Here is a 57,671-nt window from a genome sequence, read left to right as displayed (position 1 = left end):
CGACTTCCTCGCCGATCATGGTGGTGCGTGTCGAGCGGCCATCCATGTTGATGGCGACGCGCTGGCGCAGCTTGATCTTCTGGAAGTCCTCCTCGTTGGCGCGGTAGGTTCCTTCGGTCCAGGCCCCGGAGTCTGCGTAGTCGTAGAACATGCGGGGCACGCGGCGCTTGGCGATGACTCGCAGGTCTTCGATGTTCGTGATCTTGGAGAGGTCTGGCACTGGAAAGGGCTCCTGGGTTGTCTGTCTTGAGTGGTGCCTATTATCCGCAGGCCCCGAGCGGGTCGGTGAGCAAGACTTTTCACCGCGGCGCAGAATCCGCCTTTTCATCATTCGAGCGGGAACAATCCGATGCGATTCCTGGTTGTGGGCGCCGGTGCGCTGGGTGGGTATTTCGGTGGCAGGCTGTTGCAGGCCGGAGAAGACGTGACTTTCCTGCTGCGCCCTCGACGAGCGGCACAGCTCGCCAAGACGGGCCTCGTGATCAAGAGCCCGCACGGCGGCTTCATCCTGCCTTCGCCGCCCTCGGTGCAGGCAGATGCCATCGGCGGTCCCTTCGATGTCGTCATCGTCGGCTGCAAGGCCTACGACCTCGCGGAAACGATGGATTCGTTCGCGCCCGCCGTGGGCCCTGACACCGCGATCCTGCCGGTCTTGAACGGCATGCGCCATCTCGACGACCTTGCGCGGCGCTTCGGCAAGGAGCGCGTGCTCGGCGGGCTTTGCATGATCTCGGCCGTGTTGGACGACGAAGGCGCCGTGCTTCATCTGAGCGACGTGCACAGCCTGACCTACGGTGAACTGGACGGCACACGCTCCGCGCGAGTGAAGGCGCTGGAGGCCGCGTTCGAAAAGCCGGTGTTCGACGCCAACGCTTCGGACAACATCCTGCAGGACATGTGGGAGAAATGGGTGCTCATCGCATCGGCCGCGAGCATGACTTGCCTGATGCGGGCGGCGGTCGGCGACATCGTGCGCGCTGGCGGCGCCGATCTTGCCGTCGGCATGGTGGACGAGTGCGCCGCCATTGCCGAGCGAAACGGGTTCACGATGCGTCCAGCCGCTCTCGAGCGTGCTCGCGCGATCGTCACCACGCCGGAGTCATTGATGACTGCGTCGATGTTCAAGGACATCGAGCGCGGAGCGCCCATCGAGGCGGACCACATCATCGGTGACCTGATAGCGCGTGGCGCTGGAGATGGCAAGCCGTTGTCGCTGCTGCGGGTGGCCTACGTGCACCTCAAGGCGTGTGAGGCGCGCAGGGCGCGAGAGTCGAAGCAAGCCTGACCGGTGGGAGCCTCACCGTAGATTCAAGCTACTTCAGCCGGCAGAAGGGCCAGCCTTCGATGCTCGCCCAGATGCATGCACGAATGCATTCGATGACGACCTGCGGGTCCTGAGACTGCGGCACTGTTTTCATCCTGATCAACATTTCGCGCTCCCGTTCTTGTTGGTGGACTGTTGAAGCAGTGATAGTCCTGGGGCGGCGCTCGTTCCAGCAGCGCGCTGCTCTGCCTAGCGTGGGTTGGGGAGCGACATGGGTGTCCGACATTCGACAGCACGGCGGAGTCGATGTGCACTGACAGCTGTCGGATTCAGCGCTTCACGCTGGCCACGACTCCCGCCCCGCGCACTTCGAGCTTGATCTGGTCCACCACGCGGTCCTGGGCATCGACAAGCTCCACCACATGGCGGCCGGGCCATGGCAGCCAGAGTGCGGTGCTGCCGCGCGTGAAGGCCTTGCCGTCGATGCGCCACCGCACGCCACGGCCTTCGGCCTCGAAGCGCACGCGCTGGCGATCGGGCGGAATGTCCGGATCGAGCGCGATGATGGTTCCGTTCGAGGGCGATGTGATGCGCGGCGACGATTCGGCAACCGACACGCTTGGCGCCAGCGAGAACACCGGCTGTTCGGTGCCGGCGATGAACCATTCGTCTCGCGCTGCCTCGATTTCTTCACCGAAACGCACATGCGCCTGCACGAGCCCGGCTGGCGGCGAAGGGGCGAGGCTGCGTTCATTGCGATGCAGGAAGCCCATCAGTTCGGCCCATACGGGCGCCGCGCCGCTGGTGCCGCTCACATCCCACATCGGCGCGCCGCCGGCGTTGCCCACCCAAACGCCCACGGTGTAGCGCTGCGACCAGCCGATGGCCCAGTTGTCGCGCATGTCCTTGCTGGTGCCGGTCTTCACCGCCGTCCAGAAGCGCGTACCGAGCACGCTGTCGAGCCCGAAGGTGCGCGCGCGTGCATTGGCGTCGCTCAGGATGTCGCCGACGATGAATGCGGCCCGCGGATCGATGGCCGGCGCATCGTTCACTGCCCTGCCGACGTTCGGCGTGGTTGGCGTCCGGGCCGGCAGGTAGCGCGTCTCTCCGAACCGGCCGCCGTTGGCGAGCGTCCTGTAGCCGTTGGTCAGCCCCAGCAGCGAGATCTCGGCGCTGCCCAGCGCAAGGCTGTAACCGTAGTAATCACCGCCCTGTGCGAGCGTCATTCCGGCCGACCGAAGCTGGCGCGCGAAGGCATCGGGCGAAACCATCATCAGCGTGCGGACGGCAGGCACGTTGAGCGAGGCCGCCAGCGCGGTGCGCATGGACACATAACCCTTGAACTGATGGTCGTAGTTCTGCGGAATATAGAGGCCGCTCGCCGTCGCGATCTGCGCCGAGGAATCGTCGAGCAGCGAAGCCGCCGTCAGCCGCCGTTCGGCGATCGCCTGCGCGTACAAGAAGGGCTTGAGTGTGGAGCCCGGCTGCCGTTGCGAGAGCACGCCGTCCACTTCCGCCGCGCGGCTGATGCCGCCCGACGAGCCGACCCATGCGAGCACTTCGCCCGTCGGGTTGTCGAGCACGACGACGGCGCCGTCTTCCACATTGCGGCCGCGCAGTTCGCGTAGATGCCGTTGCAGGCTGCCCAGCGCAACCCGTTGCAGTGGCGCGCGCAAGGTGGTGCGAATGCTGTCCGGTGCGCTGTCGCCCCGCGAAGCGACAACCCGCCGCGCAAGATGAGGCGCGATGCCTTCGCTCGCGTCGAAGCTCCGTCGCTGCAATGCAGCGCTCGCGAACATGTCAATCGAATCGCAGTCGGGCCTGCTTGCGGGCTCCATGGATTGCATCAGTTCGCACGCGCGCTGGGCAACCGCCGCCGGCTTGGCATTGGGTGCGCGCACCAGCGCCGCCGCGACGGCCGCTTCGCGCGCGTCGAGACCGTGCGGCGCCTTGCCGAAGAGCGTGCGCGAGAGTGCGTCGATGCCGACGATTTCACCGCGAAACGGCACGACGTTGAGATAAGCCTCCAGGATCTGGTCCTTGCGCCAGCCGTGCTCCAGCCGCTGTGCCGCAACCGTCTGCCCGACCTTTTGCGCCAGGCTGCGGCCGCCGCCACTGCGCCGCAGATCGTCGTCGAGCAGCCCGGCAAGCTGCATCGTGATGGTCGATGCGCCGCGTGTGCGCGTGTTCCACAAGTTGCCCCAGGCGGCAGCGGACACTGCCCGCCAGTCGACGCCGCTGTGTTCATAGAAGCGCTTGTCTTCACTCAGGACCATCGCGGTGCGCAAGCTGGGCGAGATGTCCGGGAGGGCGACCCATTGGCCGCGTCGCGCAGTCGCATCCGTGCGCACGCGTTGCAGTAGCTCGCCGTCCCGGTCCAGCACCATCGTGTCGGAAGGGTGGAAGTCGCGGCGGACCTCGTCAAACGTGGCAAGCGCCCACGCGGGTGCGGCGAGCAGTGCCCCGAGGGCGGTCAGCACAAAGAGAAAGGTCGAGAGGCGGCGTGGCATGAGCGAGGTGGCCGCGCATGACGGCCAGCCTGTTAGCTTGCCACAGCCGCGGCGGGTTCGATCGATTCCATGTGCTCGCAGATGGCGCCGGGTTGGGTGAACCAGATTTCGCCGCGATCGCGCATGCGGGCCAAGTGCGAGAGTGCGCGCCGCAGATGGCGCAGGCGGTACGGCTGCCCGACGATGTAGGGATGCAGCGCAAGGCCCATCACCAGCGGCTGACGCCGCGACTGGTCAAGCATCTCGTCGGCGTTGTCGATGATCACCTGGGCGAAATCCTTGGCGTCCATCTGCCGCGCCACGATCATCGGGATGTCGTTCAGCTCCTGCGGATACGGCACCGACCACAGCGGAATTCCACTGCGCGTGCGCATGCGGATGGGCTGATCGTCATGGCACCAGTTGAGCGTGTAGCTGTACCCTGCCTCCGCAAGCAGATCGGGTGTGCAGTGGCTTTCCGATATCCAGGGCGAAAGCCAGCCGGCGGGCGCGGAGCCGCTGTGCGCCAGCATGCTGGCACGGCAGTGCGCAAGCAGCGCCGCTTCGCCGGCCTCGTCAATGTCCGCCTGTCGCTCTGCGTTGCTGTGTCCGTGCCCGATGAGTTCATCGCCGCGTGCCATCGATGCCGCGACGAGCTCGGGGCAGTGGTCATACAGTGCCGTATTGAGGAGTGTGCTGGATGGCAATCCCAGGCTGTCGAACAACTCCAGGCAGCGCCAGGCGCCCATGCGATTGCCATATTCGCGCCACGAAAAATTCAGCACATCGGGATGTGGCGCCATCGGGCCGATGCATGCGCCCAAGCCTTCGCCGAAGGCGAAATGCTCGAGGTTGAGTCCGATATAGACCGCCAGGCGCGCGCCGTTCGGCCATGCGTGATTCGGCCGTCGGGTGATCGGTGTGTAGTCGAATCGGCCGTGCGTGGGCAAGAGGCCGAGGTAGCGCGCGTTCATGAGGTCTCCAATTCGAGGCGTCCCGCGGCCCCAAGACCTCGCGACCTCATCGGGCCAGCAAGACGCGTGCCCCGGGCCGAACCTGCGAGAACGACCGCGGGCGTACTTTTCAGCCGGGACGCCGCGCCAGGAGCGCCCAGACCCCCGCGATGGAGAGCAGCGAACCGCCCGCGAGATTGAACCGCCGTTGCGCGCGAGGCGATGAAAGCAATTTGCGCGCGGAGCCTGCGAACACCGCGTAGAGCGTGGCGTTCAGCGTCGCCATGCTCACGAAGGTGATCGCGAGCATCCAGAGTTGTTGCGTTGCATCGGCGCGGGGATTGATGAACTGCGGCAGGAACGCCACAAAGAACACGATGCCCTTGGGGTTCAGCGCCGTGACCAAGTAGGTATTGGCGAAGAGCCGCAAGCGCGAACCGGGCGCCGCGGGCGCCGCGATTTCGGTCGGAGAGATTCCGGCACGCAGGAGCTTGATCCCGAGGAAGAGCAGGTACAGGCCGCCGACCCACTTGATCACCATGAACCAGAACGCGGACGTCGCCAGCAAAGCGCCCAAGCCGAGCAGCGAGACGACGAGGGCCGTCGAGTCGCCCAGCGCCACTGCTGCGACCAGCGGCACGTTTGCGCGCCGGCCATGCGCCACCGAATAGCTGATGACAGTCAGGATGGTCGGCCCGGGAATGATCAGGAGCACCGCCGAAGCAGCGATGAAAGCGAGCCAGAGTTCAATGGACATTCAAAGGTCTTTCAGATGAGGGTCATGCGACCGGTCCGCCCGTTTCTCGTTCTTTCGTTCAATGGCTCGTGCCGAAGCGCTCCGCACTGCGGGCGCGGGCGCGGGCCGCTTCGATCTCGCGATCGCGCGGATCGGCAGTCGTGACCAACGACGTGATGAGCGCGCGCGCCGCAGCCGTCACGTCCTCCACCGCACGATCGAAGGCCGCCTCATTGGCCTTCGAAGGATGGTTGAACCCGCTGAGCTTGCGGACGAACTGCAGCGACGCGGCGCGCATCTCGTCCTCGGTCGCGGGGGGCTCGAAATTGAACAGGGTCTTGATGCTTCTGCACATCGTCTTCACTCCTTGCGGGCAGCGCGCAGTTTGCTCAAGTTCGAGCAGAAGCTCAAGCCCGACCGCTACTTCGGCGCCTCCACCTTGATTCGGGCATTGGGGGCCTCGCCAAACATTTCCGGTGCATACAGCGCTTCGACGCGGCTGGGCGGCAGCGAAAAATCGCCCACGTTGTTGAGCCGGAAGGTGTATTCCATCTTCACGACCCCCTTCGGAAGGTATTCGTAGTAACTGCGGAAGGACTCGAAGCTGCGTTCCTCGAAGGCAGGCCAGCCGCTGCCGGAGCGCTTCTCGCCCTGGGTCGCTATCTGCGAATCGCGCCCCAGCCCGCTGCCGAGAATCGTCGCCCCGCCCGGAATCGGATCGGTGATTGCCACCCAGGTCATGTCCGCGCTCGCATTCACTTCGAGGCTGACGCGCAGCACGTCGCCGCGCGTATAGATGCCGGGCACCGCCTGCTCGACGGGGGTGATGGTCTTCTTGATCGCATAGCCCGCAGCGAAGGGCGCCTTGAGTTCGACAGCGGCGATCGACTGCGCCGTCAACCACGGTTTGCCGGCGCCGTTTTGCGTCACGAGCAGTGCGTCGTGGGCGGACTGCGGTGCCGGCGATGTCGACGAAGTCGGCCACGGCAGGAACATGCTGTTGTTGCGCAAATTCCCCGGCGACGCCGGAGCGCCGAACGCGGTCGTCTGGTTCGGCGCGCCGCCGGCATCGCCGGGTTTGACGCGTTCGACCTTGTTCCAATCGACCTCTGCCTTGGCGGCACCCAGACTCGCGGCCGTGACGCCGGTGACGGGTGCGCTTTCGAACTGCTTCGAGAATTTCTCCAGCGCCAGACCACCCCACAGGTTGGCCGTGGTGGTGTGCCATGCGCCGTTCTGTTGCCGGCCGATGAAGCCGTTGGCGAGCTTCGCAATATCGTCCGTCCAGGCGGGATCGTCCATCACGGTCAGCAGGAGGCGCGCGGTGTTGACGTCGCCGTTGGTCATCAGCCACCACCAGTTGTCGTCCTGTTCAGTGCTGAAGATCAGCCTCGTGCCCTGATAGCTCAGGCGTGCCTTGAGCACGTTGTTGGCTTCGTCCATCCGCTGCTGGCGCTGGGGCACGTCCGGCACGCGCTTGAGGATGCTGAGCCAGTCGATCACTGCGCTGGTCGGCCATTGGTTGGGCGCGATCGTGATGCTGCCGGCCATGCGGCCTTGCGCCTTTCCGTAGCGCGACAGCGCTTCGAGCGCGGCGATCTTGCGCACGTCCAGGTCTTTGCGCGGGCTCCAGAACTCGCGCTGGATGCGGCCCTCGACGAACGCGATCAGGCCCTGTTCCATCGGTGCGCGCGCGGCGTCGGGCAGCGCAAAGGCCGGATCGAGCGCGGCCGCTTCGTGCGTTGCGCCCAGCAGGTAAGCGGTCAGGATGTCGCTGCCGCGATTGGCTTCCCCGTCACGCGGGGGAAAGTAGTTGGCGAGCCCATCGCTGTCGAGGTAGCTCGGCAGCTGCCCGACGACGGCCTGCCATGCCTTGCCGTCGCGCAGGCCAATGGATTTGCTGGTCTTTTGCTCCAGACAGGCGTACGGATAGGCCGCAAACCAGTCCCGCACGCCGGTCAGTCCTTCGGCCAGGCGAGGCTGAAGCGAGAGCCGCACGCCGCCGCGACCGGGCAGGGCGTCGGCCGGCGGCGCCACCTCGAGGCTGAAGGGCGCCTCGATCTGCACGAGCGTGGCTTGCTGAACCGTCAGCGGTACCGCAGGCACGATGCGTTGGCGCACTGTCAGCGCATCGCGAGCATCGCCTAGCGTGTCGCGAGCCTCGATCTCCCACAGGATCGCTTCGGCGCGCGTTTGCGCGAGTTGCGCCGGGGCCGTCACCGTCCAGCCGATTTCGCGGGCCTCGCCGGCGGGGATGTCCACCGTCTGCGGCGGCAGCGTCAGCAGGGTGGCGCGCGGCGTCGCCTCGACCTTCATGTCCTTGTGGGTTGTGTTGCGCAGCGTGATCTGTGCGCGGAACTCGTCGTCCTCGCGCACCAGCGGCGGCAAGCCGCTGATGATCTGCAGGTCTTGCGCCGACTGGATCGATGTCTGCCCGGTGCCGAACAAGCCCGTACCGGCATCGGCAACCGCAACGATCCTGAAGGTGGTGAGCGCATCGTTCAGCGGCACCGTGACGGTAGCCTGTCCATTGGCATCGAGCACGATCGCAGGCTTCCACAGCAGCAGCGTATCGAGCAGTTCGCGCGTCGGGCTCTTGCCGCCGCCTCCGCCCGCCGGCACCGCCTTGCGCCCGTAATGCCGCCTGCCGACGATCTCCATCTGCGCCGTGGAAGTGCTGACGCCCCAACTGCGCCGCTGCAGCATGGCTTCGAGCAGGTTCCAACTGTCGTTGGGCATCAGTTCGAGGAGCGACTGGTCGACCGCGGCCAGTGCCACTTCGGCACCGGCAGCCGGCTTGCCATCAGGCAGCTTGCCGGTGATCGTGATCTGTGCCTTGCCGCGCACGGGGTAGCTGAGCTTATCGCTCGCCACCTTCACGTCGATCTGGTTGGCCTGCGTGCCGACGCGGATTTCCGCCAGCCCCAGCCTGAAAGCGGGCTTGCTGAGGTCCACCAATGCGGTCGGTGCGACGTATTCCTTGCCTTCGTACCAGAAGGCCGTCCACCATTCGCGCGGCGCCTTGAAGCCCCAGGTGAAGAAGCTGTACCACGGCACCTCGCGCAGGCGACCGCGCAGCGCGAGCACGCTGACGTAGACATTCGGCCCCCAATCGGGCTTGATCTGCAGGCTGACCGTCGGGTCCTGTCCGTTGAGCTGCACCACGTGCGTCTCGATGACGCCTTCGCGCTCGACGGACACCAGCGCCGTCGAAAAGCGGAACGGGCTTCGCACCTGGAAACGGGCGACCTCGCCGGGCTGGTAGCTCTTCTTTTCCGAAAGAACGTCGATGCGATCGTTGTCCTCTCCGCCGAACCAGAGCTCGCCCTGTCGCGTGACATAGACCGAACTGGCGGCGCGGCTGTCGCGGCCTTCCTTGTCGGTGGCGCTGGCAACCAGTTCGATCTCGCCCGCTTCCTTGAGGTCGACCTCGCACAGCAACAGGCCGCGCGCGTCGCTCTTGCCGCTGCACACGGTTCCGATGTCCCGCACGTCGGTCTTGTTGTCGTAGGTGTAGAAGCCGCCGACCATCCGTTTGCGGCTGGTGGTGGTGATGCGCACGACCGCACGCACGTTGAGCGTCACGCCTTCCTGCGGCTTGCCGGCCAGATCGAGCGCGAGCGCCTGAAAGCGCATCTTCTGCTTCGTCGAAACCCATCCTTCGGTCTTGATGCCGGCGATCACGCCCGCGGGCCAGAGCGTCTGCGTGCTGCGCAAGGTCTGGACTTCGCCATTGGGATCGGCATAGGTGGCCTCGAGCAGGAGTTCGCGCGGCGTCGCCTTGTCGACGGGGATCTTGTCGATGACGACCTTGCCGGTGCCGTTGCGGTCGAGCGTGAGCGGCAGCTTGTCCGCGACGATGCGCGCGTCGTCGGGGGTCGATTCGTCCTCGCCCGTGTCGCTGGCCGCCGTGCGCTCCCTTCGAGGCGGAGAGAAGCTGAACGCCTCGAAGTCCGGGAACGAAAGGCTCTTGCCACGCACCATCGCGGACACGCGCACCGGCAGGCTGGCCGCGCCGCCGCCCGCCACGTAGTTGATCTGCACGTCGACTGGCACGGACGTGGCCGCCACCAGCGGATTCTTGTCGGCGGGTGCGATCCGGCCTTCGAGCACCGGAAGGCGGAACTCTTCGACTCTGAACTGTCCTGTGGCGTAGGTGCGGCGGCCGTCTCCGGCGCCAGCGCGCAATTCGACTTGGTAGATGCCGAGCTTGGCGGCCGGTGGAATGTCGAAGGTGTTTTCCGCGCTGCGCCCACCGGTTGGGGTGTTGCGCCATTTGACGGGCTGGGTGAACTGCTGTCCGCTGCCGACATGCGTCACGACCAGTGTGTCGGGGAAGTCAGGAGGCAGTCCGAAGCCGCTGCGCATCTGCGTGCGCAGGATGTGCTTCATCGACACCGTTTCGCCGGCGCGCAGCAGCGTGCGGTCGAACACCGTGTGGGCGATGCGGTCGGGCTCGGCGTCCAGGCTCGTCGGGACATTGAAGCGCCAGGGCTCGATGCCGCGCTGCCAGTCGCTCCATGTGAAGGCGAGGTCCTCGACGCCTTCGGCATCCTTGGCGCGGGCACTGACGAAGTAGGCGTCGGCGCTGTAGTCCTCGTCGGTGGAGCAGCCTGGGGCATTGGAAGAAATGCCTGCCAACTGCGCGATGCCCCTTGAGTCGGTCGTGCCCGAGGCCACTTCCTTGCCGTCGCAGCTCGACACGCGGACGCTGGCGTTCGGCACCACCTTGCCCTTGTCCAGCGTGGTCACCCAGGCCAGCGAATTCTCGCGGCCGAGCTTGAAGTGCACGGCGAGGTTGGTCGCCAGCGCGGTCGTCCGCACGTACATCGTGCGGCCGCTGCCGTAGCGCTCGTCGAGCAGTGCGTCGCCCAGCTTCTGCGATGCGATCTCCAGCACGTGAAAGCCTGGTGTCAGCGGAATGCCAACCACCTCGAAAGGCCGGGGGTCGGTGCCTTCGGTCTTCGGCATGTCCAGCGATTTGACGCCGCTCTGGCCCGCCAGCAGTGAAATCATGCGCGTCTGGATGTCGTCGCGATCGTCCTTGTCGATCACCTTCGGCAGCGCGCCCTTGACGTCCCGGGCTGCGAGCTTGCGGGACACCGTGTAGTTGTCATAGCGGCGAACCTTGCGGAACCACGCGATGATTTCCGCGTCGGTCTTCGGGTTCATGTCGCTGACCTTGCCAAGCGTGAGCGCCCGCACCTGCAGCGCAGGCTCGACCCGGCGCACCGTCACTGGCATCAGCGCGACGCCATCGGGCTCCGCCAGGCGCTCGACAACGCCGAACGGAGAGGCCGCGAACTTAGCCAGCGGTGGCATCGCGCCGGTCGCGACCTTCATCGGAAAGCTGCCCTGCGAAGCCAAAGGGCGACCGGAGGCATCCTGGAAGTTCTTCGGCAGCTCGATCGTGTACGGCGTCTGTTCCGCGAAAGGCGCCGGGAAGCTCACGGATTCGACCACCGCGTCCTCGTCGTTCGTGGCGTTGTCGTCGAACTTCGGCGGCAGGCTCTTGCCGTTGCCTTTGAGCACGATCTGTGCGGCCAGCTTGCGGGTCACCGATGCATTGAACCGCAGCTCCATCGGCCGCAGCGGCAGGCAAGCGGACTGCGCGTTCTCGCGCTCGCAGCTGAACGAAATGGCGAAGGGTTCGCGCACTTCGAAGTTCAGCCGCCGTTCGACCGTGTTCACGACCCCCGAAGGTGTGGCCACGCCCTTGCCGTAGACCAGCTGCACGCGGCCGCCGGCGGGCAGCGTTCGATTGCACTGCAGGGTCACGAAGCGCAGGGGCGCCTTTTCTGCCTCCTTGTCGCGCCCGAAAGACTTGAGCAGGGCCTCGCGTTGTGCCCCGTCGACGAGCTTGACCGGAATGCGTTCGCCGATGCCGTCGGCGGCGCACCACACGTTGGCCTGCACGCTCTCGCCCGTGGCGGGGCCGTTGAGTTCGAGCATGAACAACTGCTGCTCGTCGATCTTTCCGTTGCTGGGTTGCCAGTAGCGAATGAAGGGGCCGCCGCTGTTGAACTGGTAGCGCTCGGGGCCGGTCAGTTCCGCGCCCGCAGGCGACTTGAATCCAGCCACGCGCGTCGCCGTGCAGCGCACGCCCGGTGGCAGATCGTTCTCGAAATCGAAAACCCATTGCTTCTCGCCGGTCCAGCGCCCGTTGCCCTTGGCGGCTTGCGCGTCCGAGCAGCTCACGGCGAGCGGCGCCGGTGCCTTGGGGTCGCCGAACTTGACGGCAGCCTGGTCGAACTTGGCGACCACCTGGCGAATGCGTGCGACTTCGCCTTGTGGCGTGAGGCTGGCGATCTGAAAGGCGTGTGCGCCGAGCGCGGACAGAGCCAGCGCCATGGCGCTCACACAGCGCAATGTCATTGTTGTTTTCAACAGACTTCTCCTTCGGCCCGAAGGGTAGCGCATCGACCACGCGCGGCTCTGGCACGCGATGTGCCTCCACTATGATCGATCGATATGAAATTGCTGTTCAGCCATCCCGCCGGCAACCAGAACGTCCGAGCCATGCTCGATGGCCTGGAGGGGGCGGACATGCTGGCTCGTTTTGCAACGACTTTCGCGGTCGGCCCCGACAGTGTCGCCGTCAAGCTCGTGCCTGAGCGATTGGGCCGGCAGCTTCTTCGGCGGCGCTTCGACCTTCCCAGCCGCAAGATCATCCAGCATCCTTGGCGCGAGTTCGCGCGGATGATCTGCAACCGATACGGCTGGGACTATTGGCGACGACATGAAGCGGGATTCGCGTCGATTGATGCCGTGCTGCACGATTTCGATCGCTTCGTCGCGCGAGCGCTGCCGGGCGTGCATCGGCAGCAGCAACTCGGCGCCGTCTACAGCTACGAAGACTCGGCGCTCGACAGTTTCAGGGCAGCGAAGGCGCTCGGCATTCACCGTGTCTATGACCTTCCGATCGCCTATTGGGAGGTGGGCCGCAAGTTGATGCAGGAAGAGGCGCAGCGCCTGCCCGAATGGATCGAAACCCTGGGCGGAGGCATGTCCGATTCGGAGGCCAAGCTGGAGCGCAAGGTCCAGGAACTCGAACTCGCCGACCTGGTGGTCGTTCCGAGCACCTTCGTCGCTGACTCGCTGCCGGCCTGGGCTGCCGGCAAGGCACGCGTGCTGTCGCCTTTCGGCTCGCCGGTGTCCGCAAACCTTGGGGCCTTGCAAGCCGTGGATCCGTCGCGCCCGTTGCGGGTGCTGTTCGCGGGCTCGATGGGACAGCGCAAAGGCCTGGCCGACTTGTTGCAGGCCATGCACCTGCTCGAGGGCGAGAACATCGAACTCGTCGTCATGGGCACACTGCTTGGCAGCCACGAGTTCTATCGCCGGCAATATGCGGGCTTCACCTACGAAAAGGGCCGGCCGCACGCCGAAGTGCTGGCCTTGATGCGAAGCTGCGACGTCTTCTGCCTGCCTTCGCTCTTCGAGGGGCGCGCGCTCGTGATGCAGGAGGCCATGAGCCAGGGCTTGCCGCTGGTCATCACGCCCAACACCGGCGGGGAAGACCTGATCATCGAGGGCAAGACCGGTTTCCTGGTGCCGATTCGCTCGCCCGAAAAAATCGCGGAAAAACTCGCCTGGTTCAGCCAGAACAGGCAGGAACTCCCCGCGATGAAACAACAGGCGATCCAGCACGCCGCCACCTATACGTGGCGCAACTACAGTGCCACCGTGATCGACGCGATCCGCAAACTGGCCTGACCTTTCTTCAGACGAACCCGAGCATCCGGTGAAACGCTACTGGGAGATCGATGCGCTGCGCGGGCTCATGCTTGTGCTGATGACAGTGACCCACTTGCCGACGCGCCTCACCGATCCGCTGGGGCAGCCCTTCGGATTCGTCTCGGCGGCGGAGGGCTTCGTGTTGCTGTCGGCCTTCGTGTCGGGAGGGGTCTACAGCCGCGTCAGCTACAACCAGGGCGTGAGCTCGATGCGCCGGGCTTTCTGGCGGCGCGCGCTCAAGGTGTACCTGAGCCAGGCCGCGACGCTGTTGTTCCTGTTCACCATCATCTCGGCAGTGGGGCTGCGCATCGACCAGCCGGCAGTCAAGAACCTGTTGTCCTTCTATCTCGCCAATCCGCGCGAGGGCTTCATCTATTCGCTGCTGCTGATCTATGAACCGGCACTGCTCGACATCTTGCCGATGTACATCTTCTTCATGTTGATGAGCCCCTGGGTCTTGGCTTTCGCACTGCGGCGTGGCTGGATCGGCGTGATGGCGGCGAGCGCAACCGTTTGGGCGCTGGCGCAGTTCGGCTTGAGCGAGTGGCTCTACGAAGCGGCGGCACGGCACCTGGGCCTGTCGGTGCCGTTCCATGAGACGGGGGCTTTCAATGCGTTTGCATGGCAGTTCCTTTGGTTCGCCGGCTTGTGGATGGGCGCGAGCCGCAATGCGCCCGACGCGCAGCCTTTTCGCTTTCCAAGGTGGTTGATCACGCTCGCTGGCGCGACGGCGATCTACGGCGTTTACTGGCGGCACCACGGCATCAACGGGCAAGCGCCTTTCGGGGGCGATACGGAGCTCAACCTGCTGTTCGACAAATGGCTGCTCGGTCCGCTCCGGATCGTGAATCTCGTCGTGCTCGGCATCCTCGCCATCCAGTTCGGTCCGGCCTTCATGCGGCGCATACCGCGCCTGCATTGGCTGGAAGCGATGGGGCGCGCTTCATTGCCGGTGTTCTGCGCGCAATTGGTGGCGGTCCTGCTGGTGCTCGCGATCCACGGCGACAGCCAGACCGTGCGGCCTTGGTGGGGCGACGCCCTGCTGCTGGGCGCGGTGTTTTGCGGGCTCTACGCGGTGGCGCGGATCAGCCTCTGGGGAGACGAGCGAAAGAAAATGCCCGCCCGTCTAGCGCAGCCCCTGAGCGACTGACGGATCGGGGCGCTGGGTCGGATCGGGCAGGTGCGACGCGATCAACGACTGCCACAAGCGATAGCCTTCGTCGTTCATGTGCAACTGGTCGGCGCGGAACAACTCGGGGCGGGGCCGTCCGTCCGCGCCCAGCATCGGCGTGTATACGTCGATGTAGTCGCTGTTGGGAAGCCTGCGAAGATAGGCCGCGATCGCGTCGTTGGTTTCCCGGATCTGCGGCATCAGCTTTTCCCGGGAGGGGCTGGGCTTGACCGAGATGAAGGCGATGCGAGTGTCCGGCAGATCGGAGCGCACCACGTTCGCGAAGCGCGCAAAGCTTTCAAGCACTTGCATCGGCGAGCGGCCCTCGGCCAGGTCGTTGTCGCCGGCGTAGACCAGCACGAGCCTCGGCTTGTAGCGCACGACGAGCTCCCGGGCGAACAAGCTGGAATCTTCCATGGTCGAGCCGCCGAACCCGCGATTGATCACCACCGGCTGGTCCCGAAAGTCGCGCGCGATGTCCGGCCACATGCGAATGGTCGAACTGCCGACGAAGAGAACGCCGTCCTTGGCGGGGGGATGCTCGCGGTCGGCTTGCGCAAAGGCATTCAGCTCGCCTTGCCAGCGGGCCTGAGCGGAGACGTTTTGCGCCTGCGACGCAAACCCGCTCAGCAGTGCCAGCGAGAGAACGGCCAGCCGGGCAGATTTCAACGCCATCGACACGGACTCAGAAGCTGTTGCGCCCGATGCCGTGATAGACGATGCCGGCTTGCTTCATCGTGCTCGGCTCGTAGAGGTTGCGGCCGTCGAAGATGACCGGCGACTTCATCAGCGACTTGAGCCGCTCGAGGTTGGGGCTGCGATAGGCCTTCCACTCGGTGATGATGATCAGTGCGTCCGCGCCGTCCAGCGCGCTCATCGGATCCTTGGGCGAGCAGTAGCTGATCTGCTCGACCAGCGAAGGCGCGTCCGCAAAGTCGAGTTGCAGCACGCGCCGGGTTTCCTCGACCGCGATCGGGTCATGCGCCACCACCTTGGCACCGGCACGCAGCAGCACGTCGATCACGACGCGGCTCGGTGCTTCGCGCATGTCGTCCGTATTCGGCTTGAAAGCCAGCCCCCACAGCGCAAAGGTCCGTCCACTGAGGTCGTTGCCGAATCGCGCGAGCACCTTGTTGGTCAGCGCGCGCTTCTGCTCGTTGTTGACGGCTTCCACGGCTTCGAGCACGCGCAGCGTCTGCCCGTTGCCCCGCGCGGTGCGCGTCAGCGCCTGGATGTCCTTGGGGAAGCAGCTTCCGCCGTAGCCAGTGCCGGCATACAGAAAGCTGTAGCCGATGCGCGGATCGGACCCGATGCCCTGGCGCACGGCTTCGATGTCGGCGCCCACGCGATCAGCCAGATTGGCCAGCTCGTTCATGAAGCTGATGCGTGTGGCGAGCATCGCGTTGGCGGCGTACTTGGTGAACTCCGCCGAGTGCACGTCCATCACCCGCGTGCGCTCGTGGTTCCGATTGAAGGGCGCATACAGCTTGCGCATCCAGCGCAGTGCCTCGCGGCCGTGTTCGTCGTCCGAATAGCCGATGACGATGCGGTCGGGCCGCATGAAATCCTCGACGGCCGCGCCTTCCTTCAGGAATTCGGGGTTGCTGACCACGGAGAAATGCAGGTCGGCGCGTCCGCGCTTGTCGAGCTCTTCCTGGATCACCGCCGTCACGCGATCGGCCGTGCCCACGGGCACCGTCGACTTGTCGACGATGACCTTGAAACTGTTCATGTATTTGCCGATGTTGCGCGCCGCGGCCAGCACATATTGCATGTCGGCGCTGCCGTCTTCGTCGGGCGGGGTTCCGACGGCGATGAACTGGATGTCCCCATGCGCCACGGCGGCTTCGATGTCGGTGGAAAAGGAAATCCGCTTGGCCGCGACGTTCGACTCGACGACTTCGGCCAGGCCAGGTTCGTAGATCGGAATGCCGCCCGAATTGAGCGTGGCGATCTTGCGTTCGTCCAGGTCGAGACAGAAGACGTGATTGCCGATGTCCGCCAGGCACGCGCCCGTGACAAGCCCGACATAGCCGGTGCCAATGATGGTGATATTCATGAGGTCAGGTCGCGGCAGGTTCCGCGAGGATCTTGTCGAAGTAGGCGATTGTCTGCTTGAGACCTTCGGCGAGCTGAGTGCGGGGCGCCCAGCCGTCGAGTTCCTTCTGCGCCACTGAAATGTCCGGCCGACGCTGCTTGGGATCGTCGGCAGGCAGCGGCATGCGCACCAGCTTGCTCTTCGAACCGGTGAGTTCGATGACCTTGCTCGCCAACTCCAGCATCGAGAATTCGCCGGGGTTGCCGATGTTGACCGGCCCGGGAACGTCGTCGCCGGTGTTCATCATGCGCATCATGGCTTCGACGAGATCGTCCACGTAGCAGAAGCTGCGCGTCTGGTGGCCGTCGCCGTAGATGGTGATGTCCTGGCCGCGGAGCGCCTGCACGATGAAGTTCGACACCACGCGGCCGTCGTTCATGTGCATGCGCGGTCCGTAGGTGTTGAAGATGCGCACGACCTTGATGCGCAGCTTGTGCTGGCGGTGATAGTCGAAGAACAGAGTTTCGGCGCAGCGCTTGCCTTCGTCATAGCAGCTTCGGATGCCGATCGGGTTCACACGGCCCCAATACGACTCGACCTGCGGGTGGATCTCCGGGTCGCCATAGACCTCGCTCGTGGAGGCCTGCAGGATCTTGGCGCGCACCCGCTTGGCCAGGCCGAGCATGTTGATCGCACCGTGCACGCTCGTCTTGGTGGTCTGCACCGGATCGTGCTGGTAGTGAACCGGCGAGGCGGGGCAGGCGAGATTGAAGATCTCGTCCACCTCGACATAGAGCGGAAAGGTCACGTCGTGCCGCATCAGTTCGAAGCGCGGGTGGTCGAGCAGGTGCTCGACATTGCGCTTCGTGCCGGTGAAGAAGTTGTCGACGCACAGCACGTCGTGCCCCTGTTCGAGGAGGCGGTCGCACAGATGGCTGCCGAGGAAACCGGCGCCGCCGGTGACGAGCATTCGCTTGGAGGCGTTGTATTGACGCATGCGCGTGATCACTCCGTAAAGATCAGTTCAGGGTTTGCTGGGTGCGTTTCTCGTACATCTTCGCGTCTATGAGCATGCGAAACCACAGCGCCTGGAAGAAGGCGAAGTAGAAGCCCCTCGTGCCATCCAGGAAGCCGAGCCGAAAAACATAACGGTAGACGAAATAGCTGAGTGAACGAAGTCCCGTGGGGAGCTTGTAATAGATTTCCTTGATGAAGCGCGTCCGTTCGCGCGCATCGCCTGTCAGCCGAGCTTGCAAGACTTTGTCGGATGGGGCGCGGGGGCCGAGCTTTTCCTTGGCTTCGGCATCGCTCCAGCGGTTGTGGCTGGCGATCCAGTCCGTCAGCCTCGCCGAGTTCTTGTCGTGCATGTAGCCGCTCAGCCGGCCCGGCTTCGCGGGGCTGATGAAGTGCTGGTCGTAGAGCCGGGATTCGCAGTGTCCGACGCCAGAGCGAAAGAGCCGCAGGTGCCAGGGGTTAACGCCGCTGAAACGCAGCATCTTGCCCATGAAGTAGTCGCGCCGTCTGATGAGGTACGCATCGAATTCAGGCGTGCCGGCCAGGACGGCGTTGATCTCCGCCACCGCCCGCTCGTCCAGCACTTCGTCCGCGTCCAGATGGAGTTGCCAGCCATACGACGGCTCGATCTGTGAAATGGCCCAGTTTCGCTGGTCGCTGTAGTTCGAAAACGGGCGCTGCACCACGGTGCAGCCGAGTTCGGCCAGGATCGCGGGCGTGCCATCCGTCGAATGCGAGTCGACGGCAAACACGTGAGGGCTCACCTTCTTCGCCTGGGACACGGTTTCCCGCACGATCGAGGCGGAGTTGAAAGTCAGGATGACGACGACGCAGCTGGGTGTTTCCATGAGTTAGACGCTAGATGTCGACCTTCGGGCGGCAGGTCTTGCTGAAGTGCAAGCGCGAAGCGTGCCAAACTTTAGCACTACAAACTTACAATTGGGAACACTCCCGACGGCCGACGCGGCCTCGCCCAAGGGCGTATTGCTCAGGAGAGGCGTGCGCGGTGCCGTGCGATCTGTTGGCGCACCTGGGCTGGCGCAGTCCCGCCGAGAACATTGCGCGCGGTCAGTGAGCCGCGCAAGCTCAGCACGCTGTAGACGTCCTTGTCGATGGTCGGATTGAAGCCCTGCAGCACGGCAAGCGGCAGCTCCGACAGGTCCACCTTGTGCGATATCGCTGCCTTGACGGCGTGCGCCACCGTCTCGTGAGCGTCGCGGAAGGGCAGGCCCTTCTTCACCAGGTAGTCGGCGAGGTCGGTTGCGGTTGCATAGCCGCGCAGGGCGGCGATTTCCATGGCTTCGGGCTTGACGGTGATTCCGCCCACCATCTCGGAAAAGATGCGAAGCGTGTCCTTGAGCGTGTCGACCGTGTCGAAGAGCGGCTCCTTGTCTTCCTGGTTGTCCTTGTTGTAGGCCAGCGGCTGCCCCTTCATGAGGGTGATGAGCGCCATCAAATGCCCGACCACGCGGCCCGTCTTGCCGCGCGCGAGTTCAGGGACGTCCGGATTTTTCTTCTGCGGCATGATCGAGCTGCCCGTGCAGAAGCGGTCGGCAATGTCGATGAAGCCGAAGGACTGGCTCATCCAAAGCACGAGCTCTTCGCTCAGCCGGCTGATGTGCACCATGGCGAGCGAAGCCGCGGCGGTGAATTCGATGGCGAAATCCCGGTCGCTCACGGCGTCGAGGCTGTTCTGGCAGACGCCGTCCATGCCCAGCGCCTTGGCAACGGCCTCGCGATCGAGCGGGTAGCTTGTCCCCGCCAAAGCGGCGGCGCCGAGCGGCAGCCGGTTGACCCGCTTGCGCACGTCGGCCATGCGCTCGGCATCGCGCGAGAACATCTCCACGTACGCCAGCATGTGATGCCCGAAGCTCACCGGCTGCGCAACCTGCAGGTGGGTGAAGCCCGGCATGATCACGTCGACGTTCTTGTCGGCGAGCTCGAGCAGCGACCTCTGAAGATCGACCAGCAACCCGCCGATGAGGTCGATCTCGCCGCGCAGCCAGAGCCGGACATCGGTCGCGACCTGGTCGTTGCGGCTTCGGCCAGTATGGAGCCGCTTGCCGGCGTCGCCGACCAATTGCGTCAGGCGCGCCTCGATGTTCAGGTGTACGTCTTCGAGATCGAGTTTCCAGTCGAAGCTGCCGGACTCGATTTCCTCTGAAATCTGCTTCATCCCGCGTTCGATTGCGGCGTGGTCCTGCGCGCCGATGATGCCCTGTGCTGCCAACATCGCCGCATGCGCCAGCGAACCCTCGATGTCTGCCTGCCACAGCCGCTTGTCGAAGAAGACGCTGGCGGTATAGCGTTTGACCAGGTCGCTCATCGGTTCGGAGAACAGGGCGGACCAGGCTTCGGATTTCTTGTCGAATTGGTTTTGGGTCATGGGAAACAGTCGGGAGGCAATAATGGGTTGGTCACCCAGTGTTTCATTGATGCGAAACCCGTCGATTTTATCGGCCACCCCTTCTTCGCCCACGCCTTCGCAAGCCGGTGTGCGAGCGCCGCTGCGCGACGGGTCGGTGGTTTTCGATGCGTGCCAGATCGGCGTGGTGCTGCGTGCGGTGCTGTTCGTCGAGACAGTCGTCGCGATTGTCGCGCTGTTTCTCGCGTCGACGATCGCCGAGTGGCTGCTGCTTGCAGCCACCGTGACAGGCGGCGCGCTGCCCGCGACCTTGCTCTGGCTGCTGGCTGCCTGTGCGCTCAAGAAGCTGCTGGGGCGATTGCCCCAGCGGGGGCAGTACGCAGCCGGTGCCATCCTCGGCGCTGCGTCAGGGCTCTACGGATGCGCCCTGCTTCGCCTGACCGGCGCGGTCGGCGTCGCCCCATGGATCGGCAGTGCCCTGGCGGGCGCGCTGTTCGCAAGCTTGATGATGGCGGCATTGATACTCCGGGCGCGCGGGCAGACGCCTGCCGCCACCACCGCGCGGCTCGAAGAGCTTCAGTCACGCATCCGGCCGCACTTTCTCTTCAACACCCTCAACAGCGCCATCGCGCTCGTGCGCGAAGAGCCCGCGAAAGCCGAGGCAATGCTTGAAGACCTGAGCGAGCTGTTCCGGCAGGCGCTCGCCGATCCCGGGGACTCGGTCACCCTTGCTGATGAAATCGCGCTGGCGCAGCGCTACCTTGCCATCGAGCAGGTGCGCTTCGGCGACCGCATGCGGGTGCGTTGGGACATCGATCCCGATGCCAATTCGGCTCGTCTGCCGCCACTGCTGTTGCAGCCCCTGGTGGAAAACGCGGTCAAGCATGGCGTGGAGCCGAGCCCTGAAGCTGCCAAGCTTCGCATCCGCACTGAACGCCGGGGCAGCCTGGTGCTGATCGAAGTCATCAACAGCCTTCCTCCACTGCGATGGGCGGACCAGCCCCTTCCGCGCGGCCACGGGATCGCGCTCGCCAACGTGCGCGACCGGCTGCGGCTTCTGCACGACATGCAGGCGCAATTCAGTGCCGGCATGGACCAGAAGCACTACCGTGTCCGCATTGCCATTCCCGCTGCATCATGAGCACTCTACGCACATTGATCGTCGATGACGAAGCCCTGGCGCGCTCGCGCATGCGCGCGCTGCTGGCCGAATGCCGGTCGCCCGCGGCCGAAGTGGTGGCCGAGGCCGCGAACGGTGATGTCGCGCTGAAATGCCTCTCTGCAACGCACTTCGACCTGGTGCTGCTGGATGTCCATATGCCCGGCATCGACGGCCTTGAACTTGCACGCAGTCTGCGCAGCCAGCAAGGTGCGCCGGCGGTGGTGTTCGTCACGGCCTATGCCGCTCATGCCGTGACAGCTTTCGACCTGGAGGCCCTCGACTACCTCACGAAGCCGGTAAGGGGCGAACGCCTTCAGCAAGCGCTGCAGAAGGTCGAGCGCCATCTCCGCGATCGCCGCGCCACCCCCCAGGCCGAGCCGCAGGACGTGCTGCTCATCCAGGACCGCGGGCGTACCGAAAGAGTGCCGCTGTCCGAAGTGCTGTATCTCAAGTCCGAGTTCAAGTACCTGACCGTTCGCACGGCATCTCGCAGCCATATCTTCGATGGCTCGCTTGCCGAGCTCGAAGAGCGCTACCCGGCGCGTTTTGTGCGCGTGCACCGCAATGCGCTGGTGGCACGCGGGGCGATCCGTGCGCTCGAAAAATACGATGATGGCGAGGATGCGGAAGGCTGGGCGTTGCGGCTGGACGGTATTCCCGAGCCGGTTGTGGTCTCGCGGCGTCAGCTGCCGACGGTTCGAGAAGTGTTGAAGGAGCCGCGATGAGCGCCGTGACCGAGTCCGACTTGAAGATCGAGAAAAAACTCGAAGTCGTCGAGGTCGAAGGCGAAGCCGAACTGGCGTCTGCAGAAAAGGCGAGCGAAAGAACCGGAGAGGAGGTTCCGTCCGCCGAAGAGCCGCCGACCGAACGCGTGCTGCTGCACATGCCGGTCGATGTGCGCAGCGCCTCATTGGTGCTGCTTGCCGTCCTCGCCAGTGTCTTCGCGCTGCATTGGGCAGCAGCGGTGTTCATTCCATTGATGGTCAGCCTGATGCTGACCTATGCCCTGTCGCCTCTGGTCGACCTGCTCGAACGCTGCAGGATCTCGCGCTGGATTGGCGCGGCCGTGATCCTGCTCGGCGTCGGCGGAGCTTTCGGCTGGACCGGCTATTCGCTTTACGGCAATGCCTCGGCGCTGCTCGATGCCTTGCCGGTTGCGGCGCAGAAGCTGAGGCTCGCGATGCGCACCAGCCCCCGCAACACGGACACGAGTGCCCTTGACACCGTGCAGAAGGCAGCCGCGCAGCTCGAGCAGGCGGCGGAAGAGAACTCGGCCAAGGTTGCGGCCCGCAAAGGCGTGGCTCGCGTGGTGATCGAGAAGCCGTCGTTCAATGTGAGTGACTATCTGTGGAGCGGCACGGTCGGCCTGATCGCCGCCGCCGGCCAGCTCACGCTCGTCGCCTTCCTGACGTTTTTCGCGCTGGGGTCGGGGGACACGTTTCGCCGCAAGCTCGTGAAGATCACAGGGCCCAGCTTGGAGAAGAAAAAGATCACGGTGCACGTGCTGAACGACATCACCAAGAACATCGAGCGCTACCTGATGGTGCAGATCCTGACCAGCGCGCTGGTCGGCGTTGCCACCGGCATCTCCTTCTGGGGCATCGGACTCGAGAACGCGGCGGTCTGGGGCATTGTTGCGGCGGTGACCAACCTCATTCCGTACATTGGCTCGGTCATCGTCATGGCCGCCGCCGGGCTGGTGTCATTCCTTCAATTCAACAGCATCCAGATGGGGCTGCTGGTGGGGGGCGTTTCGCTGTTGATCCACACGCTGGTGGGCAACCTGCTCGTTCCGTTTCTCACGAGCCGCTCGAGCCGCATGAATCCCGTCGCCGTGTTCGTCGGGGTGATTTTCTGGGGCTGGCTCTGGGGCATTTGGGGGCTTCTGCTCGGCATTCCGATCATGATGGTCGCCAAGGCCATCTGCGACCACATCGAGGATCTGCAGCCGATCGGAGAGCTGCTGGGCGAGTAGCTCCCCGATCGGCCTTTCTAGCCGGTGTTTCGAAGCCCTGCGGCCACGCCGTTGATCGACATGTGGATGCCACTGCGAAGGCGTTCATCGACCTGGCCAGCGCGATAGCGTCGCATCAGCTCGACTTGCAGGTGGTGAAGCGGATCGATGTAGGGAAAGCGATGGCGGATCGAGCGCTGCATCTCAGCATTCCCCTCCAGCCGCTGGCGCGCGCCGGTGATCAGAACGAGGGCGTCCGACGTGCGGTGCCATTCGGCCTCGATCATCGAAAAGACCTTCTGCCGAAGCTTGCGCTCGGCCACGAGTTCCGAATAGCGCGACGCCAGGGCCAGATCGCTCTTGGCGAGCACCATGTCCATGTTGGACAGCAGGGTGCGAAAGAACGGCCATTGCGCATACATGCGTTGCAGCAGCGCCTGGCGCTCCTTGCGCGCGGCCGGATTGCCAGCCGCCAGGAACTGCTCGATGGCGGAACCGAAGCCGTACCAGCCCGGCAGCGTGAGCCGGCATTGCCCCCAGCTGAAACTCCACGGCACGGCGCGAAGGTCTTCGATGCTGCGGCTTGGATTGCGCGAAGCGGGGCGCGAGCCGATGTTGAGTTCGGCGATTTCGCGGATCGGCGTGGCGCTGAAGAAGTAGTCGCCGAAACCGGGCGTCTCGTAGACCAGCGCGCGGTAGGCGGCCATGCTGGCGGCCGAGAGTTCTGCCGCCGCGGCCATGAAGGTGCTTGGCGCCGCCTTGGCCGTCGGCAACAGCGTGGCTTCGAGCGTGGCCGCGACCAGGGTCTCGAGGTTGCGCCGGCCGATCTCGTGGTTGGCGTACTTGGACCCGATCACTTCGCCTTGCTCGGTCAGCCGGATCTGCCCGCGCACGGTGCCGGGCGGCTGCGCAAGGATTGCCTGGTAGCTGGGGCCGCCGCCACGGCCCACAGTGCCGCCACGGCCATGGAACATGCGCAGGCGGATCGGCACGCGGCTCTCCGCATTCAATTCGTCGAACAATGCCACGAGGGCCAGCCCGGCGCGATAGAGCTCCCAATTGCTGGTGAAGATCCCGCCGTCCTTGTTGCTGTCGCTGTAGCCGAGCATCACGTCCTGCTCGGCGCCCGAGCGCTGGATCAGGGCATGGATGCCGGGCAGGGCATAGAAGGCGCGCACGATCGGCGCGGCGTTTCGCAAGTCTTCGATCGTCTCGAAGAGCGGCACCACGATCAGGTCGCAGGTGGCGTTGCCGCGCGCAGCGCCGGGCCGCCCCAAGCCAGCGCGCTCCCCCTCGGGGGGCAGCAAGGACACGTCAGTGCCGTGCGTGGGGGCACCACCACCCAAGGTGCCGCGCAGCAAGCCAACCTCTTTTTGAAGAAGCAGCGCTTCGAGCAGGTCGCTCACGGTTTCGGTGTGGCTGATGATGTAGTGACGGATGGCCGCCGCGCCGAACCTCGCGCGCGCGGCGCGGGCCGCCGCAAAGATGGCGAGTTCGCTCTTCGCGAGCGGCGAGTAGTCGGCATCGGGAACGCGCAAGGGGCGCGCATCGTCCAGCAGACGCAGCAGCAGCGTCTGCTTGGCTTCTTCGGGCAGCGCGGCGTATTCGGGCTCGATGCGCGCATTGGCGAGGAGCTCGGCCACCACTGCCTCGTGCTTGTCCGAGCTTTGCCGGAGGTCCACCGTGGCGAGATGGAATCCGAACACCTCCACTGCGCGGATGAGCGGATGCAGACGTGAAGAGGCCAGCACGGCGCCGTGCTGATCCACCAGGGACTCTTCGATGGTGTGCAGATCGGCGAGGAACTCCTCGGCCTTGAGGTACGGATTCTGCGGCGGCACGGCGTGGCGAGCGGCTTGCCCGCCGGTCAGATCACGCAGCGTGGCTGCCAGCCGCGCATAGATGCCGGTCAGCGCGAGGCGGTAGGGTTCGTCGACGCGATGCTCGTTCTTGTCGGGCGAGCGCTCGGCCATGGCCTGCATCTCCACCGACACGTCCACCAGCGTGGCCGACAACGAAAGCTCGCCGCCGAGGAAGTGCACTTCGGTCAGGTAATGGCGCAATGCCAGCTCGGCTTGGCGACGCAGGGCGTATTCCAGAGTCTCGGCGGTCACATTGGGGTTGCCGTCGCGGTCGCCTCCGATCCACTGGCCCATGCGAAGAAAAGGCGCCACGGGAGGCGCGCTGCCGGATCCGTTGCCCAGCGCTTTCTCAAGCTCGGCATACACGCGCGGAATCTCGCGCAGAAAGGTCGCTTCGTAATAGCTGAGTGCGTTCTCGACCTCATCGGCCACCGTCAGCTTGGAAAAGCGCAATAGGCGCGTCTGCCACAACTGGGTGACGCGGGTGCGCATCTGCTTCTCGTTCTCGGCGTATTCGATGGGCGTGAGGGCATCTTTCTTGCCGGCGAACGCGAGCTGGCGCAGCGCGATGTCGTCGCGCGCCGCGAGCAGTTGTGCGATGGCGCGCTCGGCGTCGAGGATGCTCTTGCGTTGCACCTCCGTCGGATGTGCCGTGAGCACCGGAGACACATAGCTGTGCGCGAGCGATTCGACCACGGCTTCGGGCTTGATGCCGGCTTTGCGGATGCGTGCGAGGGCGACCGCCAGGCTGCCTTCGGCGCTTTCTCCGGCCCGTTCGGCCTCGGTGCTGCGGCGGATCTGGTGCCGGTCTTCGGCGAGGTTGGCCAGATGGCTGAAGTAAGTGAACGCGCGAATGACCCTGACCGTCGCCTCGGCGCTCAGACCCTTGAGCAGATTCTTGAGCGCTCGGTCCGCGGCATGGTCCGCGTCGCGCCGAAAGGCAACGGACAGCTTGCGGATCTTCTCGACGAGTGCATAGCTCTCCTCGCCTTCCTGCTCGCGGATCACGTCGCCCAGGATGCGTCCGAGCAATCGGATGTCGGCAATCAGCGGCAGGTCTTCGTCACTGGGCCTGCGCTTGGCGGCAGCAGGGGCGGGGGTCGTCTTCATGCGAATCTTCTCCTCGTCAGGTCGGCCTGCGGCAACGTTGCTGCGGCGCAACATGCTAGCATCCCTGCAGGTACTCTCTCTCACTGGAACGGTCTTGAGCAACATCGTGATCGCCACGCGCGAAAGCCGCCTGGCAATGTGGCAAGCCGAGCATGTCAAGGCGCTGCTGCAAGAACAGGGCCACACCGTCAGTCTGCTCGGCATGACGACGCGTGGCGACCAGATCCTGGATCGCTCGCTCAGCAAGGTTGGCGGCAAGGGCCTGTTCGTCAAGGAACTCGAACTCGCGCTCGAAGAAGGGCGCGCCGACATCGCCGTGCACTCATTGAAGGATGTGCCGATGGATCTTCCCGAAGGCTTCGCGCTCGCCTGCGTGCTGGAGCGCGAAGACCCGCGCGATGCCCTGGTCTCGCCGCGCTATGCCTCTCTCGACGAACTGCCTGCGAACGCTGTTGTCGGTACTTCGAGCTTACGGCGCGTGGTGCTGCTGCGTGCACTGCGCCCTGACCTCCGCATCGAGCCTTTGCGCGGCAACCTCGACACGCGCTTGCGCAAGCTCGATGAAGGGCAGTACGACGCCATCGTGCTCGCAGCCGCCGGGCTCAAGCGGCTCGATCTTGAATACCGCATCCGCGAAACATTCGAGCCCGACACCATACTTCCCGCTGCGGGACAGGGCGCACTGGGCATCGAAATCCGGGCAGATCGCGCGGACCTCATCAACCTGCTCGCGCCGTTGTCGAGCCGCACCGACGGAATTGCCACGGCCGCCGAACGCGCAGTGAGCCGCGCCATGGGCGGTAGTTGTTCAATGCCGCTCGCGGCGCACGCCCGATGGCAGTCGAACGGCGCATTGCGCATCGATGCCGCCTGGGGCGACCCTGAGGGCGTGACGCCGCTGGTGCGCGTGCATGCCGTGGCCGAGGCGGCTGATCTTGCCCAGGCTGGCGCGCTTGGTGACTCCGCCGCCAGGATGCTGCGCGCCGCTGGCGCCCGTTGAGACCATGCCGCGGCGAGTGATCGTCACGCGTCCTGCCGCAGAGGCGGTGAAATGGGTGCATGCGTTGGGTTCGGAGGGATGGGATGCGCTTGCGTTGCCGCTGATCACCATCGCCCCGCTCCATGACCGGACGTTGCTTGACGCTGCACGCCAGCGTGTCGGCGAATACGACGCCTTGATGTTCGTGAGCGCGGCAGCCGCCGGCCATTTCCTTCGCGAGTCGGAGGTCGATGCGGCCGTTCGCTGCCGCTTCTGGGCGACCGGGCCCGGCACGACCCGTGCACTGTGCGAAGCGGGCGTGCCTGGGTCGTCCATTGATGCTCCGGCCTCCGATGCCGCGCAATTCGATTCTGAGGCGCTCTGGCAGCTCGTGCGAGGCCAGGTGCGGCCGGGCACCCGCGTGCTGATCGTTCGCGGCGGCGACGCGTCCGGGCAAGCGACCGGTCGCGACTGGCTCGCTCGCGAAATCACGGAGGCAGGCGGCATCTGCGAAGGCGTGGCCGCTTACCGGCGCGTGAGCCCCAGCTTCAGCGAGGATGAGCGGCGGCTCGCGGCCGAAGCTGCAACGGGTTCCGCAATCTGGCTGTTCAGCAGTTCGGAAGCGATCACCAATCTGCAGCGGATGACCCCCGGTATCGCATGGCACGACGCGAGCGCAATTGCCACGCACGAACGCGTGGCGGACGCCGCGCGTGCAGCGGGTTTTGGGCGCGTGATCGTCTCCAGCCCATCCCTGGCGGCACTGATCGCATCGATAGAATCCTGCGCATGAGCGACGCTTCCGTCCTGATCGAGCCCATGCCGGATTCCACTGTCCGCCCCCCTGTGCAAGCCGCTTCCCTGTCCGGCGCATCAGCCGCTGCCTTGCTGTGGAGATTGCTGATCGGATTGCTTGCGGTCGTGGCGCTGGTTGCGCTCATCATTTCGCTGGCGCTGTGGCAAAGAGTCAGCGGCATGCAGGAGCAGCTGGCGCGCCAAAGCGCCGATGCCCTGGCACAGTCCCTCGAGGCGCGCACATTGGCCCGCCAGGCCCAGGAGATCGTTCGCGATACGGCCGGCCGACTCGCACTCGTGGAGACGCGCGTCGGCGAAGTCGCGCTTCAGCGTTCCCAACTCGAAGAGCTCATGCAAAGCCTCTCGCGCTCGCGCGACGAGAACCTGGTGGTCGATATCGAAGCGGCCATTCGGTCGGCATTGCAGCAAGCGCAGGTCACTGGCAACGTGCAGCCGTTGCTGGCGGCCCTCAAGGCCGGCGATCTGCGGATCGACCGCGCCGGGCAACCGCGCCTCGCGCCGCTGCAGCGTGCGATGCAGCACGATGCCGACAGGCTCCGCGCCAGTGCCAACGCCGATGCCGGCGACGCGCTCCGGAGACTCGACGACTTGATCCGCAGCGTCGACGACCTGCCAGTTGCCAATGCTGTCTCCGCGGGCGGCAGAGGCGTGAATTCGCTTCAGTCCGAACCCTTGCCGCCCGGCGCGCCATGGTGGAGGCGTTTCCTCCTGCTGGTCCAGAACGAAGCGCGTTCGCTGCTGCGTGTCGGCCGTGTGGACCGACCGGAAGCGGTGCTGCTCACGCCTGACCAGACCTTCTTCCTTCGGGAGAACCTGAAGCTCAAGCTGCTCAACGCGCGGCTTTCCGTGCTGTCGCGCCAGGTGGAAACGGCCCGCGGAGAGCTGGCGTCCGTCTCGACGTCGATCAATCGCTATTTCGATCCGGCATCGCGCCGCGTGCAGGCTGCGGCGACGATGCTTCAGGAGATTCAGGGGCAACTGAAGACCAGCGAGCCACCGCGGGTCGATGAAACCTTGGCCGCGCTTGCCACCGCGGCCGCCGGTCGCTAGGCCCATGCGCGCAGCTCTCTGGCTTCTCGGACTGTTCGCCGTCGCGGCCGCCGTTGCCCTTTTTGCGGGCAACAACCAGGGCACGATCACCGTGTTCTGGCCGCCATGGCGAGTTGATCTGTCGCTGAACTTGGTGCTGTTGCTCCTGCTGGTGGCCTTCGTTTTCCTGCACTTCGCTTTGCGTGGTCTTTCGGCGCTGTTTTCGCTGCCGAGGCAAGCGCGCCAATGGCGCCTGCAGCAAAAGGAGCGCGCGTTGCACGGCGCGCTGCTCGATTCGGCCGTGCAGCTTCTGGCGGGGCGCTTCTCGCGCGCGCGCAAGGCGGCACTCGCTGCGCTGGTCCAGGAAAGGACGCTTGCCGCACTGGACGCCAAGCTTCCGCAGGCGCACCAGGTTCGCGTGATGGCGCATCTTTTGGCGGCTGAAAGTGCCCAGGCCCTTCAGGACCGGGCCGCGCGTGACGCCCACCTTCAGCAGGCGCTCAATGAGAGCGCGGAGCGCGGACTGATGGTCACTCCGGAGACGCGCGAGGGCGTGCAGTTGCGCGCTGCCCGATGGGCCCTCGACGATCGCGATGCGCCGGCTGCGCTGGCACGCCTCGAAGAGCTGCCGCACGGCGCCCAGCGGCGGACGCTGGCGCTGAGGCTGCGCCTGAAGGGCGCGCGGCAGGATGGGCGGACGCTGGAGGCGCTCGAAACCGCTCGGCTGCTGGCGAAGCATCGGGCGTTTTCGCAGTCGGCGGCGCAAAGTATCGTGCGCGGCCTGGCGACCGAGCTGCTGTCGAGCGTGCACGATCCGGCCCAACTGATGCGCGCATGGAGTGCATTCGAAGACTCCGAGCGCGAAATGCCTGAGGTCGCAATCCATGCCGCACAACGCATGGTGGCACTGCGCGGCGACCTGACGGTGGCGCGCGCGTGGCTCCTGCCGATCTGGGAACGCATGGTTCAGCAGCCGCAGAGTCTGGGCGAATCCCTGCGTGTGAAACTGGTACGGGCGCTTGAAGCGGGGCTTGATTCGGTCGACGCAGAGTGGCTCGCCCGCATTGAATCAGCGCAGAAGAACAACCCGCGCGACCCCAACCTGCAATACCTTGCCGGCATGGCCTGCATGAAGCGGCAGCTTTGGGGCAAGGCCCAACAGTTGTTGACTCGGGCAGGACTGGGCCTACAGGACGCTAATTTACACAGGCGTGCCTGGCAAGCGCTTGCGCAACTGGCCGAAGCTCGCGACGATGCCGATCAGGCTTCCGCAGCCTGGAAGCGTGCCGCGCAAACCGAAAGCCCCTGAGGCCGCGCGGCCGGCTGCGGAAAAGTGCTATTGAATCAATAGCATGCCGATGAGGGCACATTGGCCGTAGAGAGGGTCGGGCATTCTGGACGACGTCCCGACCGGCCTTTTTCCTACGCCGCCCTCTACCTAATGAACTACGCCAAGAAAGGGTTTGAGTGCCAGCCTTAGCTGAGGTACAGTGCGTAACTGTTTGCAAAAGTATTCATTCTTGGGTCACGATGAGGTCGGTCTTGAAACGTTTTTCACTACACGCCGCTTGTTTGCTTGCTGTCGGTCTCCTGGTACAGGGGTGCGCGCCGCTGGCGCCAGGCTTCCGCTCCGCGGGCAACGATGCCGCTAAAGCCGTTTCGCCTTCCGGCTTCTCGACGGCCGAGATCGATCCCCCGCCGGCTGGCGCCATCACCGAGATCACGCCGCAATTGATCCAGGCCCAGCGCGCTGCGACGCAGAAGACCACATTGGGTACGGAAATCATGGGCTTGCTCGGCGAGCCGGGCCCGTACCGACTCGGCCCCGGTGACGTCGTCGGCATCACCGTGCTGGACCACCCGGAAATCGTGTTCAGCGGCGTCCCTGCGACAACCGTGGCCGACCCGGCCAGCGTTTCCCCGGCGCCTGGCTTCATCGTGTCGAACACTGGCCAGTTGAGCTTCCCGTACGCCGGCTCGCTCGTGGTCACCGGCATGACCATCCAGGAAATGGAAGATGCGCTGGTCAAGCGGCTGTCGCGCGTCTACCGAAACCCGCAACTGAGCGTCCGTGTGGAGGCTTTCCGGAGCAAGCGGGCCTACATGGAAGGCGAGATCCGGCAACCTGGCTTGCTCGTGTTCACCGACATCCCGATGACGCTCTCCGAGGCGATCAATCGCGCTGGCGGCATATTGCCGTCGGGCGACCGCTCGTCCATCAATCTGACGCGCGACGGCAAGACGATTCGGCTCAACCTGATGGCCATGGCCGACGCAGGGATCGATCCGAGCCGCATTCCCTTGAAATCGGGGGACATGATCTACGTGCGCAACCGCGATGAAAGCAAGGTCACCGTGATGGGTGAAGTGACCCAGCAGCTTGGCATCCTGATGCGCAACGGCTATCTCTCGCTCAATGACGCCCTGACGGAAGTCGGCGGTCTGAACCTGACCACGGCGAATCCGCTGCAGATCTACGTCATCCGCAACGAAGAGAAGGGCGGCCAGTCGATCTTCCATCTCGACGCGGCGACGCCAACGGCGATTGCAATGGCGAACGGCTTCGACCTTCGTCCGAAGGATGTGGTGTACGTGGACCCTGTTCCGCTGGTGCAGTGGAACCGCGTGCTTAACCTGATTCTTCCGACCGCGACCACCGCGACCACGTATCGCGCGGTCGTCAGGCCGGTGCAATAGGCGCGCAACGTGAGCATTCGAAATGTCCTCATCGTGTGCATTGGAAACATCTGCCGCAGTCCGATGGCGACCGGGTTGCTGGGCGCTGCCTTGCCGCAAGCACAGCTCTCCTCGGCCGGCCTCGAGGCCTTGGTCGGGCAGCCGCCGGACCCGATCGCCTGCGACTTGATGAAAGAGCGGGCGGTCGACATTGCCGGCCATCGCGCGCAGCAGGTCAACAAGGACATGTGCCAGCGGGCCGACCTGATCCTGGTGATGGACCGCGAGCAACGGCGCGAGATCGAGACGCGCTATCAATTTTCAAAGGGCAAGGTATTTCGGCTTTGCGAGTTCAGCGATCAGGACGTGCCCGACCCCTATCGCGAGGGCCGCGATGCATTCAGGAGCGCTCTGGCGCTGATCGAGGACGGTACCCAGCAGTGGGCCAAACGCATTTCTAGAGTATCCAGTTGATGAACTCCTCATTCACACCCAAGACCGGACCCACTCCGAGTCCCAATCCAAGTCCCAGCTCGTTCGGCCCTACCGAGGAGGAGGACTTCGACCTCGGGCGCTACGTCGAGGTGCTGCTTGCAAACAAGTGGTTGATCGCCGCTATCACGCTCGTGGTGTTCGCGGTCGGCTTCGTCTACGCGTTCCTGGAGAGGCCGGTCTATGAAACCAACATGGTCATCCAGGTCGAGGAGCCGGACGCGAGCGGCAAGGGCGTGCTGAGCGAGGCCGGAGGCCTGATCGACCTGAAGACGCCCGCGAGCGCGGAAATCGAAATTCTCCGCTCGCGCTTGATTGCGACCCAGGCGGCGGAAGCGACGCGGCTCTACATCGTCGCGGGTCCGCGCTACATCCCCTACATCGGTGGCTGGTTGGCACGCCGCTCCACCGGCCTCTCGGACCCGGGCTTTCTATGGCTCGACGGCTATGTTTCGGGCCAGGAAGCCATCGCGGTGGATCAGTTCGACGTGCCGGTCGAGTTGGAGGGCGCGCTCTTCACGATCACTGCAAAGGGCGACAACAACTTCACTCTCTCAGGCCCGGGCTTGACCGAGCCGGTCGCCGGCACCGTGGGCGCGCCCCTGAAGACTGAATCCACGCGCGGGCCGATCGAACTGGTCGTGACCAAGCTGGCCGGCAAGTCCGGCGCGAACTTCAACCTCCAGCGACTGGCCAAGCTGCCGACCATTCTCGGCCTGCAGAGCAGCCTCAGCCTGACGGAACGCGGCAAGGCTTCCGGCATCATCAATGTCTCGCGGGAAGACACCGACCCGTACCGCTTGACGCGGATCCTGAGTGCGGTCGGCGACCAGTACGTCAAGCAGAACATCGAACGCAAATCGGCGGAGGCGCAGAAGACGCTCGCCTTCCTCGACGTCCAGTTGCCGCAATTCAAGAAACAACTCGAGGCTTCGGAAGAGGTCTACAACCGCTATCGGAACCAGAAGGGCACGGTGGCTTTCACCGAGGAAGCCAACCTCGTGCTCGGCCAGGCCGTCGACCGCCAGACGAAGCTGCTCGAGGCAGAGCAGCGCCGGCGTGAACTGGAAAGCCGCTTCACCTCGGCGCACCCGTTGATCCAGACGCTGGACTCGCAGATCGCGGCCCTCAAGACGGACATGGGCGACATCCAGGCGAAGATCAAGGGCCTGCCAGCGATCCAGCAGGAAGCCGTGCGCATGGAGCGCGACGTCAAGGTGAACACCGAGCTTTACCAGTCGCTGCTGAACAACGCGCTGCAGTTGCGCCTGGTCAAGGAAGGCAAGGTCGGCAATGTCCGCGTGCTCGACCAGCCCGTGCTGCCGCTCTATCCGATCAAGCCGAAGCGCAACGTGATCATGGCCGCGGCCCTGGCGCTGGGGCTGTTCCTTGGCATCGTCGCCGCGTTCGTGCGCAACGCCTTTGTGGAGCGCCGCATTCGCGATCCATACGAGGTCGAGGCCAACAGCGGCTTGCCGGTGTTCTCTTCGATTCCGATGAGCGCCAACCAGGACGCCATTGCCAAGCGGCGCCTGACCGGCGCGACGGGCGTCAGGCTGCTCGCGATCGAGCATCCGGACGACCCTGCCGTCGAGAGCCTTCGCAGCTTGCGTACGGCAATGCAGTTCGCGATGCTGGAGTCACCCAACAACCGGGTGCTGATCACGGGACCGACACCGGGCGTCGGCAAGAGCTTCGTCTCGGCCAACTTCGCCGCGCTGATGGCTGCTGCCGGGCGCCGCACCTTGCTGATCGACGCCGACCTGCGACGCGGCCACACGCACCAGTATTTCGGCTTGCAGCGCCACGGCGGGCTTTCGGAGTTGATCGCCGGCAGCTTGACCGTTCAGCAGACTGTGCACCGGCAGGTGGTTCCGGGCCTCGATTTCCTGGCGACCGGCCAACTGCCTCCAAACCCGGCCGAGCTGTTGGTGTCCGACTCGTTCAAGTCGATGCTGGAACGCCTGTCGGAGCAATACGACCTCGTTGTCATCGACACGCCGCCGGTGCTGGTGGCGGCCGACACGAGCACGGTTGCTGCGCATACCGGCACCGTGCTGCTGGTGGCGCGATCCGATCTTTCGACCATGGGTGAAATCAAGGAAAGCACACGACGGCTTTCAATGGGCGGCAAGGTCGCCACTGGTGTGCTGCTGAACGCGATGAATATCGGGCGCAGAGGCTACACCGCCTACAAGTACGGCCGCTATCGCCACACCAACTACAACTACGAGAGCATCCTGCCCGAAGAGCAGTGAAGCATTAGCGTCGACGGGGCGATAAAGGAGCGGCGGCGTCAGCCGCCGGAGCCTGAGCCGTTGACGCAGGCCACCAGATCCTGCTCGAACTGCTTGAGCACGGCGTCACGATCGAAGCGTTCTTCGGCATAGCGCCGCGCCGTGAGGCCAAGTTCACGTCGCAATTCAGGCTTCGATGCGAGTGAAACCACGGCGGCGGCGAAGGCTGCCGGATCGTCGGGGGCAACCGCAATCCCGCAACGCGAGGCGACTTGGCCGAGTTCGGTCTCGGGCCGCGCCCCGGCCACCACGGGCCTGCCGCTGCTCAACATGCCCGTGAGCTTGGATGGCATCACGAGGTCCGCCGCATCGGCGCGCTGTGGCAGCAGATGGATGTCCGCAAGCCCCAGAAGATCACCGAGACGTTCCCTCGGCTGAAGATCGAGAAATCGCACGTTCGACAGCTTTTCGCATCGCCGCATGAGTTCTGCGCGGCCCGCGCCGTTTCCGCAGAACACGAACTGCAGTTCAGGCCGGCCTGCCAGCGCGGAAGCAGTCTCCGCCAGCGTCTCCAGCCCTTGCTTGGCGCCCATGTTTCCAGAATAGAGGGCGACCACCGCATCCGACGCGATGCCCAACTCGGCGCGATACGGGCTTTCCGCACTGAGCGGCCGAATGCCGGAGACATTGGCCCAGTTGGGGAGCGAGACGAGGCGCGCCTCGTCGATGCCCTTGCTGCTCGCGCGCTCCCGCATGCGCAATGAAATCGTCGATATGCGGTCGAAGCGTCGCATCAGGCCGCGTTCGACTGAAGTAACCAGTGATCGCAGCCGCGCGCCCTTGAGCAAACCCAGTTCGAACGCCGCATCCACTTCGTAGTCCTGGATGTGCAGCCATGCCTTGGCTGAACGAAGACGCGCAAACGCCAGGGCGGCGGGCGAGCAGAACAAGGGGGGCTCGGTGACCCAGACCACATCGGGCTTCCACTTCCATTGCGCCAGAAGGGCTGGAATGCTGGTCAAGGCAAAGCTGCCCAGGTGGAGCAGGCGGCGCAGCCCGGTCACCTTGCGGGGCACCCAGAGCGGCGTACGAATGACCGTCGCTCCATGCCAGTCTTCGCGGGCATAGCGCGATGCACTGTAGGCGGGCCAGACGGCCCAGTCGGGGTAGTAGGGCGGCGCCGTGACCACGCGCACTTCGTGCCCTTGCGCAGTCAGCCAGGCGACCATTTCACCGGTGTATTTGCCGATGCCGGTCAGTTCAGGCGCGAAGTTGATACCGTAGACGAGAAGCTTCATTGACCCTCAGGCGGCATTCCGATGCTCGCTCGGCGCGCGCTCGATGGGGCCGAAGTGCGAGGTGCCGGGAGAGTGGTCACCGATGATACGAACCAGCGTTTCCGCCACCTGTCCGATCTGGAATCGTTCCTGGAAGCATCGCAGTGCCGCGATGCGCATGGCGGTCACTTCCGCGCTCTGCAACGCCAGCCAGCGCTGGAGCAGATCGACGGTGCCTTCGAGCGTGTCGGCCGCGACGATACCCGCGCCGTCGTTCATGATTTCGCGCCAGATGTTCACCTTGTCGCTGATGAGCACGGGCTTACCGCAAGCGAGCGCTTCGACCACGGCAATGCCGAAGTTCTCCTGGTGCGAGGGCAGGCAGAACACGTCGGCGGCGTAGAACGCTCCCCACTTGAGATCGCCGGAGAGCATCCCCGTCCAGCAGATGCGCGAAGCGATGCCCAGCTCCTGGGCGCGACTCTTCAGCCGGCCGACGATGTCGTCATCACCCGGGCCGGCCATCACCAGATGCAGGTCTGGCGAGTCGGCGAGCACGCGCGCAAACGCATCCACCAGCAGATCGCCGCCCTTTTTTTCATGGATGCGGCCGAGGTAGAGCACAAATCGCTTGCCTTGAAGCTCGGGATATGCCGACAGGAACGTCGATGAGAGGGTTCGGCCATTCGAAGGCGGTGTCGAGGTTCCGTACGAGCCGACGACTTCGCGCGCCCTGTAGAGCCAGAACGATTCGCGCGCGAGCAGGCGTTCTTCTTCACATGTGAAGATCACCGCCGCGGCGTCGCGCAACACGCGGTATTCGCCCCAGGGCCAATACAGCCACTTCTTCATGTGCTTGAGCGGGTAGCGGCGCTTGAACCATGGGTCCAGCATGCCGTGTGTATAGACGAAGTACGGTGTCGTCGAACTGCGCAGCGCGCGCCATGCGGCAAGCCCGGTGTATTGCCAGAGGCCGTTGACGATCACCGCGTCGTACTCGTCGGCATGCGCCTGCAGCCAGGGGACCACGCGATCGTTGTAGAGATAGCTGCCGCGCGAGGGTCCGAGCGCGGTGACCTGGCCGGGAAACCCGGTCACGTGATCCGCATCGGGGCTGTCGAGCGTGATCAGATCACCCTGGTGCCCAAGCTCCGCGAGGGCATCCCGAAGCCGCCTGACGCCTTCGACGGTGCCGCCGCCACGCGGATCGACCGATGGAACGAAGTGGAGCAGTCTCACGTTTGAGAGATACGACGCGGAAAGATCTCGAGCCTCGGGTAGCGGAAGACCAGGAGGGCGAAGGCGAGCACGATGCCGAACAGGCCGTTGGCGGTCAACTGACCGCTCGACTGCCACGTCAATATGGCCAGCGTAGCGGCGAGCCAGACGATCAAGGGATAGGGTGAGTTCGTCTTTGCGCTAAGGCGCAGGCTCTTGAAGATGCCGACTCCGATGACCATGATCTTCAAGAACGTATAGGCGAAGCCCAGGAGGCCGCCTTCGAGCAAGATGCGCCCGCCCTCGGATTCGGCCAGCGCGAAGGCCTCCGAAGTGCCGACGCGCACGAAGGTCGCCAAGTTCGAACCGTAGCCTACGCCGCTGCCTAACCAGCCGACCGCCTTGTAGACGTCCGATTCGCCGAACAGGATCGTGAGAACGCGACCCCAGAAGTTTTCCGCTTCCGACGCTTGTTCAAAACGAGTTTGGGTGACGCTGATCGACTCTTGAAAGAAGTAGGCGAAGAGCGCGAAAAGCGCCACTGCGGCAACGACGGCGAGAGCAGCCGCCGGCTTGTGCTGGACTTTCGAGAAAAAGAGCCGGCCGGCAAGGTAGGCCACGAACATCATTCCTGACGAGATCACGGCGGTTCTCGAGCCGCTCACCAGCGCCCCCACGGCGAAGGCCGTGAAGACCGCGAGCGCGAACATGAATTGCCAGGTGCGGTTCTTGCGCGCCGACAAGATACCGAAAACCAGCGGTGCGATCGTCGTCATGAAGGTGGCATAGCCGGACGTGAAACTGAACGTGCCGGTTGTGCGCACGACCCCGACCACGGCGACGAAGATCCCTTCCTCGTCTGTGGTGTCCAACTGTGTGTTGATGCGGGCACCTGGCGGAGAGAAGTGCTGCACCACGGCAAGCGGCGCCATCACCAGCATCATGCAGGCGCCTGCGATGATCGAAGCCCGGTAGTCGGCCTCGGTCAAGCTCGCAAAGGCAGCCACCGCGAACCAGCTATAGAGCAGCCAGAAGCGCAAGCCGATGATGAGGATGGTCGGCGAGCTCTCGCTTCCGACGAGTTGCAGCAGCCCCCATCCGAGCACCAGGCACGACCAGGCGATCATCACGGACACGACCTTCATCTGCCGTCTCAGGTGGCCGTATCTCCATGCGTGAAAGATCAAGAGTAGCGCCGTGACGTCGCGCAGCAGGATCAGCGGCAACGTGACCGAAGACGCCAGCCATTTCCGCAATGCGCCTTCGAAAACGATGATCACGAACACCGTGAGGAACATCCAGCCGGCGCGGCTGAGCGCCAGCGACTTGTTCAAAGCCCGCGGAAAGGCGGAGTTGGCGAGCGTGGCGCTCATGGCAACGGCTTTTCCGGATTCATCGAGCCCTTGTCGGATGCCGGGAAAGCATCGGCCGAAGCGACGAGCGGACCCTTGCTGCGCCCGATCCAGGCTTCGTAGGGCGCCAGGAAGATCACGGGGTCGTAGTCGAGGTCGCGCGGCCGCACGTCCAGGCGAATGCTGGCGGGATTGCCCGTCGCAACCGCCAGCGGTGGAACGTCCTTCGCGACCACGGCGCCAGCACCGACGACGGCGCCATAGCCTATCGTGACGCCCGGCAGAATCGTCGCACCGACGGCGATCCACGCGTAGTCGTCGATACGAACGGGCTTTCGGAACTGGCGCCAGGTCGGATCGCCGACGTGGTGACTCCCAGTGAGGATCGTCACCCGGTCGTTGATGACCACCCGCGAGCCGATGGTGACCTTTTCAAGGGCGACGATTTCCACCGAGCGGGCGATGAATGTCCGCTCCCCGATGCTGATGTTGGCGCCGGGCCCCTTCAGGTCGGGCGAGTCCAGCACTGAAAGCCGTCCAATCTGAGTGCCTCTTGAACGCAGCTTGCGCCTGTGCCAGGTCATGGACATGAGCGCGCGGAACTGAAGTGCACGTTTCGCCCAGACCACCACCCAGCGCCTCGAACCCAGTTCGGGGCGCTCGCGTGACGTCCAGAGAAATTGCAGGTCGTTCACTTTACTTTTGGACCTCGGTCACCAAAGTCTTCAACGCGGACACATGCGCATCGATGCGATGGGGTTCATACCACTGGCGCGCCTCGCGGCCGATGGCCAGTGTGTCCGAAGTCGCAGGGTCCAGCGAGGCGAAGCCCGCAGCATAGTGCACGCTGGGCCGCAGCCCGTCATGGGCGTCGTATTCCTTCGAAAGCAAGACAGGGCAGATGCCATGCGCGCAGTAGGCGGCAAAGACGCCGCTCTTGGAAACGTAGTCCGTGGGATAGGCGAGGGCGCCGCAACTTGCCTGCGACAACTCCTTGCTGACCTGGTCTGCCGAAAGCTTTCCGTGCGATACGACGCCTTCTGCTCGAAGCCGCTGGACGAGCAACGGGTCCTGCGAAGCGGGCCCGATGTCATGGATTTCCAGGCCGGACTTCCTGGCCCAGCGGAAAACCTCGCCCTCGGCCCATCGGTAGACATTCGCACGAACGCCTGCGCTGCCGAAGACGACGAGCCTCGGAAGTCTCTCGGCATCGATCGATTGCGGCTCTCCGACGTTTGAAAAAACCGGCAGCACCCGATGGGGCGTGCCTTGGCGTTGGTCGAGCAGCCAGCGAGCCGACTCGTCCCGATTGGTCAACCAGAAGTCTGAAACGGACACCAACTCGCGCGCGATCCGCTTCTGAATGCTGTTGAGCCAGAACGCCGAGCCCCAAGGCGGCCCGAACGCAAAAAGTTCATGGAAGACGACGCCGAAGGAGCCGAACTGCGAACGCAGGCTGTCAATCCTCTTGAGGAGCCACAGGGGCACGCCCCTTTTCTGGAAGCCGTAGCCGCTGAAGTGGAGCAGCAGAAGATCGCCGGACCACGATGATGAGTCTGTGTCCGGCGTGAGTTCGAGCGGCGGAGCGTGAAGCGGACCTGCGATGGTGCTCGCATAGTCCTGCACGCCACCGCCGCCGGGGGGAATCAATGAAACCGATGATCTTTGCATGTTGGCGAACCCGGCCCGGCAAACCCCGCTCAGGCGACCAGTTCTTCGCTGCAGAAATCTTCGTAGGCGTGCGCAATCCCGTCGTGCAGCGACATCCTGGGCGTCCATCCCAGCTTGCGAATCCTTGAAATCTCCAGCAACTTGCGCGGCGCACCGTCCGGCTTGCTGGTGTCGTACTGAATCTGACCGCGATAGCCCACCACGTCGCTCACCAGCTGCGCCAGCTCGGCGATCGACAGATCCTCGCCGGTTCCCACATTGATGTGGCTCGCCATGACTTCCGTGTGGGCGGCATAGACCTCGCGCGGAAGGTCCATGACGTGGACGCAGGCGCTTGCCATGTCGTCCACGTAGAGGAATTCGCGCTTCGGCGAGCCCGTGCCCCAGATCACGACCGCAGGTGCGTCGGCCAGCTTTGCTTCATGAAAGCGGCGGATCATTGCCGGCAATACGTGGCTGTTCTCTGGGTGGTAGTTGTCGCCGGGTCCGTAGAGATTGGTCGGCATGACGCTGCGGAAATCGCATCCGTATTGCCGGTTATAGCTCTCGCAGAGCTTGATGCCGGCAATCTTTGCGACGGCATAAGGCTCGTTGGTCGGCTCCAGCTTGCCCGTGAGCAAGGCATCCTCGGACATCGGCTGCGGCGCGAGACGCGGGTAGATGCAGCTGGACCCCAGAAAGAGAAGCTTGCTCACGCCCGTGCGCCAGGACTCGTGAATCAGGTTCGCTTCGACCATCAGGTTCGAGTAGATGAACTCTGCCGGATAAGTGTTGTTGGCGTGGATGCCGCCGACCTTGGCGGCCGCCACATAGACCTCTTGCGGCTTTTCGGCGGCAAAGAAAGCTCTGACCTCAGCCTGGTCGGTGAGGTCGAGCTCCGAATGGCTCCGGCTGATGATGTTCGTGTAGCCCTTGTCAGAGAGGCTGCGGACGATCGCGCTGCCCACCATCCCGCGGTGGCCCGCCACAAAGATTCGCTTCTGAAACTCGTTCATTCGATGTCACCTCGGCGCAGGATTGAAGAATTAGGCGAGCTTTTTTTCGCCTTCTGCGGCCGCGGACGCCTCGTCGAAACGAACGACATCGTCATCGGCCAAGTAGCCACCCGTCTGGACTTCGATCACTTCGAGCGTGGTCTTGCCCGCGTTTTCAAGCCGATAGACCGCACCGACGGGGATGTAGATCGATTCGTTTTCCTTCACGAGCCGCACCACGTCGTCACAGACGACCCGCGCAGCCCCTTTGACGACCACCCAATGTTCAGCGCGGTGATGGTGCATCCGCAACGCAAGTCGCGCGCCGGGTTTGACGGTCAGCCGCTTCACGGCAAAACGCTCCCCGTCGTCAATGCTGTCGTAGGCCCCCCACGGCCTCGGAATGCGGCGATGCCGGGTTGCCTGGCTTTGTCCTTGTGCGGTCAGCAAGGCGACCACATCCTTGACCTGCTCCGCACACTCACTGTGAGCAACGAGCAGCGCGTCGGGCGTGTCGACGACCAGCAGATCCTTCGTACCCAGGGCGACCACGGGCCGGCTGGGCGCATGGATGAAAGTATTGCTGGCGCCCATTGCAAAGCCGTGGCCGCTGATTCGGTTGCCGTTGACATCCGCGTCGTGCAGATCGGCGACCGCATTCCAGCTGCCGACATCGCTCCAGCGGCCCTGAAAAGGGATCACCGCGACCCGGCTGCATTTCTCCAGTACCGCGTAGTCGATGCTTTGGCTGCGACAGCGTCCGAAGGCTGCGCTGTCCATGCGGAGGAAATCCCCGTCGGTCTCAATCGCCGCAGTGGCCGCCTTGCATGAGTCAAGAATGTCGCCGGCATGCTCCGCGAGTGCGGCGATCAGCACTTTGGCCTGCACCAGGAGAATGCCTGCATTCCAGAGATTGCCGCCCTCAAGCAGCAACTGTTCGGCACGTGCCGCGGCCGGCTTTTCGATGAACGCTGCCACCGCATGGCCTGCCTCGGTGGCAAGCGCGCCGTCGAGCTTCTCGCCTTGACGGATATAGCCGTAGGCCGTGCTCGGAAAAGTCGGCTCCACGCCGAACGTCACGAGGTAGCCCTGCAGCGCCGCGGGAATCCCCTGTTGGATGGTCGCAACGAACCGGTCACCTTCCGGGATGTGATGGTCAGCCGGCGCAAAGAGCAGCAATTGATCGGGTTCAGCCAGGAGCGCCACCGCTGCCATCGCGGCTGCCGTATTTCGAGCGACAGGTTCGAGCAACTGCTTGCCGCTCACTTGTGCGGCGTCAATGCCTTCCTGGACGAGAAACCGATGCTCTTCGGCGGCTACACAAGTGACTTCAGTATTGAGCTTGCGAAGGCGCTCGAGCGTGAGCAGGAGCAGGCTCTTGTTGTCCACCAAGGGGGCGAACTGCTTGGGCAGAGTCTTGCGCGAAAGTGGCCACAGGCGCGTGCCACTACCACCGCAGAGCACGACGGGCTGGACGGAATTCATCGAGACCCCTCTCCGCTCACGACGGCCCGAACCGTTTTCAGCAGGATCTTGATGTCGAGCCAGAGCGACCAGTTGCAGACATATTCAACGTCGAGTTCGACGCGGCGCGCATAGGAGAGCCGGTTGCGGCCGCTCACTTGCCAAAGGCCGGTAATGCCGGGGCGCACTGCGCAGTAGTGTTCCCAGCCTTTTCCGTAGAGACTCCGCTGGCGTTCCATGCAGGGGCGTGGCCCGACGAGACTCATGTCGCCCTTCAGCACGTTCCAGAACTGGGGCAGTTCGTCCAGGCTGAGCTTGCGAATGAACATTCCGATGGGGGTGATCCGCGGGTCTTTTTCGAGCTTCTGGAACGTGTCCCATTCGGTCCTAGCCATGTCGTTGCGGCTCAGGAACTCATCCAGTACGTCCTCCGAGTTGCGCACCATCGAGCGAAACTTGTAGAAGCGAAACCGCTGCCCGCGTTCGCCAAGCCGGTTTTGCCAGAAATGCACCGGCCGACCCATGCTGACGGCCACGCTCAACGCCACGATGAGGTACAGCGGGCCGAAAAGGGCAAAGAAAATGAGCGCACCGACGATATCGATCATCCTTTTGGCTGTGCGTTCTAAGTAGCTCAACCGCCTTGGCTGCGCGTAAGCAGGGGGCACCGAAGGGCCACCCCCTTCGGAAGAAAAACGCCGGACCACGTTGCCATTTGCGGTCGAGTCGGAACGAAACATTTGAACTTCTCCCGTATCGGGTGCTGCCTCAATCGAGTGAGCGGGGCAGTGTAACGCTTTACTACTATCAGCAAGAATTTGAACATATGCTGCTGCCGCTGTCGTGTCAACAAAAGCCGTACATCTTCCGCCAAACGGCCTAGGCTTCCCCTCTGTAAAGGGAAGCGTTCGGATGCTTGGTGCATTGCAACATGCTCGGTGACAGTGTAGTCCTTTGGTATGACAAATTGTTAACGAGGCTGTAGGAAAAGGTGTTGTTTACATACGCCGTTTGGCGAAACGTGAAGAAATCCCAACGGGAGTCTTGGGCGATGCGGCCTCAGGAATGACTCGGGAAGGCCGTTTCGGATGGGAGCTGGAGCTCCCGTGAGAGGAAATAGCGAGCCGCGCCGCGGCCCCTCGGGGCGCGGTGGTCGTAATGATGGTCAGGTGAAGGACGCCGCGTGCCAGCATTTGGCGGACACTCGTGTCGGCGGAGTCTGGCGATGAGGGCGGTCCCCGCTTTTTCTGCGCCTCGCCGGCCACAAGACGCAAAAAAAAGGGAGGACAAGCCTCCCTTTGATCGAGACGGAGGGCGAGCCTCCCCAGTTCAGGGGTGAGCGCCCGTGTCTTGCGTGGCCTTCTCGAAGGGCAACACCATTCCGGCCAGGTCCTTGCGAGTTTCGACCAAGACCAGCGGGCCTTCATCGATGACGATCGCCGGCGGCCGTGGGCGGGGAATGTGTGCCGGCTTCGGCTCTGCCGCTATGGCAGCCCTGACCTGCGCAACCCGCTCTGCATCCGAATTGACCCAATGCAAGCCCGATCCTTCGGCGACCTGCGCCAGTTCGTCCAGAGGCAGGACGAATGGCTGGACCTTCGGAAGTGCGCGGGCAGACACGCGAGGCTCGACTACGATCGGCGCTGCCGGGACGGCCAGCGCGGGTTCTTTGCGAGCCGGCGCCGACACTTCCCGGAGATGATCGCCTTCCGTGGCCGCCGGCGTCGCCATGGCCGTTGCGGTGGCTGGAGCCGTCAGCGGAGCAGCCGCATCGGTCTCTTCGCGCGGTGCGCGGTCGCGACGGTCGCGGCCGTAGCGATCACGGGAACGCCCGCGGCGCTCGTCGCCTTCGCGGCGCGGTGCAAGTTCCGCTTCCTGGCCGCGGTCCCCATGGCCGTCCGTCGCCGCAACAGCGTCGCGATCAAGCATCGGCTGCTGTTCCGGAGTAGAAATCTCCCCGGCTTGTGCGACGCTCTCGTTGCGCCGTTCCCGACGTCCTTCGCCGCGATCACCGCGATCGCCGCGGGGTGCGCGCTCTTCCCGAGCATTCCGCCCGCCGCGCTCGGCTTGTCCAGCATTCGGCGTCGCTTCCGCATTGAGGCTCGTGTCGCGGGTGGCTTCGACGCTGCGTTCGCCACGTTCGCCACGTTCACCCGTACGGTCTCTGCGCTCGCCGCGAGCGCGCGGAGTGCGTTCGGAGGGCGCTGCGGAGTTGTCCGGAGGGCTGGTCGAGGCCATTGCCTGCGCGTCGAATTGAACATCCGCCGCCTCGATCGGCTGTTGGCGTGCATCGCCTTCGCGTCGTTCGCCGCGACCGCGGCGTTCTCCGTCGCGGACGGGCCGTGCTTCTCGCGGTTCCCGGGTCTGGTTGTCGTTGCGCGCTTCGTTGCGTCCTTCGCGACGTTCGCCTTCGCGGCGTTCCCCCTCGCGGCGCTCGCCGGAGCGACCACCGCGACGTTCACCCTCGCGACCGTTGCGGCCTTCGCCGCGCCCGCGACGCTGTTCGCCGTCTCGAGCGGTGCGTGGAGCTTCGCCGTCTCGAGCCGTGCGGCCTTCCTTGCGAGGTTTCGGAGCTTCGACTGGAATGGCGGCGGGAGCGGGGGCGGCAACCGGAGCAGCACCGAAAAGGCTCTTGATCCAGCCAAAGAGTCCGGATTCCGCCGATTTGACTGGCGCCGGGGCCGCCGGCGCTTGGCTTGCAGCTGCCGGCGTCGCGACTGGAGGGCGAGCGGCTTCCGGCTTCGGTGCCATCACAGGCGCCGGCGCATCGGGCAGGACGCCCTTGATCACCGGCGTCTGCCTGTTGGTGGGCTCCTGCGATCGACGGGTCACCGAAGTTGGGTCCTCGACCTCGTCTGCCATCTTGTAGCTTGCTTCGATGTGGTCGAGGCGCGGATCGTCGTGCTTGAGCCGCTCCAGCTTGTAGTTGGGCGTTTCGAGCGTCTTGCTGGGCACCATCAGCACGGTCACGCGCTGCTTGAGTTCGATCTTGGCGATCTCCGGGCGCTTTTCATTCAGGAGGAACGAGGCAACCTCGACCGGAACCTGCACGTGGACGGCCGCGGTGTTGTCCTTCATCGATTCTTCTTGAATGATTCGAAGGATCTGCAGAGCGCTCGACTCCGTGTCGCGAATGTGGCCGGAACCGCCGCATCGCGGGCAGGGGATGGAGGAGCCTTCGCTGAGCGCCGGCTTCAGCCGCTGGCGGCTCATTTCCATCAGTCCGAACTTGCTGATCGAACCGAACTGAACGCGTGCACGGTCTTGTCGCAACGCGTCCCGCAGGCGGCTTTCGACTTCGCGGCGGTTCTTGGACTCGTCCATGTCGATAAAGTCGATCACGATCAGCCCGCCCAGATCCCGCAAGCGCATCTGGCGCGCCACTTCGTCGGCAGCCTCGAGGTTGGTTCGAGTGGCGGTTTCTTCGATGTCGCCGCCCTTGATGGCGCGTGCCGAGTTGACGTCGACCGACACGAGTGCTTCGGTGTGATCGATGACGATTGCGCCGCCGCTCGGGAGCTGCACGGTCCGGGCATAGGCCGATTCGATCTGGTGCTCAATCTGGAACCGGCTGAAAAGGGCCGCATCGTCGCGATAGCGCTTCACGCGCGACGCATGCTCCGGCATCACATGCGCCATGAACTGCTGCGCTTGGTCGTAGATGTCGTCGGTGTCGATCAGGATGTCGCCGATGTCGTGATTGAAGTAGTCGCGAATGGCGCGGATCACGAGAGACGATTCCTGGTAGATCAGGAAGGCGCCCTTGCCGCCCTGGGCTGCGCCATCGATGGCGGTCCAGAGCTTCAGCAGGTAGTTCAGGTCCCACTGCAGCTCTGGGGCCGAGCGCCCGATGCCTGCCGTGCGCGCGATGATGCTCATCCCCTTGGGGTATTCGAGCTGGTCCATCGCCTCCTTCAATTCGGCGCGGTCGTCGCCCTCGATTCGCCGGCTCACGCCACCGCCGCGGGGGTTGTTCGGCATCAGGACGACATAGCGTCCGGCCAGCGAAATGAAGGTCGTCAGCGCCGCACCCTTGTTGCCGCGCTCTTCCTTCTCGACCTGGACGACCAGTTCCTGGCCTTCCTTGATGGCGTCCTGAATGCGAGCCTGGCTTGCCGACACGCCTTCGGCGAAATATTGTTTTGAGATTTCCTTGAACGGCAGGAAGCCGTGGCGGTCTTCGCCGTAGTCGACAAAGCAGGCTTCAAGCGACGGCTCGACGCGCGTTACCACGGCCTTGTAGATGTTGCCCTTGCGCTGTTCGCGTCCTTCGATTTCGATTTCGTAGTCGAGGAGCTTTTGCCCGTCGACAATGGCCAAGCGGCGCTCTTCGGCCTGCGTGGCGTTGATCAGCATCCGTTTCATGATGCGTTGTCCTTCTGTATGTTTCGTCTCGTTCTACCGGTCCATGACGGACCTAACGATGCACGGACGACGCGTCGCGAAACGAAGGAATTGCCGCTAAGCCCTGGCAGATGGTGGCTGCCGCGCGAGCGCGAGCAGCCGCATCGAGAGTCAACTCGATGCCGGCCAGGGTGGGGGCGCATGGATGGGCGCGAGCCCGACGTGATGTTGACTCGCCGTGTTGTCAACGGCGACTGGCGCAATGGTGGCGCGCACAGCTGGCGGCTCAATGCCCGAACTCGTCGGCATCAGCCAACGCAGGACAAGTTGAACCAATAGCATCAACACAAGGTACTCGCTTCGATCCGCCGGCAGCTATGAGCCTGCCGGCTGGGGTATTCCGTATCGGTGTTTCGTGGGCGTCGGCTTGACTCGGGTGCAGTGCCCGCCGCCTTGCGCGTTTGCGCGTGGCTTGCGAACTCGACATCAAAGCGGCATCGACCTCACAGCGCCGCTTGCAGTGCTCTAAACTTCTGATTAATCAAGCACTTACATGGCCGCGCTGGTGAAAAACATTATAGGTGCGAAGCCGAGCCCCGCGGCGACCGAAGTTCGCTTTCTGACGGTCGACGAAGAGTCTGCCGGGCAGCGGTTGGATAACTTCCTTTTCCGCCAACTTAAGGGCGTACCGAAGACCCACGTCTACCGGATCATCCGGTCGGGAGAGGTGCGCATCAACAAGGGGCGCGTGCAGGCCGAGACTCGCCTGGCCTCCGGTGACGTCTTGCGTCTTCCTCCGGTCCGCGTATCACCTCGGTCAGAGGAGGGCGCATCTGCGCCAGCGCCCGCCCGTGAATTCCCTGTGATCCATGAAGACGATGCGTTGGTCGCCATCGACAAGCCTGCGGGCGTGGCGGTTCATGGCGGCAGCGGCGTGAGCTTTGGGGTCATCGAGCAATTGCGCAGGGCGCGGCCTGCCGCCCGATTTCTGGAACTCGTGCATCGGCTCGACCGGGAAACGTCGGGCATCCTCCTGGTCGCCAAGAAGCGCAGCGCATTGACCGCGCTGCAAAACCAGTTCCGCGAGCGCGAGACCGGCAAGACCTATCTCGCGCTGGTCGAAGGAAGTTGGCCGGCCAACAAGAAGGTACTTGACGCGTCCCTTGCCAAGTATTTGTTGCCGGGTGCTGACGGCACCTCTGATGCAGGAGAGCGGCGCGTGCGGGTCGTCGCCAAGGACCACCCGGACGCCATGCGGGCGGTCACCTTGGTGAAGGTGCTTTCCAGCTTCACCCTGAAGGGAGACACTGCGCCTGTATCACTGCTGTCGGTCACCATCAAGACTGGCAGAACGCACCAGATCCGAGTGCATCTTGCATCGGCAGGTCACGCGATCGCGGGCGACGACAAATACGGCGATTTCGAGCGCAATCGAGCCCTCCAGAAAATCGGCCTCAAACGCATGTTTCTGCATGCGTGGCTCTTGCAATTCACCCATCCAGCGACCAATGAACGCATGGAGCTTCGGGCCAATCTGCCGCCTGAACTGCACGCGTTGATGCCCCAAGCTGCACTTGAAGTGCTCGCGACCCATTCCTCGACGATTCCACATGACTGATAGCCGCCCACGCCGTTTCGATCTGATTGCTTTTGACTGGGACGGGACACTTTACGACTCGACCCGCCTCATCGTTCGGTGCATTCAGGCGGCGGTGGTCGACGTCGGCGGTGCCAAGCCGAGCGAAAACGACGCCGCCTGGGTGATCGGCCTCGGCCTTGCCGAAGCGCTCGCTCGAGCCGCCCCGGACGTACCGAAGGAAAAGTACGCCGAACTGGGTGCGCGCTATCGTTATCACTATCTTCAGCATCAGGACGATCTTGTGTTGTTCGACGGCGTTCTGCCGATGCTCGATGCGCTTCGGGCGCGCGGCTACATGCTCGCCGTCGCAACCGGCAAATCGCGCCGCGGACTGAATGAGGCGCTGGCTACAGTTGCTTTGCGCGATCGGTTCGATGCTTCTCGCACGGCCGACGAGACCTTCGGAAAGCCGCATCCCCGGATGTTGCTCGAACTGATGGAAGAGCTCGATGCGTGCCCCGAACGAACCCTCATGATCGGGGACACCACGCACGATCTGCAACTCGCGATCAACGCCGGCTGTGCGAGTGTCGGCGTCAGCTACGGAGCCCACAAACCCCATGAGTTCGACGCCTTGTCTCCGCTGCATGTGGCGCATTCAGTCTCTGGTTTGACCGACTGGCTTCTTGGGAACGCGTGACAATTCGCGCATGAGCGAGTGCATTCCTCTTTGCAATGCCGCTGATCTGGTCGAGGGCGGGCGTGGCGTGCCGTTCGATGTGGTGCATGGCGGGCAAGCATGCCGCGCCTTTGCGATCCGATTCGAAGGCCGGCCATATGCCTTTCTGAACCGCTGCAGCCACGTCGCGATGGAGTTGGACTTCCAGCCCGATCGCTTTTTCGACGACTCCGGGCAGTGGCTGCTGTGCGCAACCCATGGTGCCGTCTACAAGCCCGACACAGGGGAATGTGCCGGGGGCCCTTGCCGTGGCGGGCTGGTGAAGATCGCGTTGAGCGAGCATGACGGCGTTGTCCACTGGCATACTGACTGGAACCTCCAACCTCTCGTCTTCTGAAATGACAGATTCCACCCGCAAGGAGCCCGAGGGTTTCGAGCCTCTCGAGCGCACTGCGCCCGGCCCTAACCCAACGATCATGTCAAAGAACGACCCGACGCAGCAAGCCGGCTGGGAGCGCGCGACCCTTGAAAAGCTGGCCTTTGCTGCCTTGCGCGAACAACGAGCCAGCCGCCGTTGGAAGATATTCGTTCGGCTCGCGTGGCTGGCGTTCTTCATCTTCCTGGCGTGGTTTGCCGTTTCGCGCGCGACGCCAACAGCCGCCAAGACGACCGCGCATACCGCTGTGGTTGAAATCAAGGGCGAAATCGCGGCGGGCGCGGATGCGAGCGCTGAATTCGTGGTCGCGGCTATGAAGACGGCGTTCGAAGACGACGGCGCAAAGGGCATTGTGCTGCTGATCAACTCGCCCGGCGGCAGTCCGGTGCAGGCCGGCATCATCAACGACGAAATCAAGCGTATGCGCGCCAAGTACAAAAAGCCGATCTACGCCGTTGTCGAGGAGACCTGTGCTTCCGCCGCTTACTACATTGCCGCCGCAACCGACAAGGTTTTCGTCGACAAGGCCAGCATTGTCGGAAGCATCGGTGTGCTGATGGACGGTTTCGGATTTACCGGCCTCATGGACAAGGTCGGCGTGGAACGCAGGCTTCTGACCGCGGGCGAAAACAAGGGCTTCCTGGATCCATTCAGCCCGATGAATGACGCCCAGCGTGCGCACGCGCAGCAAATGCTGGATCAGATCCACGCGCAGTTCATCGACGTGGTCAAGACCGGCCGCGGCAATCGGCTCAAATTGGACACTCCCGGCTTGTTCAGCGGTCTGTTCTGGAGTGGCCAGCAGGCGATCGAACTAGGGCTCGCCGATCAGCTCGGCAATGTCGACTATGTGGCCCGCGAGGTGATCAAAGCTGAAGAAGTCATCGACTACACGCGTCGCGACAACGTCGCCGAGAAGCTTGCGAAGAAATTTGGTGCAGCCCTCGGCGACGCCTCGGTGCGAGCCCTGCACGCCGCGCCTGCTTTGCGCTGAATTGAGCGGGCTACTCTGAATTGGCGCGGCGCGCCGACGCGGCGAGTCCGGCGGCAAAGACCACCACGACGTACAGCGCGGCCGTCAGACTGCTGAGCTGCGCAAGGAAGCCGATCACCGGCGGCCCTGACATGAAGCCGAGGTAGGCCACGGCCGATACCGCGGCGATGCCTTGTGCCGGATCGACGTCCGGCACGCGCGCAGCGGCCGCAAAAAGAATCGGCACCACATTGGCGAAGCCGACGCCAACACCTGCGAATCCGATCAGGGCCATCCAGGGCGTGTCCGTGATCAGCACCAGCGTCATCGACAAGGCGGCGAGCAGCGCGCTGCCGCGCAGGAGCACGTCCGGCGCAAAGCGCGCGCGCAGGGCATCGCCGCCGAAGCGGGTCAGAGCCATTGCCGCGGAAAAACTCGCATAGGCGAGGGCGGCTTGCTGCTGCGGGCTGCCCAATTCCTGCTGAAGATAGAGGACGCTCCAGTCGTAAATGGCGCCTTCGGCAATCAGTCCGAGCGCCGCCAGCACCCCGAGTACCGCGAGAGTGCCGCGAGGCATCCGGAAGCCTTCGGCCGCGCTGGCGGACGCCGTTGCCTCTTTCGGGAGCATCCGCCGCGCGGACAGTGAGACGGTGAGCGCCATCGCCGCCGCGACGAGCAACAGATGGTGGTGCGCGGCCATCCCCGCTGCAATGGCCGCACTGCCCGTGGTAGCGCCAACCATGCCGCCGAGGCTGAACATGCCGTGCATGCCGCTCATCAACGGTTTGCCGCCTCGAAGCTCGAGTTGCGCTGCCTCGGTATTGATTGCCACGTCGAAGACGCTCGTGGCGATACCGAATGCAGCGAGTAGGACGAGCAGCGCGGCATAGCCTGGCGCGATCAACAAACCTGCCAGCAGCAGCGCATATATCGAACCGCAAACGCCCGCCACACGAGCCGCGCCGTAGCGGCCGATCCATCGACTCGCCTGCGTCAGGCCCAGGAGCGCCCCCACTCCTGCCGCGAGCAGCGCGAGCCCCAATTGCGCTTCATCGACGCCGTAGTGCGCTTTCACGGTGGGGATGTGGACTCCCCACGTCGCAAAGACAAATCCTGAACAGAAGAACTGCGCTCGCGAAGCCCAGCGCATGCTTGCGGAAACGACCGTCATGGCGTCGGCGGGGTGGTCAGCGGCCGATGGCGAATACCGCCGGCGCACGCTCTTCCGCCAGCCGAGGACGCGCGCGCCAGGCTTTGACCGTTTCGCTGCGAACGTGCGAAGACCCCAGGGTGAGCCCGCTCGCGACGGCCAGGCGGGTGTTGTGCTGGAGCGTCTGCGTCAACGCCTGCAGCATCACGGCATTGCGATAGGGGGTTTCGATGAAAAGCTGCGTCTGGCCGGTCTTCAGGGCAAGCGCTTCGAGCTCGCGTATGCGCCGGATTCGCGCCTCGGTGTCCTGCGGGAGATACCCAACAAAAGCGAAGTTCTGACCATTGAGCCCGCTCGCTGCCAGCGCGAGCAGCAGAGATACAGGACCGGTCAGCGGAACGACCGCGATGCCCAGCTCATGCGCTGCCCTCGCTACGGACGATCCCGGATCCGCGACGGCGGGCATGCCTGCTTCGCTGAGCAGGCCGACGTCGTGCCCTTCGAGCGCAGCGGAAAGAAGAGGGCCGGCATCGAACTGGCCGCCGTGGTCGCCTTTCTTGTGCACTTCGCGCGGCAATTCCTGGATCTGCAGAGCTTGGAGCGGGGCCGCGAGCGGCAAGATGGCGTCGATCCGCTTGAGGTAGGCCCGAGCCGACTTCGCGTTCTCGCAGATCCAGTGCGTGATCTGGGCGGCCGCTTGTAGGGTGCCACGTGGCACTGTGGCTTGAAGATCCAGTTGCTCGTCACACCCGAAGTCCAGCGGTGCCGGCACGAGGTACAGCTTTCCGTAGGCCTCGATATTCACAGCAGGTCGACTCCTGCCGCGCGCAGCATCCTGGCTGTTCGAATCAGCGGCAGGCCGATGAGGGCGGTTGGATCATCGCTTTCGATGGCATCGAGCAATGCGATGCCCAAGCCTTCACTCTTAGCACTACCGGCGCAGTCGTAGGGTTGCTCCGCGTTCAAGTAAGCCTCGATGGCTGCGTCACTCAAGTCGCGAAAAGTTACCTTTACCGGCGCAAGGTCGCGCTGGGTGAAGCTGGTGCTTTGGCAAACAACCGCGACTGCCGTCTGAAAGATCAGGGTTTGGCCGCGCATTCGCCGCAATTGGGCTGTAGCACGTGCGTGGTCCCCAGGTTTTCCAAGGGGCTCGCCGTGCAGGTCGGCCACTTGGTCGGATCCAATCACGATCGCTTCGGGGAAAAGGCGCGCGACCGCTTTTGCTTTTTCGAGTGCCAGTCGATCGGCGAGCGCGGCTGGCGTTTCGCTTTCCATTGCAGTTTCATCAACTTCAGGCGCCTGAATGTCAAAAGGCAGGCGCAGTCGGAGCATGAGTTCCCGGCGATAGCGCGATGTCGAGGCAAGAATCACTTGGCGTTGCATGGTCATGATTGTGCGCGAGCGGTTTAGACTGGCGCGGATGACGAGAGAATTTGCCCCCAGCCGGCTCGACGTGAATGGCTTCGCCGCATCTGCTGCAGTCCTTTCCGCAAACGAGCCCCTCCAGAACTACGAACGCCTGCGCGCCGAGTTGGCGGCCCCCGCTGACGATTTGACCGTTCGATGGGAAGCCGCCGGCCAGACCCGCAACGGGCCGGAAGGCGCCAACGTGCCGTGGCTACACCTGACCGCGGAAGTTCGGGTTCAGCTGGTATGCCAACGTTGCCTTGCGCCTGTCGAGGTGACGCTGCATATCGACCGCTGGTTTCGTTTTGCCGCCGACGAAGCGACCGCCGCGGCGGAAGATGAGGAGGCGGAAGAGGACGTGCTCGTGGCGAGTCGTGACTTCAACCTTCACGAGCTCATTGAAGACGAACTTCTGATGGAAATCCCCGTCACGCCGCGGCACGAGGTTTGTCCTGAGCCGATGCGACTCTCCGCCGTGGACCCCGACTTCGAGGCAGCAGAGGCAGAGCGGCCCAACCCGTTCGCTGCCCTTGGCGCATTGCGTTCCGACAAGACAAAATAGGCCGCAACACTTCCATTTGGCGTGTGGTGTCGCGTTGGGCTATACTCACGGGCTTCGCGCGCGCCGCCGCTAGTGCTTCAAAGCGTTATCGCCGCCCCGCATGCACACCAACTCACCCGAATACTTCCAGGAGCCAGTATGGCCGTCCAGCAAAACAAGAAGTCGCCGTCGAAGCGCGGCATGCATCGTTCGCACAACGCGCTGGGCGTGCCCGGCATTGCCGTCGAGCCAACCACCGGCGAAACGCATCTGCGTCACCACATCAGCCCCAACGGTTTTTATCGCGGCCGCAAGGTGCTCAAGACCAAATCTGAAGCCTAACTTCTACTCAAGGCCAGGGCCCGAAGCTACTTTTCCCGTAGCGTCGGGCCTTTGTTTTGATGCCCACACCGCCTGCACTCGTTTCAGCGTCGCCCGTGATCACGCTTGCTGTTGACTGCATGGGCGGCGACCATGGTCCGCGGGTCACCCTCCCGGCATGTCGAGCATTTCTAGAGCGTCACTCGGAAGCATCGCTGCTTCTTGTGGGAATGCCTGACGCACTTGCAAATTTTTCGCACCCTCGGGCGACGGTGATTCCCGCTCGCGAAGTGATCGGCATGGACGATCCTGTCGAGGTGGCACTGCGAAAGAAAAAAGACTCGTCCATGCGAGTCGCCATCCAGCAAGTCAAGGATGGTGTGGCGCAAGCCGCCATCTCTGCCGGGAACACGGGCGCTCTCATGGCGATCGCGAGGTACTTGCTGAAGACACTGGACGGGATTGATCGCCCTGCGATTGCTCCGCAGTTGCCCAACAGCAAGGGCGGCGCAACAACAGTGCTGGATCTCGGTGCCAATGTCGACTGCGACGCCGAAGATCTGCTGCAGTTTGCGGTGTTGGGATCTGCGCTGGTGTCGGCGCTGACTGGCAACGAGGCCCCGTCCGTGGGGCTCCTCAATGTTGGCGAAGAAGCCATTAAAGGCAGCGAAACTATCAAAAGAGCTAGTCAGCTGCTACGCAAGGCTGCCAACTCGCAGGATCTGAACTTCTACGGAAACGTGGAGGGCAACGATATTTTCAAAGGGACCACCGACATCGTCGTCTGCGACGGCTTTGTCGGCAACGTCACGCTGAAGGCAACCGAGGGCGTTGCCTCGATGATCGTGGACTTTCTGCGGATCGAATACACCAATGGGCTATTCAGCAAATTTGCCGCGATCGTGTCCTATCCGGTCCTAAAAGCGCTCAAAAAGCGGCTTGACCACCGCAGGTACAACGGCGCAGCATTGCTCGGCCTGCGCGGCCTCGTCTTCAAGAGCCATGGCTCTGCCGATGAAGTGGCCTTCGGGCACGCGCTTGATCGCGCTTATGATGCCGCTCGCAACAACCTGCTCGATCGCGTGCGGGCTCGCATCGCCCACGCCGCGCCATTGCTTGCGCGTCAGAATTCGGCGGCGCCGGCCGCCGCCGCGGCGCTCCACGATTGATGACTCCTTTCTCCCGCATTACAGGCACTGGCAGTTACCTGCCACCTCGCCGTGTCACGAACGACGATCTCGCCAGAGACCTGGCCACCCGGGGCGTCGAGACTTCTGACCAATGGATCATCGAGAGGACCGGTATCCGGGCTCGGCATTTCGCGGCTCCCGACGTGGCGAGCAGCGATCTGGCCCTGGAAGCCGCAAAGCATGCGCTGGAGTCTGCCCGACGCAGTGCAGCGGACATCGACCTGATCATCGTCGCGACCTCCACACCCGACATGGTGTTCCCTTCCTCGGCAGCCATTCTTCAGAACAAGTTGGGCATTGCCGGATGTCCGGCCTTCGACGTTCAGGCGGTATGCAGCGGATTTGTGTATGCGTTGACGGTCGCAGACGCGATGATTCGGACGGGAAGTGCCAAATGTGCGCTCGTCGTCGGCGCGGAAGTGTTCTCTCGCATTCTTGATTTCAACGATCGCACCACGTGCGTGCTCTTCGGCGACGGCGCTGGGGCTGTCATTCTCGAGGCCAGCGACGAACCGGGAATACTTTCAAGCGATCTGCACGCCGATGGCAAGCATGTGGGCATCCTGTGCGTTCCGGGTCATGTGTCGGGCGGCTCGGTCCTGGGCACGCCATTGCTTCACATGGACGGGCAAGCGGTTTTCAAGCTCGCCGTGCGCGTGCTGGAAGACGCGGCTCGCGCTGCCTTGCAGAAGGCCGGCAAGTCGGACAACGACATCGATTGGCTGATCCCGCACCAGGCGAACATCCGCATCATGGAAGGCACAGCAAAGAAACTGAAGTTGCCTCGTGAAAAGCTGATCGTCACCGTTGACGAGCACGGCAATACTTCGGCAGCCTCCATACCGCTGGCGCTCGACCATGCTGTTCGAAGCGGCAAGGTGAAGAAGGGTGATACCTTGATGCTCGAGGGCGTTGGCGGCGGTTTCACATGGGGCGCGGTGTTGCTCAACTATTGACAAGCTGGTTTCCCCGACCGAGCCCCCGCTGAATCACCACGAACAATGAAAACTTTCGCTTTTGTCTTCCCTGGGCAAGGTTCCCAAGCTGTTGGGATGCTCGACGCTTGGGGTGATCACCCTGCAGTGACTGAAACCTTGCGTGAGGCTTCCGACGCTCTCGACCAGGACATCGGCCGTCTCATCAACGAAGGTCCGAAGGAGTCGCTGGCCCTCACGACGAACACGCAGCCTGTGATGCTGGTCGCCGGAGTGGCGGCGTGGCGCGCCTGGATTGCAGAGGGCGGCGATCTGCCGTCTGTCGTCGCTGGCCATTCGCTGGGTGAATACTCCGCACTGGTCGCGTCAGGGGCCTTGACGTTGGCCGAAGCTGCACCGTTGGTGCGCTTCCGTGCTCAGGCGATGCAGCAGGCCGTGCCCATCGGCGTCGGTGCAATGGCGGCCATCCTTGGCATGGATGCAGAGAAGGTCAAGGCAGGTTGCGCCGAGGTGACCCGAGCGTTCGGGGCTGCCAGCGCAGAAGTCGTCGAAGCGGTGAATTTCAATGATCCGCAGCAGACCGTGATTGCAGGCAGCAAGGCTGCCGTCGACAAGGCGTGCGAGGTATTGAAGGCGAGCGGTGCAAAGCGGGCGCTTCCTTTGCCAGTGTCGGCGCCCTTTCATTCAAGCCTGATGAAACCTGCCGCAGAGGCGTTGCGTGAGCGGCTGGCGTCGGTGGTGCTTGTGGCCCCGCGCATTCCGGTGATCAACAACATCGACGTGAGCGTGACGTCCGATCCCGAATTCATTCGCGATGCTTTGGTGCGTCAGGCAGCGGGCCCGGTGCGATGGGTCGAGACTGTGCGTGCCTTGAAGGAACGCGGCGTGGAGGTCATTGTCGAGTGCGGGCCAGGCAAGGTGCTTGCGGGCATGGCAAAGCGAATCGAGCCCGAAATTTCGGCGGCATCGGTCTACGACCCGGCGACGCTCGCCGAAACGCGGCAATTGCTCGGCGCTTGAGCCCGAAGGTTTTTCATGAGTACACCCAAATTCGAAGGACAGGTCGCGCTGGTTACCGGCGCGTCGCGCGGAATCGGCGCCGCGATCGCGGCCGAACTGGCGCAGCGCGGGCTCAAGGTCATTGGCACAGGCACCACCGAAGAAGGTGCGGCCAAGATCACTGCGGCGCTGAGCGCGCATGGTGGCCGCGGCTGTGCACTGGACGTCAACGACGGCCCGGCGGTCGAGGCGCTGATCGATGAGATCGTCAAGGTTTACGGCGCCATCCACGTACTGGTCAACAATGCCGGCATTACCCGAGACACGCTCGCCATGAGGCTGAAGGACGCTGACTGGGATGCCGTGCTGGACACCAACCTGAAGGCCGTTTTCCGCCTTTCGCGTGCGGTCATGCGGCCCATGATGAAGCAGCGCTATGGCCGAATTATCAATATCACGAGCGTGGTCGGCGCTTCAGGCAACGCGGGGCAAGCCAACTATGCGGCTGCAAAGGCTGGCGTTGCAGGAATGACGCGAGCCTTGGCGCGCGAACTCGGCAGCCGCAATATCACCGTCAATTGCGTGGCTCCGGGTTTCATCGAAACCGATATGACCGCCAGTCTCCCGGAGGCGCAACAGCAGGCGCTGCTCGCCCAGATTCCATTGGGTCATTTGGGCAAGCCCGCCGACATAGCGCATGCTGTCGCCTTTATGGCCTCTCCGCAAGCCGGCTACGTCACGGGGCAGGAACTGCACGTGAATGGCGGCATGCACATGTAAGCTGCGGGCGCAACACTTTTCACCAGCGGCTGTGCGGCAATTGCCACAACACGGCCGGCTAAAATCCACCGTTTACCTACAACCCTCAGAGGGAACAAAATGAGCGATATCGAAGCACGTGTCAAGAAAATCATTGCCGAACAACTCGGCGTTGAAGAGTCCCAAGTCACCAATGAAAAGGCATTCGTCGCCGACCTCGGTGCAGACTCGCTCGACACGGTCGAACTCGTGATGGCGCTCGAAGACGAATTCGGCATCGAGATCCCGGACGAAGACGCCGAAAAGATCACGACGGTCCAG

The 57,671-nt window shown here is 64.0% G+C and carries 48 protein-coding genes (2 of these 48 cut by a window edge); 24 read left to right on the top strand and 24 right to left on the bottom strand.

What is annotated here, in order from left to right:
• Window positions 1–220 carry the start of an alpha-hydroxy acid oxidase gene (locus tag AC1DSF_RS16895; protein WP_478127352.1) on the bottom strand. It extends 938 nt beyond the left edge of the window, so 220 of the gene's 1,158 nt are visible here — the first part of the coding sequence; the start codon lies at window positions 218–220; its stop codon lies beyond the left edge, outside the window.
• Window positions 221–349: 129 nt separating this feature from the next.
• Between AC1DSF_RS16895 and panE the strand changes: the two genes are divergently transcribed.
• Entirely contained in the window at window positions 350–1,285 is a 936-nt protein-coding gene (gene panE / locus AC1DSF_RS16890) for a 2-dehydropantoate 2-reductase (RefSeq protein WP_478183149.1), read from the top strand.
• Between the two features lie 308 nt (window positions 1,286–1,593).
• Here the strand turns inward: panE and pbpC are convergent, their stop codons facing one another.
• The 5 genes from pbpC to AC1DSF_RS16865 all read right to left on the bottom strand — a co-directional run bounded on the left by pbpC (window position 1,594) and on the right by AC1DSF_RS16865 (window position 11,817).
• A complete protein-coding gene (gene pbpC / locus AC1DSF_RS16885) occupies window positions 1,594–3,774 on the bottom strand; it encodes a penicillin-binding protein 1C (protein WP_478183148.1) in 2,181 nt (726 codons plus the stop codon).
• Between the two features lie 32 nt (window positions 3,775–3,806).
• Window positions 3,807–4,727 (bottom strand): polysaccharide deacetylase family protein, encoded by a 921-nt coding sequence (locus AC1DSF_RS16880; protein ID WP_478183147.1) that lies wholly within the window; start codon window positions 4,725–4,727, stop codon window positions 3,807–3,809.
• Between the two features lie 109 nt (window positions 4,728–4,836).
• Window positions 4,837–5,463, bottom strand: a complete 627-nt coding sequence (locus AC1DSF_RS16875; protein WP_478183146.1) for a LysE family translocator — start codon at window positions 5,461–5,463, stop codon at window positions 4,837–4,839.
• A gap of 58 nt (window positions 5,464–5,521) precedes the next feature.
• A complete protein-coding gene (locus AC1DSF_RS16870; RefSeq protein ID WP_478127347.1) occupies window positions 5,522–5,797 on the bottom strand; it encodes a DUF2277 domain-containing protein in 276 nt (91 codons plus the stop codon).
• A gap of 65 nt (window positions 5,798–5,862) precedes the next feature.
• Window positions 5,863–11,817: an alpha-2-macroglobulin family protein gene (locus AC1DSF_RS16865; RefSeq protein WP_478183151.1), complete on the bottom strand. Its 5,955-nt coding sequence runs from the start codon at window positions 11,815–11,817 to the stop codon at window positions 5,863–5,865.
• A gap of 96 nt (window positions 11,818–11,913) precedes the next feature.
• On the opposite strand from AC1DSF_RS16865, the gene AC1DSF_RS16860 reads away from it, so the two are divergent.
• Window positions 11,914–13,155: a glycosyltransferase family 4 protein gene (locus tag AC1DSF_RS16860; protein WP_478127346.1), complete on the top strand. Its 1,242-nt coding sequence runs from the start codon at window positions 11,914–11,916 to the stop codon at window positions 13,153–13,155.
• Between the two features lie 28 nt (window positions 13,156–13,183).
• Window positions 13,184–14,326: an OpgC domain-containing protein gene (gene opgC, locus AC1DSF_RS16855; RefSeq protein WP_478183145.1), complete on the top strand. Its 1,143-nt coding sequence runs from the start codon at window positions 13,184–13,186 to the stop codon at window positions 14,324–14,326.
• Here opgC and AC1DSF_RS16850 read toward each other — a convergent pair.
• From AC1DSF_RS16850 to argH, 5 genes are all read right to left on the bottom strand, one after another.
• Window positions 14,303–15,022, bottom strand: a complete 720-nt coding sequence (locus AC1DSF_RS16850) for an SGNH/GDSL hydrolase family protein (RefSeq protein ID WP_478183144.1) — start codon at window positions 15,020–15,022, stop codon at window positions 14,303–14,305. The genes opgC and AC1DSF_RS16850 overlap by 24 nt on opposite strands.
• Window positions 15,023–15,032: 10 nt before the next feature.
• On the bottom strand, window positions 15,033–16,406 hold the full coding sequence (locus tag AC1DSF_RS16845; protein WP_478127343.1) for a UDP-glucose dehydrogenase family protein: 1,374 nt from the start codon (window positions 16,404–16,406) through the stop codon (window positions 15,033–15,035).
• A gap of 4 nt (window positions 16,407–16,410) precedes the next feature.
• On the bottom strand, window positions 16,411–17,382 hold the full coding sequence (locus AC1DSF_RS16840) for a UDP-glucuronic acid decarboxylase family protein (protein ID WP_478127342.1): 972 nt from the start codon (window positions 17,380–17,382) through the stop codon (window positions 16,411–16,413).
• Window positions 17,383–17,404: 22 nt separating this feature from the next.
• Complete coding sequence (locus tag AC1DSF_RS16835) at window positions 17,405–18,247, bottom strand: glycosyltransferase family 2 protein (protein ID WP_478127341.1); 843 nt, start codon at window positions 18,245–18,247, stop codon at window positions 17,405–17,407.
• A gap of 140 nt (window positions 18,248–18,387) precedes the next feature.
• Window positions 18,388–19,785, bottom strand: a complete 1,398-nt coding sequence (argH, locus tag AC1DSF_RS16830) for an argininosuccinate lyase (protein ID WP_478127340.1) — start codon at window positions 19,783–19,785, stop codon at window positions 18,388–18,390.
• Between the two features lie 22 nt (window positions 19,786–19,807).
• Between argH and AC1DSF_RS16825 the strand changes: the two genes are divergently transcribed.
• Genes AC1DSF_RS16825 through AC1DSF_RS16815 form a run of 3 tightly spaced genes read left to right on the top strand, consistent with a single transcriptional unit; the run spans window position 19,808 to window position 22,901 of the window.
• Complete coding sequence (locus AC1DSF_RS16825; protein ID WP_478127339.1) at window positions 19,808–20,905, top strand: sensor histidine kinase; 1,098 nt, start codon at window positions 19,808–19,810, stop codon at window positions 20,903–20,905.
• Window positions 20,902–21,651 (top strand): LytR/AlgR family response regulator transcription factor, encoded by a 750-nt coding sequence (locus AC1DSF_RS16820; RefSeq protein ID WP_478127338.1) that lies wholly within the window; start codon window positions 20,902–20,904, stop codon window positions 21,649–21,651. Before AC1DSF_RS16825 ends, AC1DSF_RS16820 begins: the two co-directional genes overlap by 4 nt.
• Window positions 21,648–22,901 carry an AI-2E family transporter gene (locus AC1DSF_RS16815; RefSeq protein ID WP_478127337.1) on the top strand — a complete coding sequence of 418 codons (1,254 nt, stop codon included), beginning with the start codon at window positions 21,648–21,650 and terminating at the stop codon, window positions 22,899–22,901. The genes AC1DSF_RS16820 and AC1DSF_RS16815 overlap by 4 nt, the downstream gene beginning before the upstream one ends.
• Before the next feature lie 17 nt (window positions 22,902–22,918).
• On the opposite strand, the gene ppc is transcribed toward AC1DSF_RS16815, so the two are convergent.
• Entirely contained in the window at window positions 22,919–25,852 is a 2,934-nt protein-coding gene (gene ppc, locus AC1DSF_RS16810) for a phosphoenolpyruvate carboxylase (protein WP_478127336.1), read from the bottom strand.
• Between the two features lie 52 nt (window positions 25,853–25,904).
• Here ppc and hemC point away from each other — a divergent pair, with 52 nt between their 5' ends.
• The 7 genes from hemC to AC1DSF_RS16775 all read left to right on the top strand — a co-directional run bounded on the left by hemC (window position 25,905) and on the right by AC1DSF_RS16775 (window position 34,102).
• Window positions 25,905–26,852 carry a hydroxymethylbilane synthase gene (gene hemC / locus AC1DSF_RS16805; protein WP_478127335.1) on the top strand — a complete coding sequence of 316 codons (948 nt, stop codon included), beginning with the start codon at window positions 25,905–25,907 and terminating at the stop codon, window positions 26,850–26,852.
• A gap of 4 nt (window positions 26,853–26,856) precedes the next feature.
• Window positions 26,857–27,624 (top strand): uroporphyrinogen-III synthase, encoded by a 768-nt coding sequence (locus tag AC1DSF_RS16800; RefSeq protein WP_478183143.1) that lies wholly within the window; start codon window positions 26,857–26,859, stop codon window positions 27,622–27,624.
• A complete protein-coding gene (locus tag AC1DSF_RS16795) occupies window positions 27,621–28,697 on the top strand; it encodes a uroporphyrinogen-III C-methyltransferase (RefSeq protein ID WP_478127333.1) in 1,077 nt (358 codons plus the stop codon). The genes AC1DSF_RS16800 and AC1DSF_RS16795 overlap by 4 nt, the downstream gene beginning before the upstream one ends.
• Window positions 28,698–28,701: 4 nt before the next feature.
• Entirely contained in the window at window positions 28,702–29,985 is a 1,284-nt protein-coding gene (locus AC1DSF_RS16790; protein ID WP_478183142.1) for a heme biosynthesis HemY N-terminal domain-containing protein, read from the top strand.
• A 233-nt stretch (window positions 29,986–30,218) separates the two neighbouring features.
• Entirely contained in the window at window positions 30,219–31,373 is a 1,155-nt protein-coding gene (locus tag AC1DSF_RS16785; protein WP_478127331.1) for a polysaccharide biosynthesis/export family protein, read from the top strand.
• 15 nt (window positions 31,374–31,388) lie between these two features.
• A complete protein-coding gene (locus AC1DSF_RS16780) occupies window positions 31,389–31,826 on the top strand; it encodes a low molecular weight protein-tyrosine-phosphatase (protein ID WP_478145887.1) in 438 nt (145 codons plus the stop codon).
• Entirely contained in the window at window positions 31,826–34,102 is a 2,277-nt protein-coding gene (locus tag AC1DSF_RS16775) for a polysaccharide biosynthesis tyrosine autokinase (protein ID WP_478183141.1), read from the top strand. The genes AC1DSF_RS16780 and AC1DSF_RS16775 overlap by 1 nt, the downstream gene beginning before the upstream one ends.
• A 38-nt stretch (window positions 34,103–34,140) precedes the next feature.
• Here AC1DSF_RS16775 and AC1DSF_RS16770 read toward each other — a convergent pair whose 3' ends face one another.
• The 9 genes from AC1DSF_RS16770 to AC1DSF_RS16730 all read right to left on the bottom strand — a co-directional run bounded on the left by AC1DSF_RS16770 (window position 34,141) and on the right by AC1DSF_RS16730 (window position 46,402).
• A complete protein-coding gene (locus AC1DSF_RS16770) occupies window positions 34,141–35,379 on the bottom strand; it encodes a WcaI family glycosyltransferase (RefSeq protein WP_478127329.1) in 1,239 nt (412 codons plus the stop codon).
• Window positions 35,380–35,385: 6 nt separating this feature from the next.
• Window positions 35,386–36,597 carry a glycosyltransferase gene (locus AC1DSF_RS16765; RefSeq protein ID WP_478127328.1) on the bottom strand — a complete coding sequence of 404 codons (1,212 nt, stop codon included), beginning with the start codon at window positions 36,595–36,597 and terminating at the stop codon, window positions 35,386–35,388.
• Window positions 36,594–37,949, bottom strand: coding sequence for a hypothetical protein (locus AC1DSF_RS16760; protein ID WP_478183140.1), 1,356 nt, complete (start codon window positions 37,947–37,949; stop codon window positions 36,594–36,596). Before AC1DSF_RS16760 ends, AC1DSF_RS16765 begins: the two co-directional genes overlap by 4 nt.
• Complete coding sequence (locus tag AC1DSF_RS16755) at window positions 37,946–38,623, bottom strand: acyltransferase (RefSeq protein ID WP_478127326.1); 678 nt, start codon at window positions 38,621–38,623, stop codon at window positions 37,946–37,948. Before AC1DSF_RS16755 ends, AC1DSF_RS16760 begins: the two co-directional genes overlap by 4 nt.
• Window position 38,624: 1 nt before the next feature.
• Window positions 38,625–39,599: a hypothetical protein gene (locus tag AC1DSF_RS16750; protein ID WP_478127325.1), complete on the bottom strand. Its 975-nt coding sequence runs from the start codon at window positions 39,597–39,599 to the stop codon at window positions 38,625–38,627.
• Window positions 39,600–39,628: 29 nt separating this feature from the next.
• On the bottom strand, window positions 39,629–40,594 hold the full coding sequence (fcl, locus tag AC1DSF_RS16745; RefSeq protein ID WP_478127324.1) for a GDP-L-fucose synthase: 966 nt from the start codon (window positions 40,592–40,594) through the stop codon (window positions 39,629–39,631).
• A 30-nt stretch (window positions 40,595–40,624) separates the two neighbouring features.
• Complete coding sequence (locus AC1DSF_RS16740; protein ID WP_478145861.1) at window positions 40,625–42,058, bottom strand: mannose-1-phosphate guanylyltransferase/mannose-6-phosphate isomerase; 1,434 nt, start codon at window positions 42,056–42,058, stop codon at window positions 40,625–40,627.
• The gene (locus tag AC1DSF_RS16735; RefSeq protein WP_478127322.1) at window positions 42,055–42,645 is read right to left on the bottom strand and encodes a sugar transferase; all 591 of its coding nucleotides are present in this window, start codon (window positions 42,643–42,645) and stop codon (window positions 42,055–42,057) included. The genes AC1DSF_RS16740 and AC1DSF_RS16735 overlap by 4 nt, the downstream gene beginning before the upstream one ends.
• Window positions 42,646–43,366: 721 nt before the next feature.
• Window positions 43,367–46,402 (bottom strand): Rne/Rng family ribonuclease, encoded by a 3,036-nt coding sequence (locus tag AC1DSF_RS16730; protein WP_478183139.1) that lies wholly within the window; start codon window positions 46,400–46,402, stop codon window positions 43,367–43,369.
• Between the two features lie 544 nt (window positions 46,403–46,946).
• On the opposite strand from AC1DSF_RS16730, the gene AC1DSF_RS16725 reads away from it, so the two are divergent.
• From AC1DSF_RS16725 to AC1DSF_RS16710, 4 genes are read left to right on the top strand one after another with little or no spacing between them, the layout of a single operon-like run.
• Complete coding sequence (locus AC1DSF_RS16725; protein WP_478127320.1) at window positions 46,947–47,999, top strand: RluA family pseudouridine synthase; 1,053 nt, start codon at window positions 46,947–46,949, stop codon at window positions 47,997–47,999.
• Window positions 47,992–48,660, top strand: coding sequence for an HAD-IIIA family hydrolase (locus AC1DSF_RS16720; protein WP_478127319.1), 669 nt, complete (start codon window positions 47,992–47,994; stop codon window positions 48,658–48,660). Before AC1DSF_RS16725 ends, AC1DSF_RS16720 begins: the two co-directional genes overlap by 8 nt.
• A gap of 10 nt (window positions 48,661–48,670) precedes the next feature.
• On the top strand, window positions 48,671–49,036 hold the full coding sequence (locus AC1DSF_RS16715) for a Rieske (2Fe-2S) protein (RefSeq protein ID WP_478127318.1): 366 nt from the start codon (window positions 48,671–48,673) through the stop codon (window positions 49,034–49,036).
• Window position 49,037: 1 nt separating this feature from the next.
• Window positions 49,038–50,069 carry a S49 family peptidase gene (locus AC1DSF_RS16710; RefSeq protein WP_478145886.1) on the top strand — a complete coding sequence of 344 codons (1,032 nt, stop codon included), beginning with the start codon at window positions 49,038–49,040 and terminating at the stop codon, window positions 50,067–50,069.
• 10 nt (window positions 50,070–50,079) lie between these two features.
• Here the strand turns inward: AC1DSF_RS16710 and AC1DSF_RS16705 are convergent, their stop codons facing one another.
• The 3 genes from AC1DSF_RS16705 to AC1DSF_RS16695 are packed head-to-tail and all read right to left on the bottom strand — an operon-like array spanning window position 50,080 to window position 52,581.
• Window positions 50,080–51,219, bottom strand: a complete 1,140-nt coding sequence (locus AC1DSF_RS16705; RefSeq protein WP_478127317.1) for an MFS transporter — start codon at window positions 51,217–51,219, stop codon at window positions 50,080–50,082.
• 16 nt (window positions 51,220–51,235) lie between these two features.
• Entirely contained in the window at window positions 51,236–52,003 is a 768-nt protein-coding gene (locus tag AC1DSF_RS16700) for an SAM-dependent methyltransferase (protein WP_478127316.1), read from the bottom strand.
• Window positions 52,000–52,581 carry a Maf family protein gene (locus AC1DSF_RS16695; RefSeq protein ID WP_478127372.1) on the bottom strand — a complete coding sequence of 194 codons (582 nt, stop codon included), beginning with the start codon at window positions 52,579–52,581 and terminating at the stop codon, window positions 52,000–52,002. The genes AC1DSF_RS16700 and AC1DSF_RS16695 overlap by 4 nt, the downstream gene beginning before the upstream one ends.
• Window positions 52,582–52,618: 37 nt before the next feature.
• Here AC1DSF_RS16695 and AC1DSF_RS16690 point away from each other — a divergent pair, with 37 nt between their 5' ends.
• From AC1DSF_RS16690 to acpP, 7 genes are all read left to right on the top strand, one after another.
• The gene (locus AC1DSF_RS16690; RefSeq protein ID WP_478127371.1) at window positions 52,619–53,167 is read left to right on the top strand and encodes a YceD family protein; all 549 of its coding nucleotides are present in this window, start codon (window positions 52,619–52,621) and stop codon (window positions 53,165–53,167) included.
• Between the two features lie 138 nt (window positions 53,168–53,305).
• Entirely contained in the window at window positions 53,306–53,488 is a 183-nt protein-coding gene (rpmF, locus tag AC1DSF_RS16685) for a 50S ribosomal protein L32 (protein WP_028248601.1), read from the top strand.
• 95 nt (window positions 53,489–53,583) lie between these two features.
• On the top strand, window positions 53,584–54,636 hold the full coding sequence (gene plsX / locus AC1DSF_RS16680; protein ID WP_478127315.1) for a phosphate acyltransferase PlsX: 1,053 nt from the start codon (window positions 53,584–53,586) through the stop codon (window positions 54,634–54,636).
• Window positions 54,636–55,613, top strand: a complete 978-nt coding sequence (locus AC1DSF_RS16675) for a beta-ketoacyl-ACP synthase III (protein WP_478127314.1) — start codon at window positions 54,636–54,638, stop codon at window positions 55,611–55,613. Before plsX ends, AC1DSF_RS16675 begins: the two co-directional genes overlap by 1 nt.
• Before the next feature lie 45 nt (window positions 55,614–55,658).
• Window positions 55,659–56,612, top strand: a complete 954-nt coding sequence (gene fabD / locus AC1DSF_RS16670) for an ACP S-malonyltransferase (protein WP_478127313.1) — start codon at window positions 55,659–55,661, stop codon at window positions 56,610–56,612.
• Window positions 56,613–56,627: 15 nt separating this feature from the next.
• On the top strand, window positions 56,628–57,371 hold the full coding sequence (gene fabG, locus AC1DSF_RS16665; RefSeq protein WP_478127312.1) for a 3-oxoacyl-ACP reductase FabG: 744 nt from the start codon (window positions 56,628–56,630) through the stop codon (window positions 57,369–57,371).
• Between the two features lie 99 nt (window positions 57,372–57,470).
• Window positions 57,471–57,671, top strand: partial view of an acyl carrier protein gene (gene acpP, locus AC1DSF_RS16660; protein WP_007830471.1) — the 5' portion only. It continues 39 nt past the right edge of the window; the window shows 201 of its 240 coding nt (coding positions 1–201); the start codon lies at window positions 57,471–57,473; the stop codon falls past the right edge of the window.

The sequence above is a fragment of the Variovorax sp. 01N429 genome (assembly GCF_056399425.1).
The sequence above is the reverse complement of the archived record's forward strand: the minus strand, read 5'-3'. Positions and strand labels throughout refer to the sequence as shown.

Excerpts from the sequence above, each read along its gene's own strand:
- panE (WP_478183149.1), top strand. The coding sequence starts at position 350 with ATGCGATTCCTGGTTGTGGGCGCCGGTGCGCTGGGTGGGTATTTCGGT.
- pbpC (WP_478183148.1), bottom strand. The coding sequence starts at position 3,774 with ATGCCACGCCGCCTCTCGACCTTTCTCTTTGTGCTGACCGCCCTCGGG.
- AC1DSF_RS16880 (WP_478183147.1), bottom strand. The coding sequence starts at position 4,727 with ATGAACGCGCGCTACCTCGGCCTCTTGCCCACGCACGGCCGATTCGAC.
- AC1DSF_RS16875 (WP_478183146.1), bottom strand. The coding sequence starts at position 5,463 with ATGTCCATTGAACTCTGGCTCGCTTTCATCGCTGCTTCGGCGGTGCTC.
- AC1DSF_RS16870 (WP_478127347.1), bottom strand. The coding sequence starts at position 5,797 with ATGTGCAGAAGCATCAAGACCCTGTTCAATTTCGAGCCCCCCGCGACC.
- AC1DSF_RS16865 (WP_478183151.1), bottom strand. The coding sequence starts at position 11,817 with ATGACATTGCGCTGTGTGAGCGCCATGGCGCTGGCTCTGTCCGCGCTC.
- AC1DSF_RS16860 (WP_478127346.1), top strand. The coding sequence starts at position 11,914 with ATGAAATTGCTGTTCAGCCATCCCGCCGGCAACCAGAACGTCCGAGCC.
- AC1DSF_RS16850 (WP_478183144.1), bottom strand. The coding sequence starts at position 15,022 with ATGGCGTTGAAATCTGCCCGGCTGGCCGTTCTCTCGCTGGCACTGCTG.
- AC1DSF_RS16845 (WP_478127343.1), bottom strand. The coding sequence starts at position 16,406 with ATGAATATCACCATCATTGGCACCGGCTATGTCGGGCTTGTCACGGGC.
- AC1DSF_RS16840 (WP_478127342.1), bottom strand. The coding sequence starts at position 17,382 with ATGCGTCAATACAACGCCTCCAAGCGAATGCTCGTCACCGGCGGCGCC.
- AC1DSF_RS16835 (WP_478127341.1), bottom strand. The coding sequence starts at position 18,247 with ATGGAAACACCCAGCTGCGTCGTCGTCATCCTGACTTTCAACTCCGCC.
- argH (WP_478127340.1), bottom strand. The coding sequence starts at position 19,785 with ATGACCCAAAACCAATTCGACAAGAAATCCGAAGCCTGGTCCGCCCTG.
- AC1DSF_RS16825 (WP_478127339.1), top strand. The coding sequence starts at position 19,808 with ATGGGTTGGTCACCCAGTGTTTCATTGATGCGAAACCCGTCGATTTTA.
- AC1DSF_RS16820 (WP_478127338.1), top strand. The coding sequence starts at position 20,902 with ATGAGCACTCTACGCACATTGATCGTCGATGACGAAGCCCTGGCGCGC.
- AC1DSF_RS16815 (WP_478127337.1), top strand. The coding sequence starts at position 21,648 with ATGAGCGCCGTGACCGAGTCCGACTTGAAGATCGAGAAAAAACTCGAA.
- ppc (WP_478127336.1), bottom strand. The coding sequence starts at position 25,852 with ATGAAGACGACCCCCGCCCCTGCTGCCGCCAAGCGCAGGCCCAGTGAC.
- hemC (WP_478127335.1), top strand. The coding sequence starts at position 25,905 with ATGCTAGCATCCCTGCAGGTACTCTCTCTCACTGGAACGGTCTTGAGC.
- AC1DSF_RS16800 (WP_478183143.1), top strand. The coding sequence starts at position 26,857 with ATGCCGCGGCGAGTGATCGTCACGCGTCCTGCCGCAGAGGCGGTGAAA.
- AC1DSF_RS16795 (WP_478127333.1), top strand. The coding sequence starts at position 27,621 with ATGAGCGACGCTTCCGTCCTGATCGAGCCCATGCCGGATTCCACTGTC.
- AC1DSF_RS16790 (WP_478183142.1), top strand. The coding sequence starts at position 28,702 with ATGCGCGCAGCTCTCTGGCTTCTCGGACTGTTCGCCGTCGCGGCCGCC.
- AC1DSF_RS16775 (WP_478183141.1), top strand. The coding sequence starts at position 31,826 with ATGAACTCCTCATTCACACCCAAGACCGGACCCACTCCGAGTCCCAAT.
- AC1DSF_RS16770 (WP_478127329.1), bottom strand. The coding sequence starts at position 35,379 with ATGAAGCTTCTCGTCTACGGTATCAACTTCGCGCCTGAACTGACCGGC.
- AC1DSF_RS16760 (WP_478183140.1), bottom strand. The coding sequence starts at position 37,949 with ATGAGCGCCACGCTCGCCAACTCCGCCTTTCCGCGGGCTTTGAACAAG.
- AC1DSF_RS16750 (WP_478127325.1), bottom strand. The coding sequence starts at position 39,599 with ATGCAAAGATCATCGGTTTCATTGATTCCCCCCGGCGGCGGTGGCGTG.
- fcl (WP_478127324.1), bottom strand. The coding sequence starts at position 40,594 with ATGAACGAGTTTCAGAAGCGAATCTTTGTGGCGGGCCACCGCGGGATG.
- AC1DSF_RS16740 (WP_478145861.1), bottom strand. The coding sequence starts at position 42,058 with ATGAATTCCGTCCAGCCCGTCGTGCTCTGCGGTGGTAGTGGCACGCGC.
- AC1DSF_RS16735 (WP_478127322.1), bottom strand. The coding sequence starts at position 42,645 with ATGATCGATATCGTCGGTGCGCTCATTTTCTTTGCCCTTTTCGGCCCG.
- AC1DSF_RS16730 (WP_478183139.1), bottom strand. The coding sequence starts at position 46,402 with ATGAAACGGATGCTGATCAACGCCACGCAGGCCGAAGAGCGCCGCTTG.
- AC1DSF_RS16720 (WP_478127319.1), top strand. The coding sequence starts at position 47,992 with ATGACTGATAGCCGCCCACGCCGTTTCGATCTGATTGCTTTTGACTGG.
- AC1DSF_RS16715 (WP_478127318.1), top strand. The coding sequence starts at position 48,671 with ATGAGCGAGTGCATTCCTCTTTGCAATGCCGCTGATCTGGTCGAGGGC.
- AC1DSF_RS16710 (WP_478145886.1), top strand. The coding sequence starts at position 49,038 with ATGACAGATTCCACCCGCAAGGAGCCCGAGGGTTTCGAGCCTCTCGAG.
- AC1DSF_RS16705 (WP_478127317.1), bottom strand. The coding sequence starts at position 51,219 with ATGACGGTCGTTTCCGCAAGCATGCGCTGGGCTTCGCGAGCGCAGTTC.
- AC1DSF_RS16695 (WP_478127372.1), bottom strand. The coding sequence starts at position 52,581 with ATGCAACGCCAAGTGATTCTTGCCTCGACATCGCGCTATCGCCGGGAA.
- AC1DSF_RS16690 (WP_478127371.1), top strand. The coding sequence starts at position 52,619 with ATGACGAGAGAATTTGCCCCCAGCCGGCTCGACGTGAATGGCTTCGCC.
- rpmF (WP_028248601.1), top strand. The coding sequence starts at position 53,306 with ATGGCCGTCCAGCAAAACAAGAAGTCGCCGTCGAAGCGCGGCATGCAT.
- AC1DSF_RS16675 (WP_478127314.1), top strand. The coding sequence starts at position 54,636 with ATGACTCCTTTCTCCCGCATTACAGGCACTGGCAGTTACCTGCCACCT.
- fabD (WP_478127313.1), top strand. The coding sequence starts at position 55,659 with ATGAAAACTTTCGCTTTTGTCTTCCCTGGGCAAGGTTCCCAAGCTGTT.
- fabG (WP_478127312.1), top strand. The coding sequence starts at position 56,628 with ATGAGTACACCCAAATTCGAAGGACAGGTCGCGCTGGTTACCGGCGCG.